This is a genomic window from Streptomyces sp. WM6372 (assembly GCF_001279655.1).
Classification (GTDB): Bacteria; Actinomycetota; Actinomycetes; order Streptomycetales; family Streptomycetaceae; genus Streptomyces.
In genome coordinates, this window is record NZ_LGDB01000178.1 from 56,051 (window position 1) to 113,721 (window position 57,671).

Sequence of the window (57,671 nt, forward strand, 5' to 3'; positions counted from 1 at the left end):
CGAGTGGTCCGCGTGATCATTCCCGAATTGATGCCGCTGTCGTTCACCCACAGGGCACGCTTTCTGGCCCACCCCCGGCTGTACGAAGCGCCGGCCCGCATGGGACATCCCGTGCTCGGCGAGGGGGAGATCAACCCACTGCCTCAGCCTTTTGCCTGAGGTGGCAGAAATTCTTCATTCCCAGGGAACGGAAACCAATGACCAAGGTGCACGTACTCGCGGTCGGTGATTTCGGGACGGCTGTGGCCGACCGGCTCCTCCAAGAGCGCCCCGAGATCGCGGTGACCTCGGACGTGAAGAACTCCCTGGAGTTCTCCTCCGTCTGGCCCGAAGCACGGGTGAGGATCCTTGCTTCCTGGCGGGAGACACCTCGGCTCGCCGAAATGCTCGACGCACGCTCGGCCGACTGGGGCACCCCGTGGTTCCCCGTGGTGGCGGAACACCCCCGGTTGCGGATCGGCCCGGTGGTCGTTCCCGGCGAGGGCGCCTGCTACCGCTGCTTCCGGCAGCGGCGCGGCCAGCACGAGCGGGACAACTCCCACACGGCGACCCTGCACGCGTACTACGACGCCTCCCCCACCGCCGGAACCGCCGGCTTCCTGCCCCACCACGTGGACATGGCCGCCGGAATGGCCCTGGACGTGCTGCGGCGCCTGGAGGCGGGAGAGACCGAGCGCCTCGCCGGAAACGTCCGTCACTGGCATGTGCTGGAACAGCACATGACGGGCGCGCGAGTGGTCGGCGTACACGGATGCGACCGCTGCCGCCCGCGCCAGGCGGACCCGGCCTCCGCCACGTGGCAACAGCTGGCCCGTGACCTCGGCGCCTGGCCGGCGCTCCCCGGGGAGGACACCTCGACCTCCTCAAGTGGCCCCACGGCCGCGCCGTCGATATCTGCTCACCAGTGAGGTAGTGCCATGGCCCACAACACGCTCGTCTCGGCAGAGGACATGCGCCGAGCCGTCGCCCAGGATCCCCAGTTCAAAGCCCCCGCCCGTCCGGCACTGTGCCGCGGTGTGGTCGTCGTGCCCTTCGCCGACGGAATCCTCGTCGAAGGCGGGCCGACCCGCCAGGTACTGCGCGGCGTCGCCACCCGCGACCTGATACCGAAGCTGCTCCCGCTGCTGGACGGCACCCGGGACGTGGCCGAGGTGGCCGAGCACGCAGGCGTTCCCGTACTGCACGTGGAACAGGTCGTCGCCCTCCTCTACACCTGCGGGCTCCTGGAGGACGGTGGGGCCGGCGACGGTCCCTCGCCGGAAGGCCCCTCGGCCCTCTTCCTGTCGCGCAATCTCGACTCCACGCGGGTCAACCGCAACACGTCCGAGGTGCTGGCGCGACTGAGCGGGACGCACGTCGCGGTCCGTGCCCGCGGCGACATCGGAGTGCGGATCCAAGACGCTCTGCTGGCCGCCGGGTTCGGACGAGTGGACCTGTGCGAACACGGCGATCCGGCCGGCCGGCCGGACCTCGTGGTCGCGGTCAGCGGCGACAGCCGGGCCGGCCTGCGCGCCGCGGGCGAGTGGTGCGCGGCCCGAGGGATTCCGATGCTGCCTGCGTATCTGCACGGCGCCGGCGTGGACCTCGGCCCGTACATCGACCCCTCGTTCACCGTCTCCTACGACGACGTGGAGCGCCAGTGCGCAGCGGCGGACGAAGGGGCGGGGCCGGACCGTGCGTCCGATGACCCGGCGGTGCGCGCCATGATCATCGCCCTCGTCACCAACCAGGCGACGGCGATCGTGGGACGTGTGGGATCCGCAGTGGTCCTGCGCGGTCTGGTGCGCACCGATCTGGAGGCGTGGCGCCAGGACCTGTACGTCATGGCCCCCGTGCCGGCGCGTACGGGCGAGGGTGCCGCCCTGACCCGAGCGGGCGTTCCGATCGCCCTGGCTTTCGAGACCTCGGTCGCCTTCCCGCCGCGCAAGCTCCTCAATCCCCGCGATCACCAGGTGCACTACAAGCCCGGCAACGTCGCGCTCCAGCACGAGAGCAAGCGCTGGCCGAGCGCCCGCACCCTCGCCCTTCCGACGGAGGGGACACTCCCCCGGGCACCGCTCGAACCGGCGGCGCCGCCCGCCGTCGAACAGCTCGATCGCGCCCACCTGGCAGCGCTCCTGATGATCGCCGCCGGGCGCAAGGACGCGGCGGACTCGCCGCGCAGCGTTCCGCGGTGGGCGCCGACGGGAGGCAATCTCGGTTCCGTGACCCTCCACGCGATCGTCAGGAACGTGGACGGGGTCCCGGCGGGGGCCTGGGGCTACGACGCGGCCGGTCACCGCCTGGCACGGCTGCCCGAGCCCCTGGACCTCACGGAGATCGAGGGGACGGACTCCCCCGCGCTGATCGTGCTCACCGGCTCCCTGTCCCGCGTGGCATCGAAGTACTCCACCTTCGCCTGGCGAATCGTTCATCTGGATGCCGGCGTGGCCATCGCCCAACTGGTGCACACCGCACGTTCCCTCGGCATCTCGGCCCGGCCGCTCGACCGTTGGGACGACCGGAAACTGGCCGCGGCGTTCGACCTCGACCTCGATGCCGAACCCATCACCGGCGTGCTGGAAATCCGTCCCCTCACGACAGACGAGGCCTGATCCATGCAGATGACGTCTCCGCTGCCCGCTCTCCTCGATGCCAACGAGGTGATGCGACAGCTGCAGGTACGGTCCCGGCTGAACGCCGACGAGCTGAGTCGCCGGCCCGCCGTACCGGGCCCCGCACTCCAGGGCGCTCTGCGGGCCGCCATCACTCCGCAGCACGAGCGAACCGCCACGGTCGCCGCTCCGCCGAGCGAGCGCGCCCTGGAGGCCGTACTGCGCGAGCGGGCATCGGTGCGCACGTACGCCGCGCGGCCCATCCCGGTGGAGGTCCTCGCGGCCGTCGTGGACCGTGCCGCGGCCTTCGACCGCGCCGCCTGGCCGGACCACGAGGCGGGCGCCGGGCTCGAGTTCCTGGTGGCGGCGCGCGCCGTGGACGGGCTCTCCACCGGCATCCATCTGTACGACCCCGAGGGCGGCGAGTTCATCCGGCTGGCCGATCTCCCACTCGGCGAAGCGGCCGGCGACCTGGTGCTACAGCTGGAGTTCGCGGACGCACCCGCCATCGTGATGGCCTGCGGCCCCCTGGCGGCCTCACTCGACCGCCACGGCGAGCACGGGCACCGGCTGCTGCTGGCCCGGGCCGGCGCCGCGTCCCAGACGGCCTGGCTCACGGCGCTCGACCGCGGCCTGGTCGGAAGCATCTTCGCCGGCTTCCTCGCCTCGGCCCTCAAACCGCTGGTGCCGGTCGACGGCTACCTCAGCGCTCAGCTGTTGGCCTTCTCCTGCGGCTATCCGCTCGGAGCCGACGGCGTCCGCGAGGCCTGACACGGCCGGGCACCTGCCCAGCCCCCCACCCCCAAGACTCCGCGCCCGTCCAAGGGCGCGGGCAAGCGGCGGACGACCGCGCGTCGTCCGCTGATCAACCCTGCACGAGAGAAGGAGGGCGTCCATGCCCACCGATGCCGACATGATCATCGACCTGTTCGCCGAGGACGCGTCCCTGACGATCGACGCCCTGCCGACCGACGCGGCCCTGGCGTCCATCTCCACCGCCGGCACGTTCGGCTGCCTGGGCGGCTCCACCATCGGCACCGCCGCCACCGCCAGTTCGCAGGGCTGATCGGGTTCTCGCAACCCGTCCGACACAGAAGGAGATTCACCATGAACGAGACCGCGCACATCGACCTGTTCGCCGAGGACATCAGCAGCACGCTGACGGCCGAGGTACTCGACGACGCCGCACTGCTGGGCACCTGGGGCTCGATCGGCACCTTCGGCAGCGCCACGTGCCCCGCCTCGACCGCCTCCACCGGCGGCAGCGCCTCCTCTTCCGGCTGACCCCGGGCCACGGGCCACGGGCCACGGGCCACGGGCCCGGGCGCAGAGCCGGATCTTCATCACCAACCCATCCAGAAACAGGAGCATCACCATGCACGCGAACAACAGCATCCAGGACATCATGGACATCGACCTGTCGGTCGAGGACATGACCGTCGAGTCCCTCTCCGACAGCGCCCTGCTGGGAACCGCCGCCTCCTGGGGCACCGCGGCCTCCGCCAGCTGCCCGGCCGCCTGCGTCGGCACCGCCAGCAGCGCCTCCTCGGCCGGCTGATCGAGCTCCCTCGCTGACCCCTGCCCGGCCGGCACAGTCTCAGTGTGCCGGCCGGGCGGGGCCCCGAGCATTATTCCCCCCAGGAGGCCACCCATGCGTTCCACCGCCGCCGTCCCACCGCGCCAGGGAGCCGCACCAGACCACGGCGATCCGACATCCACGGAGGCGCACTCACGGGACACCGCATGGCTGGACACCGAGCACCTGGCCTTGAGGGACACCATCGAGCAGACGGTGGGCCTCGACGGACGCCCGCTGCTGTTCGACTCCGCGACCGGCAAGTACGTGGCCGTGTCCCAGGCGGGCACCGTCGTCCTCGGCCTCCTGACGGAGGGCGTCACCGCCCGGGACGTGGTCCACCGGGTGACATCGGCCTCCTCCGCAGACCCGGAGCGCATCGAGGCCTCGGTCATCCGTTTCCTGACCGAGGTCAGGCAGGCCGGGGTCCTCACGCTCGAACCGCAGGGGGAGAGCCGCCGAGAGCGGATCCTGAAGTACTCGCTCCAGCAGAAGATGCCCCGCAAGGCGCTGACCGCCTCCGTCCACGTCCTGTTGGAGCCGCTCGCCCGGCTCGCCCAGAAGGCTCCCGTGCCGGCGGTCGTCACCGCTTGGACCGCCCTCACCCTCGCCGGTCTGGCCACGGCGGGATACGCCCTGGCCACCGAAGGCATGCCCTCGTACTCGTCCTGGTCGTGGCTGGCCGCGTTGTTGCTGATGCTCCAGATCGCCGTGCACGAGCTCTCGCACGCCCTGGTGTGCCAGACCCTGCGCGTCCCCGTCCGGGAAGCCGGCATCACCCTGATGCTGTACGTGATGCCCGTGGCGTACGTGGACCGCACCGACGCCTACCGGGTACGAGGCCGTGCGCCCCGCGCGCTCATCGCGCTCGCGGGCCCGATGAGCGATGCCCTATGGGGCGGAGTCACCGGTGCGGTACTGCTCAACAGCACGGGCGCGCTGCACGACATCGCCGGGGCCCTGCTCCAGCTCCAGCTGCTCCTGATGATCGTGAACCTCAATCCGCTCCTGCCGTCCGACGGATATCACGCCCTGGAGTCCGCGATGGGCTCCGTCAACATCCGGGGCCGCTCCTTCGCCTTCCTCGTCCACTTGGTCACCAAGGCACCGCTGCCCAGCCACCTGTTGGCGAGCAGCCGGGCCAAGCGATTCGGCTACTGCCTCTTCGGCATCGTCTGCGCGGTCTACGGCCTTCTCATGGTCGGGTTCGTGCTGCTGTGGTGGTGGCACCTCATCGAAGGAGTCATCCCCGGATGATCACGCAGCAGACGGCGCCGCAGCGCCCGGCTCCGCCGGATCCCGTTCCCGGTCCTCCCACCGCTCCGCGCCCGGCCGTCTCCCACTGGACGGTGCACCGCATCAACCAGATCCCGGTCGAGGCGCTGGACCTGGCACTTGCCCGCACCACGCGGTCCCTGCACCAGGAGACCGCGCTCGAACAACGGCTCGGGGAGCAGGCCGGGCCGCTGGCGGACGCGCTGCATCTGGTGATCCCCGCCCTCGACGACGCACCCGACGTACGGCGTTCGGCGCTCGAACTGCGCCGCGCCGTGCACAACCACCGTCCCGCCAAGGTCACGGCGGCTGCGGTACGCGCGCTGTCGGAGCGCCTCGACGGCGCCGCGGGCGGACTGATGGACCACTGGCTCGAAGACATGGCAGAGCTCGTGGCCCTGCGTGCCGCGACCGAGGCGCACTACGTCGCCGAGACCGCGCGGGCGACGCAGCGGCTGCGGGCCGTACTCACCGATCACCGCCTCGGTCAGGGCCTCGCCCATGCCAGTCCCCACCTGCTGAGCCATCTGACCGCCAAGCCCCTTGAGCCGAGCGGCAAGGCGGCGCGCTCGGTGCTCGGGTACGTCTCCAGAGCGGCGTTCAAAACCAGTCCGTTCTCCCGTCTGACGGCGCTCGCGCTCGACGGGCAGCGTGCCGACGGGACCGGACGCACCTACGTGGACCAGCAGCACGTCCGCTCGTGGGTCGACGCCCTGGTGCGGGACGAGCGTTTCGCGGAGGCCTTCCAGGTGGAGCCCAACCGGTCGGTCCGGCAGGTGTCGGGCCGGCCGCACCTGCTGGTGCCCTCGTACGGCGGTCCGGACGAGGCCTCGTGGCGCACGGACGACCTCGCCGACGCGGCGCTGTACGGCCCGCTGCTGAACGAGCTCGCCACCTGGCCCCGGATGACCGTCGCGGACTGCCTGCTCAAGATCGCGGGAGAGGACCCCTTCGGCGGTTTCCTCCGTCTGCTGGACACCGGCTGGCTGTGCCCCGTCCTCCCCTGGGAGGCGGGGGAGGCGCAGCCCCTTCCGGCCCTCGCCCGCAGCCTGCGGCATGCCGCTCACCCGGCCGCCCGGCGCACGGCCGAACTCCTGGAAAGGGCGCAGGAGACGGCGGCAGGACTCCACGCACTTCCCGGTGGCGAACGCGTCCTGGCGATCGGTCACCTCGACGCGCGCGTCCGGTCCGTACCGGAAGGCGATCCGCGGCCCGCCGTGCGCTACGCGGTCTACGAGGACGCCGTGTCCGACGTCCCGTTGGCCCTGGAGGCCCCGCTCGTCCGGGAAGACCTGGCCGAGCTGGGCGAACTGATCCGGCCGTACATCTTCCGCTCCCACGTGTACGACTGGCTGCGGGACGAGTTCGTGGCCCTGTACGGCGCCGGGGGGCACTGCGCGGACGTCTTCGCGTTCCTGTGGGCGGTGGCCGCCGCACCGGACTTCGACGGCAAGTTCTTCCAGGCGCTCCAACGGGACCACCGCTCGTACGGCCGCCCCACGGAGCGGGCCTGGCTGCCCGTCTCCGCGAGCAGCGCCCCGCCCACCGTCGCCGCGCTCTACCAGATCGCGGCGGGCTCGGCCGAAGACATCCGCTCCGGCCGCCATCAGACGGTCGTCAACCAGTACAACTCGGGGGTCGGCGGACTGGTGGCCCGCTTCCGCGGACAGCTGGACGCTCCGGACGCGCACGACGGAGGCCTCACGGCGCGGTTGCGGCACTGGATCGCCGATCTGTTCCCGCAGGCCGAACCGCGTCAGGTAACCCTGTCCGGCGATGTCAACGGCATGCACCACGCGGCCGACGGCGTACTGCCCCCGCTGCGCTGGCCGGGCGAGCCGCCCCGAAGGGGTGAGGCGTCGGACACCGCCGCCCCCGCCCTGCGCCACGACGCGGTCAGCGACACGCTCGTCCTCCTCGACCACGAAGGGAGGACGCTCGCCCCGGTATACCTGGGCGTCGTCCCCCAGCACCTGGTGCCCGGAGTCGCCCGACTGCTGCTGTGCCTCGCCGATCCGTGGGTCAACGGCTCCAGGATGTGCTGCACGCAGAGCCCGGTGGACGTTCCGCCGCCGCCCGTCGAGGGCGAGATGGAACGGCTTCCCCGCACCACGCACCACCGACTCGTCCTCGGGCGCCGCACCTGGCGTTTCACCCCCGGTGCGCTCCCGAGGCCCGCGGCGGGGGAATCCGCACCGGTCTTCTTCCGGCGCGTGCATCAGTGGCGCAGCAGCCACGGCCTGCCGGACGAGGTCTACCTGTCCATCGAATCCTCCTCGCCCCCGAACGGTACGAACCCGGCCGGCGGGAAGCCCTTCTGGCTCTCCTTCCGGAGCCCGCATGCCGTGTGGGCGGCGGTGCACCACGTCGACAGGGCACCGCGGGCCACTGCCGTCCGGCTGGCCGAGGCCCACCCCGACATGTCCTCGTACTGGCTCCGGGACGGCCTGGGAGGCCATCGCGCGGCCGAACACGTATCGCTCCTGCGCTGGGAACGCCCCGTCCCGGGCAACGACGCCCGCACGGGAACGGAGATCGACTGAAATGGATTTCACGAGCATGGAGGGCAGTCGGTGAGCAGGTCCCTGCCCGCATCGGACTGGTGGTACGCACGTCTCTATCCCGGCGGGATCGATCGCCTGGACGCAGCCGTCACCTCATGCCTGCCCGAGCTCTCCGCCCTGGCGAGGACGCTGGGCGCCGACCGCTGGTTCTTCATCCAGTACACCGACCGGAGGGGCCCTCATCTGCGCTTCCGGGTCCGAGGCCCCCAGGATGCACTGGACCGGCTGCACCGTGTGCTGCCGAGGCTCGACGCCGATCTCGTCCGGCTGAGCCGCCGGCCCGCACCGGACCGGGGCTCCCTGGTCCCGCTGGATCTCCGCCCGTTCAGCGGCCTCCACGCCGGGGCCGACATGGCCGTGTACGAACGCGAGGAGGCCAAGTACGGTGGCCGGACCGGTACGGAGCTCGCCGAGGAAGTCTTCGAGCACTCAAGTGAACTGGCCCTGTGGGCCGGCGGCCTTCCACGTCAACCGGATCGCGCCGCGATAGGCATGCTGTTGCTCCACGCCTCCGCGTCCGAGATCCCGCAATTCTGGGAACGGCATCTGGCCTGGTGGACCCATGACGCGGGCCGGGGCGCGGAGGAACTCCGCACTCGATTGCGGAACTCCGCCGATGAGGGCATGCCCGCCATCGGGGAAAGAGCCATGTCGCTGATGGCCGAACCCGCCGTACGGATCCGGGTTCAGGACTGGGCTCGCACCCTGTCGCACCACCTGGTCCGAGCCGCCGCGATGGACATCCCGTACAGCCCCGGCCACCTCGTGTTCCACCAGGTTCACATGATGTGCAACCGGCTCGGGATACTGCCCCGCGAGGAGGCCCTCCTCGGGATCATGGCCTCCCGGTGGGCGGGCGACTCCACGCTCGCCCACAAGGCGCTTCCGGCACAATGATCGTGTGACAAGCAATGAGGAACTCAAAATGACATCCACCCGCAAGGGCCTGGCGATCGGAATGTCGTTGGGCATAGCCGTCGGGCTGCTCGTCGGGCTGCTGGTCCTCGACAACATCGGCCTCGGCATCGGCGTCGGCATCGGAGTCGGCAGCGCCATCGGTGTCACCCTGCCCGTCGTGAGAGCGACCCGCCGGGAGCGGCTGTCCGGCGCGGTCGACCACGGGTGAGGTCGCGGGCGGCATCGCGGGCGGTATGGCCGGCGGTATCGCGGGCCACTGAGCTCGTGGCTCAGCCGAAGCGGCCCTGGACGTAATCCGACGTGGTCCCGACATCGCCGGGAACGGGTTCGGCTTCTGGAAGACCATGCCGATCCGGCGGCGGGCCTGGCGGCCCTTCAGGATGCCGGTGGCGGGCAGGCCGGTGTCGCGGCGGTGGCCGGGTCCCGAGGCCAGGGTCTCGGCGGAGGTCCCGTCCGGCGAAGCAGAGCAGCAGGGCTCCCGAGGATGGCCGGGGCGGCGCCAGCGGGGCGGAGGTGACGGTCGTGTTCGGCGCTCGCCGGTCAGTTGCCCGGGAAGGCCGGCAGGCCGCGACGGCGGGCCCACCACGCCAAGTGCGCGCGGGGGAGCGCGAAACCCGGCCGGTCCCGCCCGAGGGGGGTTCGGACGGGACCGGAGATCAAGGGGCACTTGGGTTGATCATGGGTGGGCTCAGGCGGTGGGCACGTCCTGCGGGGAGACGCCGAAGGCCTTGACGGCCTGGTAGTAGGTCCACGCGGTGCTGTCGCAGGAGCCCTTCTTCACACCCGAGTACGCCGAGCAGACGCGCTTGAGGTCGGCGTAGAGGGCCTCGTCCAGTCTTGCCTTGTTGGCCGGAAATGCACCTGCGGCCTTGTAGTTGCGGTAGCCGAAGTCGTGGCGGGCGCAGGACGTCTGGAAGGGGAAACCGAAGGGGTTGTCGGGCGAGGAGGAGCAGTAGTCGGTCGACCAGTCGAACCCGTACGGCCCCCACTTGCCCTGGTTGCCGCGAGCGGCGACCCAGGCGTTGTAGCTGGCGGCACTGGTCTGCGTCCAACTGCTCAGGACCTGCGGCTTGTCGGTCGGGACGGCCGACGCGGGGGTGGCGGCGACGAGCACACCGGCCGCGGCCGCCGATGTGAGGAGCGGAACGAGACGAAGGCGCATGTCAATCCTCCAGGACGGGGTGGGGGGCCGCCCGGAGGTACCCCCGGTACGGCGTCGGGTCCCACCCTCGGGGCACGTCCTATCGGCGCCGCTTAACGCCGCTATAACGGCGCTCGCCGGGTGCGGGTGTCGGATTCGGGAGCGGACAAGGAAGGCGGCTCCAGGGCCAGTTGCCGGAGGGTGCAGCTCTCAGGTAGCACGCGGTATCAGACTTCCGGCAGAGAAGCGGTTCGTCCTACGGAGGGACGCGCGAGGGGGTGCGACGGCCGAGACTGGATCACATGAACCGCCGTCCCCTCGTCATCGCCGCCGCCATCCTGGGAGTCGTCGCCACCGCCGCCCTGGCGCTGCCCAACCTCCCGCCCAACCCGCTGACCGACTCCATCAACGACCGGGTCTTCGAGGAGAAGAGCAAGCACTTCGCGACCGCCGCCGACGCGCCCACCCGCGGCAACCCGGCCTTCACGCTGCCGTCCTGGGTGCCCAAGGACGCCACCGACATACGCATACGGGTGCGCACCACCGGCGAGGCGAGGCTGCTCCGCTTCACGCTCGGAGCGACCCCGCTGGACGGCCCGCAGTGCACGGCGGGCACGCCGAAGGACCTGGGCGGGCGGCGGCTGAACGCCAAGTGGTGGCCGAACGGCATCCGGGCCGAGGAGCGGCCCGAATGCCGGGACGTCCACCAGTACCAGGTGGCGGTGCGCGGCAAGCGCGTCTACGCCTGGACCGACGGCACCCCGTCGCCGGGATCTCGGCCGCAGGACCACCCCGCGGCCACGGCCCACGCCCGTGGCTAGGAGGGTCCGGCGGATCATGGCCGGGCACCCCGTGGCCCGGGAGCGGCGCTCGTCTACGCTCGTCCGGTGAGTACGTACGTGAACCAGCTCGGCGAGGACGTCCCGCGGATCGGTGCGTCCCCGACGGGGACGACCGTGGCGGTGTGGTCCCTGGACACCACGCTCGAAGTGGTCGGCGGCCACCGGATCGAAGACGCGCTGCCGATCCTGGACGCGGGCGAACGGGAGCGGGCCGGGCGGCTGCTGCGGGCCGCGGACCGGCACCGGTACCTCGCCTCCCACGTGGGGCTGCGGGTGCTCCTCGGCGGCTACCTCGGGCTGGCCCCGCAGGACGTCACCCTGGTCCGGGAGGACTGCCCGTGCTGCGACGGCCCGCACGGGCGGCCGGCGGTGGCGGGAGGCGCGGTGCAGTTCTCGCTCTCGCACAGCGACGACCTGGCGTACCTCGCGTTCGCGGCGGTGCCGGTCGGCGTGGACGTGGAGGCGGTCCCGAGCGCGGCGGCGGTGGAGGACGTGCTGAACGCCCTGCACCCGGCGGAGACGGCGGAGCTCTCCGCACTGCCCGTGGAAGAACGGCCGGGGGCGCTGGCCCGCCTGTGGTCGCGCAAGGAGGCCTACTTCAAGGGCACGGGCACCGGTCTGGCCCTGGGCCTGGCCGAGCCCTACATCGGCTCGGGCCCCACCCCGTCCCAGCTCCCCGGCTGGCACCTCGCCGACCTCCCGGCCCCTTCGGCGTACGCGGCGGCCCTGGCCCTGCGCACCTGACGCGCTGCCCCGGCGCCGCTCGCCACGCCGGGGCGAAAAACAAGGTCGCCGCTCGCCGGACGGCCCTATCGTGACCGCCATGGACATCCGCCCCGCCCGTACCGTCGCCGAACTCCAGGCCGCGGAGGGGCTCTTCGACGGCCCCGCCCGACTCGACTGGTCCGAGCGCTTCCTCTCCGCGCCGGGACACCTGATGCTCATCGCCTACGTGGACGACATCCCCGCCGGCATGGTCTCCGGGGTCGAGATGAGCCACCCCGACAAGGGCACGGAGATGTGCCTGTACGAGCTCTCCGTCGACGAGGGCTACCGGCGGCGCGGCATCGGCCGCGCCCTGACCGAGGCCCTCGCCGACGAGGCCAAGGCGCGCGGCTGCTACGGCATGTGGGTGGGGGTCGACACCGACAACGAGGCCGCCCTGGCCACCTACGCCTCCGCCGGCTCCCACGACGAGGGCGTCTTCACCATGCGCGGCTGGCCCCTCTCCGGCTAGGCCCGTCTTCCCGATCATGCGGGGGACCCGTTCGGCGGCGTGTCGTGGGGCCAGTCGGCGCACCCTCCGCGCGGGCGGGTCGCACCTCGCCGAGCATCGGGCGCATGACCGCATTCACCGCGCTGCTCCCGGCCGCCGCCGCCCTGCTGGCGGCGGCCACCGCCCTGCCGCCGCACGCCGCACCCGTGCCCGTACCCGCCGCAGACACCGCGACCGCGACCGCCCCGTACGTCGTCGTCCTCAAGGACACCACCTCCCGCGCCCCGACCCGGGCCCTGGTCGCCGAGGCCACGGGCTCCGGCGACCAGGTCGGGGACGTCTACGACACCGTCCTCAGCGGCTTCGCCGTCCGGACCACCGCCGCCCGCGCCAAGGCCCTGGCCGCCGACCCCCGGGTGGCCTCCGTGGAGCCGGACGCCGAGTTCCGGATCAGCGACGCGCAGAGCCCGGCGCCCTGGCCCCTGGACCGGATCGACCAGTCCGTGCTCCCGCTCGACGGCTCGTACACGTACGCCACCACCGCACAGGGCGTCACCGCGTACGTCGTGGACACCGGGATCTACGCGAGCCACCAGGAGTTCGGGGGCCGGGCCCGGGTCGGCTACAACGGGGTGTTCCTGGAGACCTCCAGCGACTGCAACGGGCACGGCACGCACGTCGCCGGGACCCTGGGCGGGGCGACGTACGGGGTGGCGAAGGGGGTCTCCCTCGTCGGCGTCAAGGTCGCCAACTGCAAGGGGTCCGCGTCCCTGACCTCCATCCTGGGCGGCCTGGAGTGGATGGTGAAGGACGCCGCCAAGGCCCCGGGCACCCCCGCCGTCGCCAACATGAGCATGGGCGGCACCCGCAGCTACGCCCTCGACGCGGCGGTGACGCGGGCGGTCGCCGCCGGGATCACCTTCACCGTCGCCGCCGGCAACTCCGCCGACGACGCCTGCACCGGCTCCCCCGCCGCCGCCCCCTCGGCGCTCACGATCGGCGCGGCCGACGCCGCGGACCAGTGGGCCCCGTTCTCCAGCTACGGCAGCTGCGTGGACCTCGTCGCGCCGGGCGTGTCCGTCACCTCGGCCTGGAAGGGCTCGGCGACCACCCTCGCCCGCGCCTCCGGCACGTCCATGGCGGCCCCGCACGCGGCGGGTGTCGCCGCCCTGATCCTGGCGGAGGGCATCGCGGCGGGCGGTACGGCGAAGACCCCCGCCGAGGTCTCCGCCACGCTGCTGCGGGACGCGGTACGGGACCGGCTCACCGGGGTCCCGGCCGGCACGGCCAACCTGCTCCTGCACCACCCGTCGGCCGCTGGCTAGACCGCCTCTTTCGGATCGCGCCGGTCAAGCCGGCGGAGTTGACCGGCGGCTTGACCGGCGTGCTCCGAAAGACCCCGAACGCCCAGGTCAGCACCCGGCTCCACGCCCGGATCGGTCTCCCGCCCGCACCCCACCCATCCCACCCGCCCCGCACCCTGGCGACCCGGCCTGATGGGACATCAATTTCTGTGTGCTTCGGGCGAAAGCAAGTCATTGACTTCTCATCACCGCGACGCGTCAATGTCGGCCACCGCACCGGCTCGGCCTCCCCCACACAGCGGGTGGGGGGAGGGGTTCGTCTGACGAAGGAGTCGCGACCCAGTGAGTACAACGTTCCGACGAAGAATTCTGGCCGGGGCGGGCGCCCTGTCCCTCGCGCTGACGGGCGGCGTGGTGGGCCTGACCGGCACCGCCCAGGCGGCGACCGTGACCACCCCCGTCTTCGAGAACTGCGACGCCCCGGCACCGCAGCCGGACGGTTCGGGCAACCAGAACTACACGATCACCCTGCCCGGCACGGCCAAGGCCGGAGACGTCGTACCGATCACGATCGACCCGGGTGCGAGCCCGCTGATCCCCGGCTTCTCCGTCACGACGGTGAACACCACCAAGATCACCCTCAAGGTGGGCACGACCACCCAGGTCGTCACCAGCCCGCCCGAGACCGTCAGCGTCGTCGCCGGTACCCCGCTCGACCCGAAGTCCTTCTCCGGAACCATCAAGATCCCGGACGGCACCGAGGGCACCGCGGTCGACGTCAAGCTCGACCTGGCGGTCACCGACGCGGACCTCAGCGGTTCCGTCTTCACCACGACCTGCACCCCGGCGCCCCGCCCGAGCGCCACCCTCGGCTCGGTCGCCGTCGAGGCCCTGCCCAAGGACCCGGTCACCACCAAGCTGACGCCCAACAGCGGCAAGGCCGGCACGGCCGTCGTCGTGGGCGGCGCCAACTTCCCGGCCGGCCCGGTCACCTGCTCCGCCCTCCTCGCGGGCGCGGCGACCGGTGACACCGGAACCGGTACGGCGGACGCGAGCGGCGCCGCCAGCTGCAACATCACGGTCACCAAGAAGGCCGACGCCATCAAGATCGACGGCTCGGTCACCCCGTACAAGTCGTTCGTGTACCTGGAGGACCAGGCGGGCGTGAAGAACCCGGTCGACATCGAGGTCCTCCCCGGCGCGCTGGCGCTCGGCCCGAAGGACGGCCAGCCGGCCGTCGCCTTCCCGTCGGTCACCATCAACGGCAAGGCCCAGTCGGTGGTCGGCGTGTTCAACGCCGCGACCGTCCAGGACTTCCGCGGCGGCACCCTCGGCTGGGACGTGACGGCGACCCGTACGCCCTTCCTGAACCAGGCGACCGGCCACTCGATGGCGAAGGCGCAGATCGGCATCCAGCCGTCCTGCACCGTGACCAACCCGGACAGCCCGAGCACCTGCACCGCGGGCACGCCCGGCGCGATCTCCGAGACTCCGATGAAGGTGGCCTCGCAGGCGGCCGGCGGGGACGAACTGACCGGCGGTGAGTTCGCCGTCGGCGGCGCCGGGATGATCCAGCTCCCGCCGTTCATGTTCGCCGACACCTACCAGACGGTCGTCACCTTCTCGATCGCCTGACCGGCAGGAACAGTGCACCCAGGGTGGTGCGGCGCCAGGCGCCGCACCACCCCTTCGCCTTCCCGCCCCCACCTCCGCTTCCCGCCTCCCCGCGCCGACTGGAGAACCGCCCATGCGCCCCCGCCCCCGCATCGCTCCGTACGGTCCGCTCCTCACCCTGTTGCTGCTGGTCGCGGGCCTGCTCCTGGCGCCGGCCACGACGGCGACGGCCGCGGACAACGGCACCTGGGGGGTGTTCCCGACGCCCCCGGCCAGCGCCGCGATGACCGACCGCGCGTACTTCTTCCACCAGGGCGCGGCCGGGACCACGGTCAGCGACAGCGTGACCGTCCTGAACTCCTCCGACCGGGAGCTAACCTTCCAGGTCTTCGCCACCGACGCCGTGAACACCCCGGCCGGCGGCGCCTTCGCGCTCCTGCCGGTGGATCAGAAGCCCAAGGACGTGGGCGCGTGGACGGCGCTGGCGCCCGAGGCGGCGACCACGGTGACCGTCCCGCCCAAGGGCCGCAAGGACATCCCGTTCACGGTGAAGGTCCCCGAGGACGCGACGCCCGGCGACCACGTCGGCGGGATCGTCGCCCTCAACACCGCCGTGGAGGGCATCCGGCAGGAGGGCAAGGTCCAGGTCGGGGTGAAGCGGCAGGTCGGCTCGCGGCTGTACTTCCGGGTTCCGGGGCCGGTGACACCGGGCCTGAGCGTGGAGGACGTGAAGGTCAGCCGGTCCGCGCCGCTGCTGCCGTGGGTCAAGAGCGCCCGCGCCACGGTCTCGTACGCACTGGTCAACCGGGGCAACGTGGTCGTCGAGCCCAGGGTGGCGGTGTCCGCCGAGGGGCTGTTCGGCCGCAGGGTGCTGGACCGGCCGGCCCGCGAGCTGAAGCTGGTGCTGCTGCCCGGCCAGCGGATCGAGCTGACCGAACCGTGGGCGGACGCGCCGCAGTCGGACTGGGTGACCGTACGGATCTCGGCCGGGGCGGCGGCCTATCCGGACCTCGCCCCGGCATCCGAGGCGGAGTTCATCGCCGTGCCCTGGCCCGCCCTCGGCGCGCTGCTCGTACTGGCGGGCGCCGCGCTCACCCTCCTGGTCCTGCGGCGCCGGCGCCGGTCCCCCGTGGAACCGGCCGAGCCCGCACCGTACTTGGCCGGGGCGCACTGACGGGCGAGGGTGTCCCCCGGGTGAGGGCATCCGGCCGTCACCCGGCAACGGGGAGACGACCGATGGAACGACAGCGGACCGAGACCGGCGCGGGTCTGCTGCCCCGCGTCGAGCGCGCACTGGGCACCGGCACCGGCACCGCCGCCCGCACCTCCGGCTCCGGCTGGACCCGCCTCACGCTGCGGCTCCCCGACGGCGGCCCCACGGTGGACGTGGTCGCGGACACGCGGCGGCCGCCGCGCGGAATCGCGTACCTGCTGCCCGGCGGAGGGCTGAACTTCGCCGCCGACTTCTTCACCCCGGGCGGTCCGGGCAGTTCGGGCGACGCGGGCGCCTCCGGCGGCTCGGACGGCTCCGGCGGCTCGGACGGCTCGGACGGCTCGGACGGCCACAATCTCGCGCACCGGCTGCGCCACCGGGGCCTGCTGGTCGTCGGCGTCACCCCACGCGAGGACAGCGCGACCGCCGCCGAGATCACCGCCGCGTGGGGGCTCGCGGCGCACCGCCGGGACCTGGCCGTGGTGGTGCGCGCGCTGGATTCCGTACTGGGGCTGCCGTACGGGTACGCGGGCCACTCGGCCGGGGCCGCCCTCGCGCTCGATGCCGCCTCGCACGACGATTCGCCGCGGCTGCGCCGGGTGGTCGTCCTGGACACGACCGGGCCGTACACCGGCGACCTGGCGCTGCGGGCGGCCGCGACGCGGGACGTGTACGCGGACCAACTCGCGCGGGGCACGTACGCGACCGACCCGGGACTGGCGGCCCTGATCGCCCGGGCCGTCACGGACCCCTCGGCACCCTCGCCGGTCCCCTGGCCGCCGAACCCCGCGCTCCGCTTCACCCACGCCGGGCTCGCCCACTTCGCGCTGATCCGCACGGCCGCCCTTCCGGGCCCGGCGAACTGGATCTACACCCAGGGCCACAGCGCGGGCGCGTACGCCTTCGGCGCCACCCCGGCCGAGGACCGCTTCACCCTGACCCACACGACGCTCGGCACCTGGCACGCCGCCACCGCCGCGCTCGGCAGCGGGCTGGTCCCGACCGCCCTGATGCGGGACCTGGCCGCGATCTGGGCCGGCGACGGGACGACGTACCGGATCGCCTGGGACCGCATCCGGGCCGAAGTGGTGTGGGTCAACACCGCGCTGGGCCGCGGCGACCACCCGGGCGGCGCGGACCTGATCCGTGCGGCCGGCAACGACCGCGTCGCCTTCACGGTGGTCCCCGGCTACGGCCACGGCGACGCGGTCTGGAGCCGGACGGCGGCCGCCGACGTCTGGTCCCTGTTCTAGAGCGGCCAGGACCCCCGAAAAACGGAGCTCGCCCCCCGCGTGAGGGTGCGGGGGGCGAGCCGGTCCTGCGGTCTTGCGGTCTTGCCGTCCTACGGTCTTGCCGTCCTACGGTCCTGCGCGGTCAGTGGTTGCGGGGGAAGCCCAGGTCCACGCCCACCGGGGCCTCGGACGGGTCCGGCCAGCGGGTCGTGACGACCTTGCCGCGGGTGTAGAAGTGGATGCCGTCGTTCCCGTAGATGTGGTGGTCACCGAAGAGCGAGTCCTTCCAGCCGCCGAAGGAGTGGTAGCCCACCGGCACCGGGATCGGCACGTTGACGCCGACCATGCCGGCCTCGATCTCCAGCTGGAAGCGGCGGGCGGCGCCGCCGTCCCGGGTGAAGATCGCGGTGCCGTTGCCGAACGGCGAGGCGTTGATGAGGGCCACGCCCTCCTCGTAGGTCTCGGCGCGCAGCACGCACAGCACCGGCCCGAAGATCTCGTCGCGGTACGCGTCGGAGTCGGTCTTGACGTTGTCCAGCAGCGACAGGCCGATCCAGTGGCCCTTCTCGAACCCGTCGACCGTGTAGCCCGTGCCGTCCAGGACCACGTCCGCGCCCTGGTCGGCCGCGCCCTTCACGTACGAGGCGACCTTGTCGCGGTGGGCCGCCGTGATCAGCGGGCCCATCTCGGAGTCCGGGTCGTTGCCGGGGCCGATCTTGATCTTCTCGGCGCGCTCGCGGATCTTCTCCACCAGCGCGTCGCCGATCGAACCGACGGCCACGACCGCCGAGATCGCCATGCAGCGCTCGCCGGCCGAGCCGTACGCGGCCGAGACCGCGGCGTCGGCGGCGGCGTCCAGGTCGGCGTCCGGCAGCACCAGCATGTGGTTCTTGGCGCCGCCCAGCGCCTGGACCCGCTTGCCGTTCGCCGAAGCCGTGGTGTGGATGTGGCGGGCGATCGGCGTCGAGCCGACGAAGGAGACGGCGGCGATGCCCGGGTGGGCGAGCAGCGCGTCGACGGCGACCTTGTCACCATGGACGACGTTGAGCACACCGTCCGGCAGACCCGCCTCGGAGGCCAGCTCGGCCAGCTTGTTGGCGGCCGACGGGTCCTTCTCGCTCGGCTTGAGGATGAAGGTGTTTCCGCAGGCCACGGCCAGCGGGAACATCCACATCGGCACCATGGCCGGGAAGTTGAACGGGGTGATGCCCGCGACCACGCCCAGCGGCTGGCGGATGGCCGCCACGTCCACGCGGTTCGAGACGGAGGTCGACAGCTCGCCCTTGAGCTGCGTGGTGATCCCGCAGGCCAGCTCGACGATCTCCAGGCCGCGCGCCACCTCGCCCAGCGCGTCCGAGTGGACCTTGCCGTGCTCGGCGGTGATCAGCTCGGCGATGGCGTCGCGGTTGGCGTCCAGCAGGGCGCGGTAGGCGAAGAGCACCTTGGTGCGGGCGGCCAGCGAGGACTGGCCCCAGCTCTGGTAGGCCTCCTGGGCGACCCGTACGGCCGCGTCGACCTCGTCGGCGGAGGCGAGCGCGACCTGCGTGGTGACCTCGCCGGTGGCCGGGTCGGTGACCGGGCCGTAGTTGCCCGACGCGCCCTCGACGGTCTTGCCACCGATCCAGTGGTTGACGGTCTTCATTGCCTTGCTCCTTCACAGATGGCGACGTCGCTGCGCGGCTTGCCGGTCGTACTCTTCGCGGGCCGCGGCCGCGGATTTCCGTGTCGCGGTCTCGGCCACAGGAACATCCCACCACGCCTGTGCCGGGGGCGGGCCCGACACAGTGTCGGGTGTTCGGGTCTGTGCGTAGACACATGTGGGACGGTCCGCCGCGCGCGCCTCGGCGAGGGCTTTCCGCAGGTCACCGATGGTGCGGGTGCGGATCACCGCCATCCCGAGGGAGGCCGCGTTGGCCGCGAGGTCCAGCGGCAGCGGCGCGCCGGTGTACGAACCGTCGTCCGCCCGGAAGCGGTACGCGGTCCCGAAGCCCTCCGCGCCCACGGCACCGGAGAGGCCGCCGATGGAGGCGTATCCGTGGTTGTCGAGGATCACCACCTTGATCGGGACGCCCTCCTGCACGGCCGTGACCAGCTCGGTCGGGTTCATCAGGTACGTCCCGTCGCCGACCAGCGCCCACACCGGCCGCCCGGGGGCGGCGAGCGCGACCCCGATCGCGGCCGGGATCTCGTATCCCATGCAGGAGTACCCGTACTCCACGTGGTACTGGTCGGCCGAGCGGGCCCGCCACAGCTTGTGCAGGTCGCCGGGGAGGGAGCCGGCGGCGTTGATCAGGACGTCCTCGGCGCCGACGACCGCGTCGAGCAGCCCGAGCACCTGTGCCTGCGTCGGGGCGGTGTCCTCGTCGGGGGTCGCGTAGGCCCGGTCGACCAGCCTCTCCCAGTCCCGTTTCTTCTCTTTGTACGCCGTCTCGTACCCGGGGTCCACGTGGTACCCGGCAACCGCGGCCCGGAGCTCTTCCAGGCCCACCCGCGCATCGCAGACCAGCGGCTGACCGGCGAGCTTGTGGGCGTCGTACGGGTCGAGGTTGAGCCCGAGGAAGCGGACGGCGGGGTTCTGGAACAGGGTCCCCGAGGCGGTGGTGAAGTCCGTCAGCCGGGTCCCGGCGGCGATGACCAGGTCGGCGCCGCGGGCCAGGTCGTCGGCGGCGGCCGTACCGGTGTGCCCGATGCCGCCGACATCGGCGGGGTGGTCGTACGGGAGCACGCCCTTGCCCGCCTGCGTGCAGGCGACCGGGATCCCGGTCACCCCGGCGAACTCCGCCAGCGCGGCCTGGGCGGCGCCGTGCCGGATCCCGCCGCCTGCGACGATCAGCGGGCGCGCCGCGCCCCGTACGGCTTCGGCGGCCCGCGCGAGCTCGTCCCGGTCGGGCCGGGGCCGGCGTACGGCCCACACGCGCTCGGCGAAGAACCCGGGCGGCCACTCGTACGCCTCGGCCTGCACGTCCTGTGGCAGCGCCAGGGTCACCGCGCCGGTCTGCACGGGGTCGGTGAGGACCCGCATCGCCTGGAGGGCGGCCGGGATCAGGGCCTCGGGCCGGGTGATCCGGTCGAAGTGGCGGGAGACGGGCCGGAGCGTGTCGTTGACGGAGAGGTCCCCCGCGTAGGGGACCTCCAGCTGCTGGAGGACGGGATCGGCGGGCCGGGTGGCGAAGGTGTCCCCGGGCAGGAGGAGTACGGGAATCCGGTTGATGGTGGCGAGGGCGGCCCCGGTGACGAGGTTGGTGGCGCCGGGCCCGATGGAGGTGGTGACGGCGTGGGCCGAGAGGCGCCCGCACTGGCGGGCGTACCCGACGGCGGCGTGCACCATGGCCTGCTCGTTGCGCCCCTGGAGGAACGGCATCCCGCCGGGCACCTCTCCCGGCGTCCCGCTGCGCGTCCCGCCCGGTCCGCTCTCCAGGAGGGCCTGCCCGATGCCGGCGACGTTCCCGTGCCCGAAGATCCCCCAGGTGGCGGCGATCAGCCGCCGTCTGTGCCCGTCACGTTCGGTGTACTGGGCGGCGAGGAACCGTACGAGGGCCTGGGCGACGGTGAGCCTCACTGGGTCTCGTCCTCCGCTCGGTAGAAGGGCAGCCGGGGGTCGGCGTCCTGGCCGGACCAGGTGTCCCGGATCCAGGCGTGGTCGGGGTGGTCCCGGATCAGCCACTCGCGGGGCTGGCCCGGGGGCCCGGCCATGACGTTGAGGTAGTACATGTCGTGCCCGGGAGCGGCGATGGACGGCCCGTGCCAGCCGTCCGGGATCAGCACCGCGTCCCCGGTCCTCACCTCGGTGAGGATGTCGGTCTTCCCGGCGGGGGACGGGGTGACACGCTGGTAGCCGAGGCCGGGCGTGTCGCCGCCGTCGCCTGCGCCGCCGCCCGGGCCGGCGCCCGGGCCGCCGCGGTGCGGGGCGATCTCGAAGTAGTAGACCTCTTCGAGGCGGGACTCGTGGCCGGGGTGGAACTCGTCGTGCTTGTGGGGCGGGTACGAGGACCAGTTCCCGCCGGGGGTGAGCACTTCGACGGCGATGAGGCGGTCGCAGTCGAAGACACCGGCGGCGGCGAAGTTGTTGACCTGGCGCGTGCACTGGCCGGCTCCGCGGATCTCCACGGGAACGCTCCGGGCCGGTCCGTACCGGGCGGGCAGGATCCGTTCGCACCGCGCCCCGACCAGCGCGAACTTCCCTCCGGCGGCGGACCCGATCACGGCCTGCCCGTCCCGGGGCAGATACGCGAAGTCGCTCACCCCGCTGAACACGCTCTCGCGCCCCCGCAGTTCGAACACCTCCGGTCCCGACGGCGCTGGGGGGCGGGGATGCGGCTCCGTGCAGCGGACCACGCACGCCCCGGCCAGCGGGAGGACGATCCACTCCCGGTCCCCGCAGGCGTGCGCGTACGTCTCCCCCGGCGCGAGCTCCAGCACCCGCAGCGCGGCGAACTCCATCTCGTGCGACCCGGTCACCGTCACGGCTCCAGCACCTCCTCCACTTCCTGGGCGTACGGCATCGCCGACGAGCACGCCAGCCTCGAAGCCACGATCGCCCCCGCCGCGTTGGCGAAGCGGAGCACCCGCTCCAGGTCCCATCCCGCCAGCAGCCCGTGGCACAGGGCGCCCCCGAACGCGTCCCCGGCCCCCAGCCCGTTCACCACCTGCACCGGGACCGCCGCGGCTTCCACCACCGTTCCGTCCCGCCGCATCGCCAGTACCCCTTCCGGTCCCCGTTTCACCACCGCCAGCTCCACCCCGGCCGCCAGCAGCGCCCGCGCCGCGGCCCGCGGTTCGGACTCGCCGGTCGCGATCGCGCACTCCTGCACGTTCCCGACCGCCACCGTGGCCAGACCCAGTGCCCGTGCGTACGCCTCGCCCGGCTCCTCCTCCCACAGCATCGGCCTCCAGTCGAGGTCGAAGACCGTGATCCCGGACTTCGAGCGCGCCTCCAGCGCGGCGAGGGTCGCGGACCGGCTCGGCTGAGCGCTCAGGCCCGTCCCCGTCATCCAGAACACCCGCGCGGCCCGTACCGCCGCCAGGTCCAGCTCCTCCGGCTCGATCTCCAGGTCGGGGGCCTTCGGCAGCCGGTAGAAGTACAGGGGGAAATCGTCCGGCGGGAAGATCTCGCAGAACGTCAGTGGGGTCGGGTACCGCGCCACCGACCCGGCCCACCGGTCGTCCACCCCGAATCCGCGCAGCTCAGCCCGTAGATAGTCGCCGAAGGGATCCGCGCCGGTCCGGGTGATCACCGCCACCCGGCGGCCGAGGCGGGCCGCCGCGACGGCGACGTTGGTGGGCGAGCCGCCCAGGAACTTCCCGAAGGTGTCCGCTTCCGCCAGCGGTACACCCGTTTTCAGCGGGTAGAGATCCACCCCGATCCGCCCCATGGTGATCACGTCGAACGCGACATCGTCCGCGGTCGTCACAGGCAGTCCTCCCACTCGTCTCGCACCCTAAGGTGGCCGTCATGACGTCCTCCCCGCCCGCGTTGACCCGTATCCGCATCGGTTCGGCTCCGGACTCCTGGGGTGTCTGGTTCCCCGACGATCCGCTCCAGACCCCGTGGGAGCGGTTCCTCGACGAGGTCTCCGACTCCGGGTACGAGTGGATCGAGCTCGGCCCGTACGGCTACCTCCCCACCGACCCCGCCCGCCTCGCCGAGGAGACCGCCGAACGGGGCCTGCGGGTCAGCGCCGGCACCGTCTTCACCGGACTCCATCACGGGCCCGCCGTCTGGGCGCAGACCTGGGAGCACGTGTCGCGGATCGCGGCGCTGACTCAGGCCATGGGCGCGGGCCACCTCGTCGTCATCCCGTCCTTCTGGCGCGACGACAAGACCGGCAAGGTGCTGGAGGACCGCACCCTCACCCCCGCGCAATGGCGTGAACTCGCCTCGCAGACCGAGCGCCTGGGCCGCGAGGTGCAGGACCGGTACGGGCTGCGGATCGTCGTCCACCCGCACGCCGACACGCACATCGACACCCCTTCGAACGTGGCCCGCTTCCTGGACGCCACCGACCCGGACCTGGTCTCGCTGTGCCTGGACACCGGGCACTACGCCTACTGCGGCGGCGACAGCGTCCAGGCCATCGAGACCTTCGCCGAGCGGATCGGCTACCTCCACCTCAAGCAGGTCGATCCGCGGATCCTCGCCGAAGTCCTGGCGGAGCAGCTGCCCTTCGGGCCGGCCGTGGGCCGCGGGGTGATGTGCGAGCCTCCGTCGGGGGTGCCCGCGCTGGAGCCCGTCCTCGCGGCCGCCCAGCGGCTCGGCGTGGACCTCTTCGCCATCGTGGAACAGGACATGTACCCGTGTCCGCCCGACCGGCCGCTGCCGATCGCCCGCCGCACCCGCGCCTACCTGCGCTCCTGCGGCGCCCGCTGACTCCCGGAGGGAACACGACATGAGCACGCTGGGCATCGCCGTCATCGGGACGGGGAAGATGGGCGCCGACCATGTCCGCCGGATCGGGCGGACGGTGGGCGGGGCCCGGGTGGTGGCCGTGGCCGATCCGGACGGGGACCGGGTGAAGGCGGTCGCGGCGGGTCTGGACGGGGCGAGCGCGCACACGGATCCGGCCGCCGCGATAGCCGCTCCCGGAGTCCAGGCCGTACTGATCGCCTCCCCCGGGCCCGCCCACGAGGAGGCGATCCTGCACGCCCTGGGGCGGGAGTTGCCGGTGCTGTGCGAGAAGCCGCTGACCCCGGACCCGGCCGGGGCGCTGCGGGTGATGGAGGCGGAGCGGCGGCTGGGCCGGCGCCTAGTGCAGGTGGGGTTCATGCGGCGGTTCGACGCCGAGTACGAGCGGCTGAAGGAGCTGCTGGACGCGGGCGGGATCGGCCGGCCGCTGTTCCTGCACTGCCGGCACCGCAATGCCTCCTCGCCCTCCTTCTTCACCAGCGACATGCTGATCACCGACTCCGTCGTGCATGAGGTCGACGCGGCGCGCTGGCTGCTCGGGCAGGAGATCACGGCGGTGTCCGTGCTCTCCCCGCGGCCCAGTTCGGCGGCCCCCGAGGGGCTGCGCGATCCGCGGCTGGTCCTGCTGGAGACCGCGGGCGGGGCCATCGTGGACGTGGAGATCTTCGTCAACTGCGGCTTCGGCTACGAGGTCCGGTGCGAGGCGGTCGGCGAGTCCGGCAGCGCCCAGATCGGCGAGGGGCAGGGGATGGTCGTCCGGTCCGCGGGCCGCAGCTCCGGTGAGATCGTGCAGGACTTCACCGTGCGCTTCGCCGATGCGTACGACCGCCAGCTGCGGCGCTGGGTGGCCGCGGCCGCGCAGGGCCGGGTGGCCGGGCCCGACGCCTGGGACGGTTACGCGGCGGCGGCCGTCTCCGCGGCGGGCCTCGCCGCCGCGCACAGCGGCGTACGGACCCCGGTGGAGCTGGTGGAGCGCCCCGCCCTCTACCGCTGACCCCCCCTCCCGGCCCCTCCCACTCCCCCCCCCCCTCCCGCCCCTCCCGCTCGTCCCTGTTGTGCTGCATGTGTCACGGGCGTCGCCCTTGTGTCACGCATATCCCCGTTACGCGGGTATTTCGTCACAGCCGGTCGACAAGGCCTCCCGCGCCTTCACCCTCTGTCGTTCTCCGGGCACAACCCGAGTGATCGTCACTGTCCACGCGTCGGCTCCCCCGACGGCCTCCCGGCCGGCCCCGCCCCGTGGACAAGGAGGTGTCGTGGATGAGCGACCGACAGCTGTGGTCGTACAAGGAGATCGCCGCCCATATCCGGGTCCAGCCGGACACGGTGCGCTCGTACCGCAAGCACGGGCTGCTCCCCGCTCCCGACCACGTGGAAGCCGGCAAGCCCTACTGGTACGCCGACACGATCCGCACCTGGGTGGCCCGCCGCCCCGGCAACCGGGGCCGGCGCGAGGACTGACCCCGGCCGGGCCCCGGCGCCGGCCGCGGCCGCCGGGGCCCGGACCCGCTCCCCCGCCCACCCCCTGGGGGGTGTCCGCTAGCGGCTCCCCGCCGGTACGCGGTCCGGCTCCGGGGCCTCCCCCGGGGCCTCGCCCGCCGCCTGCGGTGACGCCGTCGGTACCGACTCCCCCTCGCTCAGTCCGAACCGCTCGTGCAGCCGCCGCAGCGGGGCCGGAGCCCACCAGGTGGCCCTGCCCGTCAGCTTCATGACCGCCGGCACCAGCAGACTCCGTACGACCAGCGCGTCCATCAGGACGGCCAGCGCGATCCCGAGCCCCAGCATCTTGGTGTTGGTCACCCGGGAGCTGCCGATGGCCACCATCACCACCGCCAGGATCACGGCCGCCGCGGTGATCAGCCCGCCCGTGCGGACCAGTCCGGTGCGCACCGCTCCCTCGTGGTCCCCGGTCCGCTCGTACTCCTCCTTGATGCGGGATATGAGGAACACCCCGTAGTCCATGGAGAGTCCGAAGGCGATGCAGAACATCAGCACGGGCAGGGTGGTCTCGATGTCCCCGGTGGAGGTGAAGGAGAGCGGTCCGGAGAGGTGGCCGTCCTGGAAGATCCACACCACCGCCCCGAACATCGCCGTCAGGCTCAGCGCGTTCAGCAGGACCGCCTGGACGGGTATCAGCACGCTTCCGGTGAGCAGGAAGACCAGCAGGAGCGTGGCCAGGACCACCAGGGCCAGCGCGGCCGGCAGTTTCTCCGCTATCGCCTTCTGGGCGTCGACGAGGACGGCCGCCTGTCCGGTCACCGCGGTGTCGAACGGGGCGTCCACCTTGCGCACCTCCCCGACGAGGTCCTGGGCCTGCCGCCCCACCGGCTCGCCGTCGGTGACCACCGAGATGTACGCGTATCCCGGCCGGGATCCGGAACTCACCGGCCCGTCCACCCGCACCCCGGGCAGGGCGGCCAGCCGGTCCCGGTAGGCGGCGAGGTCGGCGGGACCGGCCGCGCCCTCGGCCAGCACGGTCAGCCCGGCGCCGGGGCTGCCCGGGAAGCCGTCGCGGATCTGCTGCTGGACCAGGTGGGAGGCGGCCGTCTCCGGCAGCTGCCGGTCGTCCACGGTGCCGAACTTCACCCCGAGGAAGGGCAGTCCGAGGAGCAGTAGCCCGGCCGTGGTGGCGATGGCGAAGACCGGGGCCCGGCGCATCACCAGCGCGGTCGTCCGCGCCCAGCCCCGCCCGGTCTCGGCCCCGGCGGCCGTGCCCGGAGTCCCGGCGCCCGCCCCGGGCCGGTTGCGCCGCCACAGCCGCCGCAGGTCGAAGGAGTTGACCCGCTCCCCGAGGAGCACCAGCGCCGCCGGCAGCAGGACGAGGGCGGCGGCCGCCGCGAGCAGGACCACCGCGACCCCGGCATAGGCGAAGGAGCGCAGGAAGTACATCGGGAAGAACAGCATCGCCGAGAGCGAGACGGCCACGGTCAGCGCGGAGAACAGCACCGTGCGCCCGGCGGTGCGCAAGGTGGCCCCCACCGCCGCCACTGGATCCCGCCCGGCGGCGAGCTCCTCGCGGAACCTGCGCACGATGAACAGGGCGTAGTCGATGGCGAGTCCGAGACCGAGTGCGGTGGTCAGGTTCTGGGCGAAGACGGAGACGTCGGTGAACTCGGTGAGGCCGCGCAGCACGGCATTGGTGCCGAGGATGGCGACGATGCCCACGCCCAGCGGCAGCAACGCGGCCACGGCGCTGCCGAAGACGATGACGAGCAGGACGAGGGTCACCGGCAGGGCGATCACCTCGGCGCGCAGCAGGTCCTCCTGGATGGTGGTGGTCACCTCGCGCTGGACGGCGACGGGGCCCCCGAGGGAGACCTTCACCGGCCCGTGCCCGCCCCGGTAGCGCGGGGCGATCCGCTCCAGCACGGCGGCGCGGGTCTTCTCGTCGCCGAGCACCCGGGCGGCGATCAGGGCCTGCCGGCCGTCCTCGGAGCGCAGCGCGGGCAGGTGCGTGCGCCAGTACGAGCCGACCCCGGCCACCCCCTGTTCGGAGGCGAGTTGAGCGGTCAGCCGCTCGGCCTCGGCGGCGACGGCGGGATCGTCCACCCCGGACACCCCCGACCCGGCGGCGTCCACCAGCAGGAGGAGGTTGGGCTGGGAGCCCGGGAACTCGCGCTCCAGCACCTTGGCGGCGTAGGTGGACCGGGCATCCGGGTCCTCCCAGCCGCCGCTGCCCATGCGGTCGGCGACGCCACCGCCCGCGAGGACGGCCAGGGCCGTGACCACGAGGGCGAGCAGCAGTGAGAGCCGCGGCCGGGCCGTGACGAACCGGGTCCACCGTCCGCTCTCCCCTGACGACGACGGATTTTTGACTTCGGACATGACTCGGTGTCCCCTTCACCGTGATTGCCAGACGACTTAAGCTGGCAAACACGAGCAGACGCTCGCGTTTTCCAAGAATGCGAGCGAACTCTCGCGTTTGTCAATCACCCACGGGAAGCAAGGGACGGGACATGCCCGAGAGGCCCCAGGCCGAAAACGCCGCGAAAGCCCCAAAGGCCGCCAAGAAAACTGGCGAGAAGACCGCCGGGAAGACGGCCGCCCCGCGCCGCCAGGCCCGCGGCGAACGCCGGATCGCCCAGCTCCTGGACGCCGCCGCCAGCGTGTTCTGCCGTACCGGCTACGCCGCGGCCAGCACCAACGCCATCGCCCGCGAGGCGGAGGTCTCACCGGGCACGCTCTACCAGTTCTTCCCGAACAAGGAGGCCATCGCCATCCACCTGGGCGGCGAGCTGCTCCGGCGCGCCCGCGACATGCACGGCCAGGCCTTCCTCCCCGAGAACCTGGACAAGCCCCTGCCCGAACTGCTCGACGCCGTCCTGGACCCGGTCATCGCCTTCAACTGCGAGAACCCGGCCTTCTGGGCCCTGATGCACGGCTCCGGCATCCCCGGCATCACCCAGGAGCGCGAGGAGCTGCACTCCGGCCTGCTGACCCGGGTCCAGGACATCGTGCGCACCTTCTGCCCGGACAGCTCGCCCGAGGAGCTCACCCGGGTCTCCGGCATGATCCTGGGCATCTTCAAGGCGGCGCTCGACCTGATCCTGGCGAGCGAGGGAGCCGAGCGCGCCGCGTACGTCACCGAGCTGAAGACCGTGCTGCTGCGCTACGTGGAGCCCATGGTCGCCACCCCCCACCTGCACTGACCCGGCCGCGGGGACCGCGGGGACCGCGGGGACCGCGGGGACCGCGGGGACCGCGGGGACCGCGGGGACCGCGGGGACCGCGGGGACCGCGGGGACCGCGGGGAGGGACCGCGGGGACCGCGGGGACCGCGGGGACCGCCCCCGCGTAGCCCGCCCCCGGCGGCGCGCCGTACGCACCCTTCACCGGAACCTCGCCCCGGCCGTGGCTTCGCACACTCGCTTTGATACCCCCTAGGGGTATAGTCTTCGAATGTCGGGAGGACGGTGGGGTGACAACACCCGGCTCCGCCGCCCCCCGGCGACCGGACACGCCCTTGAAGAGGAGAACGACATGACCGCCGAGACGGACACCCAGACCACCACCGTCTACCGGGTGACCGGCATGACCTGCGGCCACTGCGAGGGCGCGGTGACCACCGAGATCTCCGCCCTGCCCGGCGTCAGCTCGGTCAAGGCCGTCGCCGCGACCGGCGAGGTCACCGTGGTCTCCGCCGCCCCGCTCGCCGAGGAGGACGTGCGCGCCGCCGTGGACGAGGCCGGGTACGCGTTCGCCGGCCAGGCCGGCTGAGCTCCCTCCCCTCCCTCCTTCGCAGTGCCCCGCCGGGTCGTGCCGGCCAGCTCATACTGGTTCCGTACGACCCGGCCCTCCCCCTGGAGCCGGACATGAGCAGCAGCACAGTGCACGACGGGCCCATAGCGGCGGCCGAGGCCGCCGAGGTCGAGCTGACCATCGGCGGGATGACCTGCGCCTCCTGCGCCGCCCGCATCGAGAAGAAGCTGAACCGGATGGACGGGGTCAGCGCCACGGTGAACTACGCCACCGAGAAGGCGCGCGTCTCGTACGGGGGCGGCGTCCAGGTCGCCGACCTGATCGCGACCGTCGTCAAGACCGGGTACACCGCCGAGGAGCCCCCGCCGCCGGAACCGGAACCGGAGACCGCGCACCCCGGGACCGGGGCCGGAGCCGAGCCCGCGCGCGACCCCGAACTGGCCGCGCTGCGCCAGCGGCTGCTGGTCTCCGCCGCCCTGGCCCTCCCCGTCGTCCTGCTGTCGATGATCCCGGCCCTCCAGTTCGACAACTGGCAGTGGCTCTCGCTGACCCTGGCCGCCCCCGTGGTCGTCTGGGGCGCCCTCCCCTTCCACAAGGCCGCCTGGACCAACGCCCGGCACGGCGCCGCCACCATGGACACCCTGGTCTCGGTCGGCACGCTCGCCGCCTTCGCCTGGTCGCTGTGGGCCCTGTTCTTCGGCCACGCCGGGATGCCGGGCATGCGGCACGCGTTCGACTTCTCGATCTCCCGCACGGACGGCTCCGACTCGATCTACCTGGAGGTCGCCGCCGGCGTCGTCAGCTTCATCCTGCTCGGCCGCTACCTGGAGGCCCGCTCCAAGCGGAAGGCCGGCGCCGCCCTCAAGGCCCTGCTGGAGCTCGGCGCGAAGGACGTCGCTGTCCTGCGCGGCGGCACCGAGGTACGGATCCCGGTGGCGCGGCTCGCGGTCGGCGACCGGTTCGTCGTCCGGCCGGGCGAGAAGATCGCCACGGACGGCACGGTCGTCGAGGGCGCCTCCGCCGTGGACGCCTCGATGCTGACCGGCGAGTCCGTCCCCGTCGACGTCGCCGTGGGCGACTCCGTCACCGGCGCCACCGTCAACACCTCGGGCCGCCTCGTCGTCGAGGCCACCCGGATCGGCGCCGACACCCAGCTCGCCCGCATGGCCCGGCTCGTCGAGGAGGCGCAGAACGGCAAGGCCGAGGTGCAGCGCCTCGCCGACCGGATCTCCGGGGTCTTCGTACCGGTCGTCCTCGTGCTGGCACTCGGCACCTGGGTCACCTGGCTGCTGATCACCGACAACCCCACCGCAGCCTTCACCGCCGCCGTGGCCGTCCTGATCATCGCCTGCCCCTGCGCCCTGGGCCTGGCCACGCCGACCGCGCTGATGGTCGGTACGGGGCGGGGCGCGCAGCTCGGCATCCTCATCAAGGGCCCCGAGGTACTGGAGTCCACCCGCCGCGTGGACACGATCGTGCTCGACAAGACCGGCACCGTCACCACCGGCCGGATGACCCTGACCGGCGTGCACCCCGCCGAAGGCGTGGACGAGCACGAACTGCTGCGGCTCGCGGGCGCGCTGGAGCACGCTTCCGAGCACCCGATCGCGCGGGCCGTCGCCACCGGGGCGGCCGAGGCAGCGGGCGCCCTGCCGGTCCCGGAGTCCTTCGACAACCTCGCCGGACTCGGCGTCCAGGGCGTCGTCGACGGACATGCCGTCCTGGTCGGCCGCGAGCGGCTGCTGTCCGACTGGTCGATCGCCCTGCCCGCCGGCCTCGCGGACGCCAAGGCGGCCGCCGAGGCCGAGGGCGCCACCGCCGTCCTGGTGGCCTGGGACGGGGCGGCCCGCGGGGTCCTGACCGTGGCCGACGCGGTCAAGGAGACCAGCGCCGAGGCGGTGTCGCAGCTGCGGGCGCTGGGCCTGACCCCGGTGCTGCTGACCGGCGACAACAAGGCGGTCGCCGAGACGGTGGCCCGCGCGGTCGGCATCGAAGAGGTGATCGCCGAGGTCCTCCCGCAGGACAAGGTGGACGTCGTACGCCGGCTCCAGGCGCAGGGCCGTACGGTCGCCATGGTGGGCGACGGGGTGAACGACGCGGCCGCGCTGGCCCAGGCGGACCTGGGCCTGGCCATGGGCACCGGCACCGACGCCGCGATCGAGGCGGGTGACCTGACCCTCGCACGGGGGGACCTGCGGGTGGCGGCGGACGCGATCCGGCTCTCCCGCCGGACCCTGGCCACCATCAAGGGCAACCTGTTCTGGGCCTTCGGCTACAACGTGGCCGCCTTGCCCCTCGCGGCAGCAGGCCTGCTCAACCCGATGATTGCGGGGGCCGCGATGGCGTTCTCCTCCGTTTTCGTGGTGAGCAACAGCCTCCGGTTGCGAACCTTCCGCTAATGGATCTTCTCCCCAGTCTGCGCACACTTCCTTCACGGGAGACGCAGATCACAGTGATTGCAACGTAACCATCCGGCACTGCAGTGGGTCTAATGGGGCGATGCCAGGAACGTCTTGGGGGACGTTCACGGGGGTCTTGGGGGACGTCCGAGGCATCAGCCGGCCGGGACGCGTGCCCAACGGGGTGCTTTGAGCGGCCCTCCCGACCCGTACGGGTCCCGGCAGACACCCACCGGAGCGCACCGCGCGTGCGCTCCTCGCCGACGCCCCGGCTCGGGTCCCGTGGGGGGAATCCGTTCCGGGGAAAGGAAAGCGCCCCGACCGTCGACCCGTGGGGGGATCGACGGCGGGGCGCTTTTCGCAAGCTTCGAGGGACCTCGGGTCAGCGGGCCTCGACCGGGACGAAGTCGCGCAGGACCTCACCGGTGTAGATCTGGCGCGGGCGGCCGATGCGGGAACCCGGCTCCTTGATCATCTCGTGCCACTGGGCGATCCAGCCGGGAAGGCGGCCGAGCGCGAAGAGCACGGTGAACATCTCGGTCGGGAAGCCCATGGCCCGGTAGATCAGGCCGGTGTAGAAGTCCACGTTCGGGTAGAGGTTGCGCGAGACGAAGTACTCGTCGGCCAGCGCGTGCTCTTCCAGCTTGAGCGCGATGTCGAGCAGCTCGTCGCTCTTGCCGAGCGCCGAGAGGACGTCGTGCGCCGCGGCCTTGATGATCTTCGCCCGGGGGTCGAAGCTCTTGTAGACGCGGTGTCCGAAGCCCATGAGGCGGACGCCGTCTTCCTTGTTCTTCACCTTGCGGATGAAGGCGTCGACGTCGCCGCCGTCGTTCTTGATGCCCTCGAGCATCTCCAGAACGGACTGGTTGGCGCCACCGTGCAGCGGACCCCACAGGGCCGAGATGCCGGCGGAGATCGAGGCGAACATGTTCGCCTGCGAGGAGCCGACCAGGCGCACGGTGGAGGTCGAGCAGTTCTGCTCGTGGTCCGCGTGCAGGATCAGCAGCTTGTCGAGCGCCGAGACCACGACCGGGTCCAGGTCGTACTCCTGGGCCGGCACGGAGAAGGTCATGCGCAGGAAGTTCTCGACGTAGCCGAGGTCGTTGCGCGGGTAGACGACCGGGTGGCCGACCGACTTCTTGTACGCGTAGGCCGCGATCGTCGGCAGCTTGGCCAGCAGGCGGATCGTCGAGAGGTGGCGCTGCTTCTCGTCGAACGGGTTGTGGCTGTCCTGGTAGAACGTCGACAGCGCGCTGACCACGGAGGACAGCATCGCCATCGGGTGCGCGTCACGCGGGAAGCCGTCGTAGAACCGCTTCACGTCCTCGTGCAGCAGCGTGTGCTGGGTGATCTCGTTGCGGAACGACGCGAGCTGGTCGACGGTCGGCAGCTCACCGTTGATCAGCAGGTACGCGACCTCGATGAAGGTCGAACGCTCGGCCAGCTGCTCGATCGGGTAACCGCGGTAACGCAGGATGCCCTGCTCACCGTCGAGGTAGGTGATCGCGGACTTGTAGGCGGCGGTGTTGCCGTAGCCGCTGTCCAAGGTGACGAGCCCGGTCTGGGCCCTCAGCTTCGAGATGTCGAAGCCCTGGTCACCGACGGTGCTTTCGACCACCGGGTAGGTGTATTCACCGTCCGCGTACCGGAGTACTACAGAGTTGTCGCTCACGTCATCCCTCACCGACGTAGTGCCTCTTCTTCGAGGTGCCCTGACTGCCTCTACCTTCCCCCATTTGGCGCAGGAGAGTGCACTCGGGGTCGGCCTTTGGTCTTTTTGACGGCACTGAGTGCCTTCAACCTGCTCATCCTGCCCCCTCCGCACCGGTGCGGGAACCCAAAATGATCGATCATCTAGGTGATGTTTCCCACCGGTATCCGGCCGGACAGCCTGGGCGCGACCGCCGTGTACCTCCTGCCTGCGGAAACGGTACGCACAGCCTGGCCGAGCGCTTTGCGGGACCCGACCAGTACCACCAGTTTCTTCGCCCTGGTCACCGCCGTGTAGAGCAAGTTGCGCTGGAGCATCATCCAAGCCCCGGTGGTGACGGGGATCACCACGGCCGGATATTCACTCCCCTGGGAACGGTGGATGGTGACGGCGTACGCGTGCGCCAGCTCGTCCAGTTCGGCGAACTCGTAACCGATCTCCTCGTCCTCCTCCGTCCGCACCGTCAGCCGCTGCTCGTCCACGTCGAGGGCGGTGACCACGCCGACCGTGCCGTTGAAGACGCCGTTGGCGCCCTTCTCGTAGTTGTTGCGGATCTGGGTGACCTTGTCGCCGACGCGGAAGACCCGGCCGCCGAACCGCTTCTCCGGCAGGTCCGGCCGGGCCGGCGTGATGGCCTGCTGGAGCAGCCCGTTGAGGTTTCCGGCGCCGGCCGGGCCGCGGTGCATGGGCGCGAGCACCTGGATGTCGCGGCGCGGGTCCAGCCCGAACCTGGCCGGAATCCGCCGGGCGGCCACGTCCACGGCGAGCCGCCCGGCCTCCTCGGTGTCCTCCTCCGGGAACAGGAAGAAGTCCGGCAGCCCGTCGGTGAGCGGCGGCAGGCCGGTGTTGATCCGGTGGGCGTTCGTGACCACGCCCGACTGCTGGGCCTGCCGGAAGATCCTGGTCAGCCGGACCGCGGGTACGGGACCGCCCTCGGCCAGCAGGTCCCGCAGCACCTCGCCGGCGCCGACCGAGGGCAGCTGGTCCACGTCCCCGACCAGCAGCAGGTGCGCACCCGGTGCCACCGCCTTGACCAGCTTGTTCGCCAGCAGCAGGTCCAGCATCGAAGCCTCGTCGACGACGACCAGGTCCGCGTCCAGCGGGCGCTCCCGGTCGTACGCCGCGTCCCCGCCCGGTTTGAGCTCCAGCAGCCGGTGCACGGTGGAGGCCTCGGCCCCGGTGAGCTCCGAGAGCCGCTTCGCGGCCCGGCCGGTGGGCGCGGCGAGCACCACCTTGGCCTTCTTGGCCCGGGCCAGCTCCACGATCGAGCGGACGGTGAAGGACTTCCCGCAGCCCGGCCCGCCGGTCAGGACGGCCACCCGGCGGGTCAGCGCCAGGGTGACGGCGTCCCGCTGCTCGGGGGCCAGCTTGGCCCCGGTGCGCCCGGCCAGCCAGCCGAAGGCCTTGTCCCAGTCCACGTCCTGGAAGCCCGGCATCCGGTCGTCCTCGGCGTTCAGGAGCCGCCGCACCTGCCCGACCAGCGACAACTCCGCCCGGTGGAAGGGGACCAGGTACACGGCGGTCAGCGGGTCCGGCCCGCCCTGCGGATCGGGCACGGCCTCCCGGACGACCCCCTCCGGATCGGCGGCGAGCTCGGCCAGGCATTCGATGACCAGCCCGGTGTCCACTTGGAGCAGCTTGACCCCGTCGGCGATGAGCCGCTCCTCGGGCAGGAAGCAGTGCCCCTGGTCGGTGGACTGGGACAGGGCGTACTGGAGCCCGGCCTTGACCCGCTCGGGGCTGTCGTGCGGTATGCCGACGGCCTGGGCGATCCGGTCGGCGGTCAGGAAGCCGATGCCCCACACGTCCGCCGCGAGCCGGTACGGCTGGTTCTTGACCACCGAGATGGAGGCGTCGGCGTACTTCTTGTAGATCCGGACCGCGATGGAGGTGGAGACGCCGACGCCCTGGAGGAAGACCATGACCTCCTTGATCGCCTTCTGCTCCTCCCAGGCGGCGCCGATCAGCTTGGTCCTCTTGGGGCCGAGTCCGGGCACCTCGATCAGCCGCTTCGGCGCCTCTTCGATCACGTCGAGGGTGTCGGTGCCGAAGTGCTCCACGATCCGGTCGGCGATCTTCGGGCCGATGCCCTTGATCAGGCCGGAGCCGAGGTAGCGCCGTATGCCCTGGATGGTCGCGGGGAGCACGGTGCGGTAGTTCTCCACCGTGAACTGCTTGCCGTACTGGGGGTGGGATCCCCAGCGGCCCTCCATGCGCAGCGATTCGCCGGGCTGGGCCCCGAGCAGGGAGCCGACGACCGTGAGCAGGTCCCCGCTGCCGCGGCCGGTGTCGACGCGGGCGACCGTGTACCCGCTCTCCTCGTTGGCGTAGGTGATGCGCTCGAGCACCCCCTCGACCACCGCCAGTTGCACCGCCCCGTTGGTTGCCATGGCACGAAGCTACCGCCCGGCGCCGACAGCCCGTCAGCCCTGTGGACAACCCGCGACGGCCCGCCACGGCCCGCCACGGCCCGCGACGACACGCGACAACCCTCAGCCCCCGACAACCGAGAAGGGGTCCGGCCTCGCGGCCGGACCCCCTCACGGTTACCCCTCCCGTGTCGGACTTCCCGATCCCCCCAGATCCCTCCCCGGAAGTGCCGACGCACCATACGACCCGCTGCCCCGCTCCGGGGTTGCACGCGGAATCGGAACTTTACGTTTCCATTACCTCGGCGGCCTCGGGGACCGATCCGAAGTGCCGGTGAATCGCCACAGAAGTAGCGTTTCGGGCATGAGCGAACCTTCATTGCAGGATGACGTGCTCGGCGAGCTGGGCCCGGACCGGCTGGGCGAGATCGCCGGCCTGCTCGGTACCGACGCGGCGGGCGCCCGCGAGACCGTCGCGACCACGGTCGGCGCCATGACGGGCGGCCTCCAGGAGAAGGCCGACGCCGATGACGACGACGGCAACGAGGTCCGCCAGGCCTTCGCCGAGGTGGCCGAACCCCCGTTGCAGGGCGTGGCCACGCTCGGCGGCGGGCTGCTCGGCGGTGGCCTGATGGCCGGGGTGCTCGCGAAGGTGAGCAAGCCGGTCGCCGCGGCGGTGTCCAAGAAGACCGGCATCCCCGCGGCCACCGTCGCCCGCGTCATCGAAATGCTGATCCCGGTGCTGCTGACGGTCTTCGCCAAGCGCGCGGCGGCCGGCAAGAACGCCGCCGGATCCCCGGGTGCCGCCCCGGGAGCCGCTCCCGGCGCCGCCCCGGGCGGGGGCGGCGGGCTCGGCGATCTGCTCGGCCAGATCCTGGGCGGCGGCAAGAAGTAGCCCGCTACCCTGGGGCGCCATGGAGCCCCCTGCTGACACCTCCGCCGCACCGGTACGGCTGCGGGAACCCGAGCCCGGGGAGCTGGGCTGGATCGTCCAGCGGCACGGCGCGCTCTACGCCGCCGAGTACGGCTGGAACACCGACTTCGAGGGTCTGGTGGCCCGGATCGTCGCGGACTTCGCCCAGGACCACGACCCGTATCTGGAGCGGGTCTGGATCGCCGAGCTGGACGGCCGCCCGGTCGGCTCGGTGATGTGCGTCCGCGAGGACGGCTCGCCCGGCACGGCACGGCTGAGACTGCTGCTGGTGGAGCCCGAGGGCCGGGGCCACGGCATCGGATCCCTCCTCGTCGACGCGGTCGTCGCGTTCGCCCGCTCCGTCGGCTACCGCGAGCTGGTGCTGTGGACCAACGACGTGCTGACCTCGGCCCGTTCCCTGTACGAGCGCGCCGGGTTCACGCTGGTCGCCGAGCGCCCGCACCGCTCGTACGGCGTCACCCTCACGGGGCAGGACTGGCGGCTGCCGCTGCAGGAGGACTCCCCGCGCTGACCTCCGCCGTACGGCCCTCCGCCGTACGGCCCTGCGCCGCGCCGCCGCCCGCCACTGCCGTCGTACGGGTGGTGCCCGCGCGGGCGGGGGCCAGCGAGGTCATGCCCACCCCGCCGACCAGCAGCAGCGCCGCCACCCACCGCAGCCCCGAGATCCCCTCGCCCAGGACCAGCGCGGCCGAGGACATCCCGAACACCGGCACCAGCAGCGAGAACGGCGCGACCGACGAGGCCGGGTAGCGCTTCAGCAGGTGGTTCCAGGCCCCGAACCCGAACACGGTGGACACCCAGGCGACGTAGGCGATGACCGCGGCCCCGGACCAGTCCAGTCCCCGCAGCGCGGCCAGGTCCCGCTCGGGCCCCTCCAGCAGCAGCGAGAGCGCGAACAGCGGCAGCACCGGGACGGTGCACACCCAGACCATGAAGTTCAGCGCGTCGGGCGGGGACGCCTTGCGGGTCACCACGTTCGACACGCCCCAGCAGGCGGCCGCCGCGACGACCAGGGTGAAGCCGAGCACCGGCCCGGAGGTGCCCCCGTCCACGGCGGCGACGGCGATCCCGGCGAGCGCCACGGCCATGCCGGCCATCCGGACCCGCCCCGGCCGCTCGCGCAGGACGAGGGAGGCGAGGACGGCGGTGAAGACGGACTGCACCTGGAGCACGAGCGAGGACAGTCCGGCCGGCATCCCGGCGGCCATCCCGGTGAAGAGGAGGCCGAACTTGGCGACTCCGAGGGCCACTCCGACCGCGATGATCCACTTCCAGGCGGTCTTGGGCCGGCCGACGAAGAACACGGCGGGCAGCGCGGCGACGAGGAAGCGCAGGGCGGACAGGAGCAGCGGCGGGAAGTGGCCGAGTCCGATCTCGATGACGACGAAGTTGAAGCCCCAGACGGCGGCGACGAGTACGGCGAGTGCGGTGTGAACGGGACGCATGCTTCGAGCATCGACGCGGCGACCATGTAGCACCAGCGCGGATCTCTTCCGGGATGGATGAAGCATCACTTACGGATGCCCCGGGGGCCGGGGGTGCCTACGATGGGCCGCATGCTCGACCTCTCCCGGCTGCGCGCCCTGCACGCCGTCTCCGTCCACGGCTCGGTCGCGGGCGCGGCGGCCGCCCTCGGCTACACCCCCTCCGCCGTGTCCCAGCAGATCGCCAAGCTGGAGCGGGAGACCCGGACCACGCTGCTGGAGCGGCGCGGGCGCGGGGTCGCGCTCACCGAGGAGGCCCGGCACCTCGCCGAGACCGCCCAGGAGTTGCTGGCGATCGTGGAGCGCGCGGAGACCACCCTGGAGGAGCGGCGCGGGCAGCCGAGCGGGCTGCTGACCGTGGCCGCCTTCGCGTCGGCGGCGCGCGGGCTCATGCCGGGGGCGCTCGCCGATCTCGCGCGCCGCCACCCCGCGCTGGACGTACGCCTCACCGAGGTCGACCCCCACCTGTCGGTGGACCTGGTGGCCCGGGGTGTCACCGATCTGGCGGTGGCCCACGACTGGGACATCGCCCCGCTGCCGGCGCCGGAGGGCGTCGAGCAGGCGGTCATCGGGGACGACCGCTGCGACCTGGTGGTGCCGCGGGACCACCCGTTCACCGAGCGGGCGGTCATCCGCCGGGCGGACCTCGGCGGCCAGCGCTGGGTCTGCCAGCCGCCCGGACGGGTCTGCCACGACTGGCTGATGCGGACGCTGCGCACCGCCGGGTTCGAGCCCGACATCGCGCACGTGGCGGAGGAGAACCACACCATCGTCGCGCTGGTCGCGGCCGGGCTCGGGGTGGCCGTCGTCCCCCGGCTGGGCACCGGGGCGCTGCCACCGGGCGCGGTGGCCGTACCGCTGGAGCCCGGTCCCGTACGCAGGTTGTACGCCGTGTGGCGGACGGGGGCGGCACGCCGGCCGGCGATCACCGAGGCCGTACGGACCCTGCAGCAGCACTGGGCGTACGCGGCACCCCTTCCGGGGGACCTCCCGAGTGTCCGCGACGGCGTGGGCGCGGCCCGGCAGTAGGGTCCGGCCCGTGTCGTACCACGCGTCCCGCAGGTCCCTGCTCACCGCGGCCGCCATCGCCGCCGTCTCGGCCGCCGGCGTGGCCTCGTACGCCGCGGTCGGCGGCCCGGGGGGCGAGGGCGGCGGGCCTCCCCGGGATGCCGGCCCTCCCGACGACGGGCGTCCCGGCGACCGGCCGCCGGGGCGGGCGCCCGACCGGGCCGCACTGCTCCGCCTGGTGGCCGGGATGAGCCTGGCCGAGAAGGTCGGGCAGCTCTTCGTGTCCCGCGCGTACGGCCATTCGGCCACCGATCCGGATCCGGCGGACGCCGAGCAGAACCTGAAGCTGTTCGGGGTGCGCACGGCCGCGGAGCTGGTCTCCCGCTACCACCTCGGCGGGATCATCTACTTCTCCTGGGCCCACAACACCCGTGGCCCGCAGCAGATCGCCGAACTGTCGGCCGCCCTCCAGCGGGCGGCGGCCGGGACCGGTTCCGGCGTCCCGCTGCTGCTCTCCACGGACCAGGAGCACGGCGCCGTGGCCCGCATCGGCAAGCCCGCGACGCTGCTGCCGGGGGCGATGGCCCTGGGGGCGCGGCACGGCGCCGGCGGTACGAGCGGTACGAGCGGTGCGGGTGGCAGTACAGGTGGTGGCACGGGTGGCAGTACCGGTCATACCGGTACCGGCCCCGATTCCGCGGCCGCCGCCGAGGCCCGCCGTGCCGCGCGCATCGCGGGCGCCGAGCTGGCCGCGATGGGCATCCGGCAGGACTACGCGCCGGTGGCCGACGTGAACGTCAACCCGGCCAATCCGGTGATCGGCGTACGGTCCTTCGGCTCGGACCCGCAGGCGGTGGCGGCCCTCGTCGCCGCCCAGGTCCGCGGCTACCAGGGCGCCGGAGTGGCCGCGACTGCCAAGCACTTCCCGGGCCACGGGGACACCGAGACCGACAGCCACGTCGGGCTGCCGGTGATGCGGCACAGCCGGGCCCAGTGGGAGGAGCTGGACGAGCCCCCGTTCCGCGCGGCGGTGGAGGCGGGCGTGGACGCCGTGATGACGGCGCACATCGTCTTCCCCGCGCTCGACCCTTCGGGGGACCCGGCGACCCTCTCCAGGCCGATCGTGACCGGCATCCTGCGCGAACGCCTGGGCTTTCGGGGAGTGGTGGTCACCGACGCCCTCGACATGGCCGGGGTACGCCAGAAGTACGGGGACGACCGGGTCCCGGTACTGGCCCTGAAGGCGGGCTGCGACCAGCTGCTGAACCCGCCGGACCTGGGCCTCGCGCACCGCAGCGTGCTCGCGGCCGTCGAGGCGGGCGAGCTGTCGCAGGCCCGGATCGAGGAGTCGGTGCTGCGGATCCTGGAACTGAAGGCCCGCCGCGGTCTGTTCGACGCGGCGCACACCGCCGCCGGAAAGACGGACGCGCTCGTGGGGATCCCGGCACACCTGACGGCCGCGGACGAGATCGCGGCGGGTACCACGACCCTGCTGGCCAATCCCGTCAAGCTGCTGCCGCTCGACCCGTCGGCCGCGCCCCGGGTGCTGGTCACCGGAACCGACCCCGCCTCCCCCAGCGGTACGACAGGTCCCCCTACCGCGGTACTGGCCCGGGAGCTGACCGCCCTGGGCTGCCGGGCGACGGCCGTACCGCCCGCCCGGGCGCTGGCCGCGGCTCCCGGCAACGCGGCGGTGCTGGTGTGCACGTACAACGTCCCCGAGGGGGACGATCCGCAGCGCACGCTGGTCACGGAGCTGCTGGCCACCGGGGTGCCGGTGGTCGTGGTGGCGATCCGCAATCCGTACGACCCCGCCCGGCTGCCCGCGTGCGCGGCGGAGCTGGCGACGTACACCTGGACGGACGTGGAGATGCGGGCGGCGGCCCGGGTGGTCACCGGGGCGGTCCGGCCCTCGGGCCGCCTCCCGGTCCCGGTGCCGGGCCGCTACCCGCTGGGCCACGGGCTGTCGTACGACTGAGTACGACCACGTACGCCTGGTAGAGGCCGTACTACCTCTCCCGTGGCCCCTCGGGCCCTACCGGGGAGCTACGGCCGCAGCTGCGGCTCGCGCTCCACGTCCTTCTGGTCGAGCACCGCGTCGGGCTTCGCCAGCGGCGTCGCCCGGCCCGCGTCGGCGAGCGCGGCGGCCGGGGCGACCCCGGCCCACTGCAGGATCTTCTGCGTGGCCAGCGCCTTCTCGCCGTCCATGAGCTTGGCGACGTTGGCCCCGTGGTTGGCGCCCGGCGCGATCATCACGTAGCTGTCGCGCACCCCGTAGCCGAGGTGGAACGGTTCGGCACCCCACGGGTCGTTCTGCCCGTACACGAACAGCATCTGGTTCGCGTTGTTCTTCACCCAGTTGTCGACGTCCGCCATGACCCCCGGCTGGAAGGTCATCGGGATGTCGCGGGGCACGAAGTTGCGCGGCGGCTGGTAGCCGTAGCGGCTCAGGCCCTTGAGGTGGGGCTGCTTGATGTCGGGCGAGCCGAGCTGCGTACCCGCCTGGTAGTAGTACGGCGTGTACGTCTCCAGGCCCTGGTCGGCGTAGGCCGAGAAGCCGGAGATGGTGTCGATCGAGTCCCAGATCTCCTGGTCGCTCGCGGTGGCGGCGGCCGGGATGGAGGCGCAGTCGGCCAGCAGGCTGTACTGCCAGAAGGCCCACACGTAGTCGAGCACGACGGCCTCGTAGGCCTTGTCGAGGTCGCCGACGGTGGTGAACGTCCAGCCGTTCTCGGCGGCGGTCGCCGCGTACTTGGCCTCCAGCGGCTCACGGCGGACGAGCGCCTCGCGCTGCACCGCGTTCAGCTTGTCGCGGCACTCCTTGGTGCCGACCTTGTTGAAGAACCGGTCGTACGCCGAGTCCTCCTTGTTGACGACGTCGTTGGGCGCGACGTACGCGACGACACCGTCCATGTCACGCGGGTAGTAGCGCTCGTAGTACGTCGCCGTCATACCGCCCTTGCTGCCGCCCGTGGCCAGCCAGTTCTTCTTGTAGACCTTCTTCAGGGCGGTGTAGATGCGGTGCTGGTCACTGGCGGCCTGCCAGATGTCCAGGTTCGCCCAGTTGGCCGGGTCGGGCCGGGAGGGCGTGAAGAACCGGTACTCCAGCGACACCTGGTTGCCGTCGACGATGGTCGTCGGCTCGCTGCGGCGCGGGCTGGTGTTGACGTTGTAGCCGGAGGTGAAGAAGACCGTGGGCCGGGAGACGTCCTTGTGCAGCAGGGTGAGGCGCTGCTTGAAGGTGCCCTTCGACGGGTTCCGGTGGTCGACCGGCTGCTCGTAGTTCAGTACGAAGAAGCGGTACCCGGGGTACTCCTTCTCCTCGATCAGACTCATCCCCGCAATGGCGAGGATCTCGTCCTTGATGTCCGTCGCGGCGGACGGCCCTGCGGCGGTGGCCGCCTGGGCCGTGAAGCCGGCTGCGCCCATGGTGCCGATCAGCACCACGAGCGACAGCAGCCAGCCGAGCGTCTTGCGCATTCACCCTCCCCTGAGTTCACTTCGGTCGCCCGTGAACCTAGCGGGGTCAACGCGCAGCTGACCAGACCTAGTTGGGACGCTCGTTCAGCACAGGATCCAGCCGGAATCGACGGATCCGGCCTCGATGCTCCCCTTTACATACACGCAGCGGCTGATCGCGCCGACAGTGACAGGTCCGGCATATCGGGTGAATTGCCCGGCGTCACGGACCGGGACCCCGCCGCGCGGCTGGATGCTGACCGCCATCGCCCGGCGCCGGCCCGGGTCGTGGGCGACGGTCACCGCGCAGGCCTGCGTACGGCTCTTGTAGACGCGCACCTCGCCCGTCGGCAGCGGCAGCGTCCTGACCAGGTCACCCCCGCAGCCACCGGTCGCCGCGTGCGCCTGCGGCGCCGCGAGCAGCCCGCCGGCGCACAGCATCAGCCCCGCCGCGAACACCCTCGCCGACGCGGCCCCCCGGCCGCGTCCCTTCCGTCCGTGCCCCACGCTGTCCCCCGATCGGTCGTACGCAACACGTACGCACGTACGACGCGCAGACCCCCCGGAAGGTTGCGCCCGCCACGCACCGCCCGCGGCCCATCGCCCTCCCGCCGCCCTCCCGTCGCCCGGCACCGTGGCGCGTTCCGGCGTGTTGGGCACGCCACGTCGGCGCCTGAGCAGGGTCAGTGGCCGAAGGCCCCGGAGCTGTCGGTCTGACGGCTCCGGGGCCTTCTTCGGCGTGGGGTACGGGCGGGGCGGTCAGGCGGCGGCGCGCTCGTCCTCGCCCACGAAGGTGCGCCACAGTTCGGCGTAGCGGCCGCCGCGGGCCACCAGTTCGGCGTGGGTGCCGTCCTCCACCACCCGGCCGCGGTCCATGACCACGACGCGGTCGGCGCGCGCGGCCGTGGTCAGCCGGTGCGCCACCACGAGGGTGGTGCGCTTGCCGGAGAGCCGGTCGGTGGCCTGGTTGACCTGGGCCTCGGTGGCCAGGTCGAGTGCGGCGGTGGCCTCGTCGAGCAGCAGCACGTCCGGGTCGACGAGTTCGGCGCGGGCCAGCGCGATCAGCTGGCGCTGGCCGGCCGAGAGGTTGCGGCCGCGCTCGGCGACGGTGTGCAGGTAGCCGCCGTCGAGGGTGGCGATCATGTCGTGGGCGCCGACCGCGCGGGCGGCCGCCTCCACCTCGGCGTCGCCCGCCTCGGGCCGCCCGTAGGCGATGGCGTCGCGGACGGTCCCGGGGAAGAGGTAGGGCTCCTGGGGGACGACCCCGAGCCGGTGGCGGTACTCCGTCAGGTCGAGCTCCCGCAGGTCGGCGCCGTCTGCGGTGACCCGGCCCGAGGTCGGGTCGTAGAACCGGGCCACCAGCTTGACGAGCGTGGACTTGCCGGCGCCGGTCTCGCCGACGAAGGCGACGGTCTGGCCGGCGGGTATGCGCAAGCTGATTCCGGCCAGCGCCTCGCCCTTCTCGCCGCGCTCCTCGGCGGTGCCGTACGCGAACCGCACGTCCTCGAAGGCGATCTCGCCGCGCAGCTCCTCGACCGCGCGCGGGTCGGCCGGGCGGGGGGTGCTGGTGGGCTCGCGCAGCAGCCCCTGGATCCGGCCGAGCGAGACGGTGGCCTGCTGGTAGCCGTCGAAGACCTGGGAGAGCTGCTGGACGGGGGCGAAGAACAGGTCGATGTAGAGCAGGTACGCCACCAGCGCGCCGGTGGTGAGGGTGCCGGCCTCGACCCGGCCCGCGCCGACGATCAGCACGGCGGCCGCGGCCCCGGAGGACAGCAGCTGCACGAAGGGGAAGTAGACGGATATCAGCCACTGGCCGCGCACCCGGGCCTGGCGGTACGAGTCGCTCCGCTCGGCGAACCGGGCGGCGCCGGCCCGCTGGCGCCGGAAGGCCTGCACGATGCGCAGCCCGGAGACGGACTCCTGGAGGTCGGCGTTGACCAGGCTGACCCGGTCGCGGGCGAGCTCGTACGCGGCGACCGACTTGCGGCGGAACACGATCGTGCCGACGACCAGCACGGGGAGGGTGGCGAAGACGATCAGCGCGAGCTCGACGTCGAGGACGAGCAGGGCGATCAGGATGCCGAAGAAGGTGAAGACGGAGACGACGGCGGTGACGAGCCCTGTCTGCAGGAAGGTGGACAGGGCGTCGACGTCGGTGGTCATCCGCGTCATGATCTTGCCGGTGAGCTCGCGCTCGTAGTAGTCGAGGCCGAGGCGCTGGAGCTGGGCGAAGATCTTGACCCGCAGGGCGTACAGGACGCGCTCGCCGGTGCGCCCGGTCATCCGGGTCTCGGCGAACTGGGCGGCCCACTGCGCGACGACGACGCAGAGCGCGAGAGCGGCGGCCACCCAGACGGCGCCGAGGGCGGCCTGCTCGACGCCCTTGTCGATGCCGTGCCGGATCAGGATCGGGAGCAGCAGCCCGGAACCGGCATCGACGGCGACGAGGCCGAGGCTGATGGCGAGGGGCGCCCAGAAGCCGCTGAGCAGCCGGCGCAGGTTGTAGCTCTGCTCGGCGGCCGCGGCGCGGTCCTCGTCCACGGCGGGCTCGTCGTCCGCGGGCGGCAGCGCGGCCACCTGCGCGAGCAGTTCGGGGGTGGCTGGCATGCCGGCGACGGCTCCGGCCACGGTGGCACCGGGTACGCCGGTTCCGGGAGCGCCGGTCGCTGCGGCGGTCCCCGCGGCGGCCTCCGCGTCCTCTTCCTCTTGTTCCTCCTGGCGGCGCCAGAGCTCGGGGGTCACCCCGTCCACGACCCGCCGCTTGGCGTTGACGGGCTCGGAGTCGATCTCGGCTTCGAGTTCGATGTCCCGCTCCAGCCTGCCCTCGATGTCCCGCTCGAACTCGGCCATCGCGGGCGCTTCGGGGGTGCGCGGCGAGCCGGCGCCGAGCGCGTCCGGGTCGGTGAGCAGGCGCCGGTAGAGGGGCGAGCGGCGCTCCAGATCCTCGTGCGTACCGATGTCGGAGAGCCGCCCGCGGTCGAGTACGGCGATCCGGTCGGCCAGCCCGAGCGTGGAGCGGCGGTGCGCGATGAGCAGGGTGGTGCGGCCCGCCATGACGGCGCGCAGCGCCTCGTGGATCTCGTGCTCGACGCGGGCGTCGACCGCGGAGGTGGCGTCGTCCAGGAGCAGCAGCCGGGGGTCGGTGAGGATGGCGCGGGCGAGCGCGATGCGCTGGCGCTGGCCGCCGGAGAGGGTGAGCCCCTGCTCGCCGACCTTGGTGTCGTACCCGGCGGGCAGGGCCTGGATGAACGATTCGGCCTGGGCGGCGCGGGCGGCGGCCTCGATCTGCGCGTCGGAGGCGTCCGGCTGCCCGTAGGCGATGTTGGCGCGGATGGTGTCGGAGAAGAGGAACGAGTCCTCCGGTACGAGTCCGATGGCGGCGCGCAGCGAGTCGTACGTCAGCTCGCGCACGTCGTGCCCGCCGACGCGGACGGTGCCGCGGTCGGCGTCGTAGAAGCGGGGCAGGAGGAGGGAGACGGTGGACTTGCCGGAGCCGGAGGCCCCGACGACGGCGACGGTCTCGCCTTCGGCGATGGAGAGCGAGAACCCGTCCAGGACGGGCCGCTGGGGGTCGTACCCGAAGACGACCCCGTCGAACTCGACGGTGGCGGGGGCGTCGGCCGGCAGTTCCCGCGTGCCCTCTTCGATGACGGGCTCGGTGTCGATGAGCTCGAAGACCCGCTCGACGCCGGCGCGGGCCTGCTGGCCCACGGTGAGGACCATGGCGAGCATGCGGACGGGGCCGACGAGCTGCGAGAGGTAGGTGGAGAAGGCGACGAAGGTGCCGAGGGTGATGTGCCCCTGGGTGGCCATCCAGCCGCCGAGGGCCAGCATGGCGACCTGCCCGAGGGCGGGTACGGCCTGTAGGGCGGGGGTGTAGCGGGAGTTGAGCCGGATGGTCCGCATCCGGCCCGCGAACAGCCGCCGCCCGGCGGTGCGCAGCTTGCCGGTCTCCTGCTCCTCCTGGCCGAAGCCCTTGACGACGCGGACGCCGGTGACGGCCCCGTCGACGACGGTGGCGACGGCGGCGGCCTGGCCCTGGGCCCACCAGGTGGCGGGGAAGAGCTTCTTCCGGCTGCGCTTGGCGATGAACCAGAGGGCGGGGGCCATGAGCAGCGCGACGAGGGTCAGCAGCGGGGACAGCGCCAGCATGATCCCGAGGGATATCCCGAAGAGGAGGAAGTTCCCGATGGTCATGGGCAGCATGAAGAGCAGCCCTTGGATCAGCTGGAGGTCACTGGTGGCGCGCCCGATGACCTGGCCGGTGGACAGTTCGTCCTGGCGCCGCCCGTCGAGGCGGGCGATGGTGTCGTACATGTCGGTGCGCAGGTCGTGCTGGACGTCGAGCGCGAGGCGGCCGCCGTAGTACCTGCGTATGTAGGTCAGTACGTAGACGAGGACCGCGGCGGCTATGAGGAGCCCGGCCCAGACGCCCATGGGCTTGGTGTGGTCGCCGATGACGTCGTCGATGATGACCTTGGTGACCAGGGGTACGAGGGCCATGACGGCCATGCCGCCCAGTGAGGACCCGAGGGCGAGCAGCACATTGGTCCGGTACCGCCAGGTGTAGGCGGTGAGCCGCCTCGCCCAGCCCTGTTTTTCCCCAGCCGCCGTCACGTAGTGCCTCCCCGTTCGTATTGTCCTGCCGGAAGCCCCAACGCTCCGACCGGCGGATTTCATCCCGCCGCAACAATCGAACGGGTTTCCGCGGGGCGCGGCGACCCGGCCCCACCCATCCGTGTCGGCCCGGCCGTCCCGCCTTACGGGCTGGGCAGCGGCTTCACGACGGGAGGCCGCTCCAGCGGCTTGTTCTCGCAGCCGAGGGCCTCGGTGACCCGGCGGGCCATGAGGTAGGTGAGAGTCGTCTGGCGGTCCCGGGCGGCCTGGTCGAGTTCCGGTTTGCCGATGTTGATCGTGTACGAAGCGTCCGCGTAGAACCATGCCGACTTCGACGGCTCGTCGAGTTCGCCGGGCATGGCGCACTCGACGTACAGCTTCGTGATGAAGTCGTTGGTTTCGCCGAAGGCGCCATTCGCCCCGTACGGAACGCCCTTGGGCAGGGACGGCTTCACGTCCCCGGAGGTGCGGGGCACCCAGCCGAATCCGAACGTCGCGCGTTCGACTCCCGTCTCAGGAGCCGGGCGGTACGCGCACGTGTACTGCGGAAGTGTCCGCTCCTGCGGACCGATCGCCCGCAGATTGCGCTCCAGATGCTCCACCGCTCTCTTCGTGCTGCTCATGATGAAGGGCTTGAACCCGTCCGCCCGGAGGATCTCCTGTAGAAGCGCCTCCTCCTCCGAGGCCGGCGCGACATCGCACGGATGATCGCTCTTCGCCTCGGGCTCACCCGAATCGCACGACGCCAGCATGAGCACGCAGAGGAGGGCAGCCGTCGACCGACCGAGAAACTTGAGCACGTCAGGACCGGAGGTGCGCACGGGCGGCGTCCCGTCCACTCGTGTACGCGGTACCTGCACCGTCCTTGGCATGATCGAAAGCGGGGTCCCCCTCGATCTGTCGATCCTTGCCCCACGCATCGAACATCCTGTTGGTCGCCTCCATGCCCTTCCCGTAATTGCTGCTGGACTCCTTCTTCCCCTGGTCCTCTGCCTCGTCCTTCATTCCCTCGACCCAGTCGTACTTGAGCACGTCGATCATCGAGCCGCCGATCGTTCCCGCGACCGGGATCTCACCGATGAGTCCGTTCCCGGCGGCCGCCGTGTACTCGCCCGTTCCCTCCGCCCACTTGGTGGCGTCGTCTTCCTTGTCCTTGACGACATCGGCCCCGATGCCGTTGAGGGCGCCGGCCGCCGCGCCGATGTCATGGGCCCGGTTGTCCCAGTCCGCGCTCACCCCGTGCAGGTCGCCCTTGTACGGGGCGGCAGCCGTGAGCTGCTCCGCCGCATACGTCCGCTCCGCCTCGACCAGCAGGGCGTAGCTCGGGCCGTCGTCCGCGATGCCGCGCATCACGCGCACCAGACTGCCCTGGCCGACCGCGATCTGTGCCTTGTCGCCCGAGCCGTGGATGGAGTCGATGCCGCTGCTGCCGCCCAGGTCGGAGTTCTGGCCGCCGAGGATCTCGTGGGTGTCCGCCACGTAGTCGACCAGCGCCTTCGCCATCGGGCGGCGCAGGCCCTCCAGGTCCTCCGGGAACTTGTCCCCGCCCATCTCGTCGTCGAGCAGGCGGATCGCGTTGTGCATCACCCGGGCCTGGCCCTCGGTGTGTGGGCCGGGCGGGCCCAGTTTGTCGCCGTCCGGGTGGCCGGTGGCCGCTGCCTGGAGGGCCGCGCCCAGGCCCGCCGTCTTGTCACCGTCCATCTCGATCGGCGGGCCGTAGCCCGAGGAGATCCAGGGGTCCGGCATGTCGCGGTCGGTGAGCAGGTATTTCAGGTGCTCGTTCTTGTTGCCGGGCGCGGCCGGGTCGAGGAAGTACTCCGACGCGGCCGGATCCTTGGCCATGATGCCGAGGAGGCCGTCCAGCGGGTCGGAGACCAGGTTCGGGCGCTGGGAGTCGTAGGCGTGGTCGTACATGTGCGGCTTCGACTTCTCGGCCTCGATCATGCCGTCGCCGACGTCGTTGAGGAACTGCTTGCCGTAGCCGCCGCCGTTGCCCATGAGGGTGACCAGGGCCTGGTAGCCGTACGTCGGCCGAAGGCCCTTGGCGACCAGTTCGGGGCCCTGCTCCTTGAGCCCGTTGACGAAGGGCTTGTAGGCGTAGCTGTCCGGGTCCTTCGTGCCCGAGGCGATCGTGCCCGCGAGGCCCGTGTTGATCGATTCGTAGAGCTTCTTGTCGGCCGCCGACGCGCCGCGGTCGTTCGACGCCAGGTTCATCTGGTCGGCCAGCTGGAGGGTGTCCTTCGCGCCCAGGGCGTTGAGGTACGCCTCGCTGAAGTGCTTGTCGCCGGAGTTCTGCTTGAGCAGGTCGTCGTAGTGCCGCAACTCGTCCGGGGAGGCCTTGCCGTCACGGATCTTCCGGGTGAGGGCCAGCGCCTCCACGGCCTCGACGTCGTTGACGGGCTTGGAGTTGAAGCCGAACATCGCCGTGCCGTCCGCGCCCGACGCGTTCATCAGGGCGACCTTGACGTCCTCGTCGAACTCCGTGACCGCCTTGACCGCGTCCGCGATCCGCTGCGTCCAGGACCGCTCGACCTCCGGGAGGTCGGGGTCGTGGCGGATCGCGTTCGCCGTGCCCGGGTCGGCCTTGCTGAAGTCGTAGCTCGCCGTGCCGGCGTCTGAGACCTTCATGCCGGCGGTCACGGCGTCCGAGACGGCCGAGGTGACCCGGCCCTTGAGGTCCGTGAACCGGGCGTGCGCGTCACGGAGCAGGGACTCCAGGGCCAGGGCCTCCTTCTGCGCGGCCGCGAACTCCTGGCGCGTCATGGAGGAGTTGGTGGCGGCGGTCGTCGCGCTGGAGCCCAACCAGCCGTTGCCCTTGGAGACGCTCTGGACCTCGTCCCGGTAGACCTCCTCCAGGGTTTTGAACTGCGTCGCCATGGCCTTCCAGCCGTCGGCGGCCGTGGTGAGCGCGGAGAGGTCCGTACGCAGGATCTCGGAGTAGTTCGGCACGCTTCCCCCTACAGTCCCGTGACCTTGGACTGCACCGGCTGGAAGCTCTGGCCCGTCAGCTGGTCATTTCCGGTGAACAGGTTCGACGCACCGCGCAGGGCCGTCTTCTCCGAGTTCAGCCGTCCCATCAGGCGCTTCACCTGGTCGTCCCAGTGCGTGTGCGCCTTTGTCAGACCGGTCGCCGTCTCCCAGCCGCTGAAGGCCTTGACGGCGGTCGTCGTCGGTTCGTCCGCGGCATCCGCGGCCTTGGTCGTACCGGGCTGCAGGACGTTCTCGATGGTGTTGGCCGCCTTCTTCTTCTCCGGAGGCGCCGTGGCCAACACGCCGTACCCGCTGCCGGGCACCGCGGAGCCGCCCTGCTGCTTCCGGCCCCACTCTTCCTCGAACGACACGGATCCCCCTCGTACTCCACCTAAGCGATCAAAGCCACCCTAGCCAGCCGTCGGCAGCGGCTCTCGGTGCTCAGAGGTGCGTGGGCGCGAACATGCGGAGTTTGGCCGGAAGCACCACCACCGAGGGGCCCGGGGTTTTCAGGGACTTGGCCAGGTCCTCGCGGAGGGTTTCCGGGGTCGTCTTCGATGCCGGGACGCCGAAGGATTCGGCCAGGGCCGCGAAGTCCGGGCGGGTCAGTTCGGTGGCCGTCGTGCGGCCCTCGAAGGAGTCCGCCATGTACTCGCGCAGGATGCCGTAGCCGCCGTCGTCCACGATCAGCCAGGTCACGTCCAGGTCGTGCTGCTTCGCCGTCGCCAGGTCCGCGATCGAGTACATCGCGCCGCCGTCGCCCGAGACCGCCAGGACCGGGGTGCCCGGTTCCGCGACGCAGGCGCCGAGGGCCGCCGGGAAGGCGTAGCCGAGGCCGCCGGCGCCCTGCGCCGAGTGCATCGTGTTGGGGTGCTTCGCGTCGAACGCCGACCAGGCCCAGTACGACAGGATCGTCATGTCCCAGAAGGACGGGGAGCGGGCGGGGAGCGCCGCGCGGATCGACGTGAGGAGCCCGCGCTCCAGCGATACGTCCTGGGTCGACAGGCGGGTCTCGATCTCCGAGAGGAGCAGCCGGACGCGGTCCGGCGCGTCGGGGTCCTCGCGTTCCGAGACCGTCTCCAGGAGGGCCTGGAGGGCCAGGCGGGCGTCGGCGTGGATGCCGAGGGCCGCGTGGTTGGACTCCAGCTTGCCGAGGTCCGCGTCGATCTGGACGACCCGGCCCGTCGGGAAGAACGTGTGGTAGTTCGACGACAGTTCGCCCAGGCCCGAGCCGACCACCAGCAGGACGTCCGCGTCCTCCAGGAAGTCCGTCATGTGGCGGTCCTCCAGCCAGGACTGGAGGGACAGCGGGTGGGTCCACGGGAAGGCGCCCTTGCCGCCGAACGTGGTGACCACCGGGGCGTTCAGCCGTTCCGCCAGCTGCCGCAGCTTGCCCGCCGCGTCCGAACGGATCACCCCGCCGCCCGCGATGATGACGGGGCGGGCGGCCCGCTCCAGCCAGTGCGCCGCGAGCGCGGTGAGCTCGGGGCGCGGGACCAGCTCGTGCGGGGTCGCGTCCACGGCCGTGACCTGCGGGATCACCGTCTCGGCGCGCAGTACGTCCTCCGGGATCTCCACCCAGACGGGGCCGTGCGGAGCCGTCAGCGCCGATTCCCAGGCCTCCGCGATCACGGAGGGGATCTGTGACGGGGTGCGGGCCGTGTGGACCGACTTCACCACGTCCCGGAACGACGCCGACTGGTCCCGCAGTTCGTGCAGGTGCCCGCGCCGGCCGCCGCCCAGGCCCGCCACCGGGACCTGAGAGGCGATGGCGAGGACGGGGGCCGAGGCGGCGGCCGCCTCCGCCAGGGCCGGCAGGGCCATGAGCGCGCCCGGGCCGGTCGAGAGCAGGAGGGGAACCGCCTCGCCCGTGATCCGGCCGTACGCGTCGGCCGCGAAGCCGGCGTTGTTCTCCGTACGCAGCCCGATCAGCCGCAGGTCGGAGCGGCCGACCGCGTCGAAGAGGGCGAGCGCGTGCTGCCCCGGCAGACCGAAGACGGTGGTCGCGCCGAGGCCGCGGAGCGTCTCCACGACCAGGTCCCCGCCCGTCCGCCCGGGCGGCGGCGCGAGGGCTGCCGCCCGCTGGGCGTCGGTGGGACGGAGTACCAGGTCGTGGTCGTGCGTCACGTGCGCTTACTCGCCCTTCTCGGGTCCTGCTACGCCTTCTTCGCGGCGGCGATCTGGCGGCTCATGATGGTCGTCAGCTCGTACGCGGTGTGCGAGGCCGCGACCGAGGTGATCTCGGCGTGATCGTACGCCGGGGCGACCTCGACGACGTCCGCCGAGACCAGGTTGCAGGAGGACAGGCCGCGGATGATCTCCAGCAGCTCGCGGGAGGTCATGCCGCCCGCCTCCGGCGTGCCGGTGCCGGGCGCGTGCGCCGGGTCCAGCACGTCGATGTCGATCGAGATGTACAGCGGGCGGTCGCCGATGCGCTGGCGCAGCTGGTCCGCGACCTCGTCGGCGCCGCGCCGGTAGACGTCGGCCGAGGTCACGATGCCGAAGCCCATCTTGGCGTCGTCGTCCAGGTCCCGCTTGCCGTACAGCGGGCCGCGCGTGCCGACGTGCGAGAGCGCCTCGGTGTCGAGGATGCCCTCCTCCACGGCGCGGCGGAACGGCGTGCCGTGCGTGTACTCGGCGCCGAAGTAGGTGTCCCAGGTGTCCAGGTGCGCGTCGAAGTGCAGCAGCGCGACCGGGCCGTGCTTCTTCGCGACGGAGCGGAGCAGCGGGAGGGCGATGGTGTGGTCGCCGCCGAGGGTCATCAGGCGGGAGCCGGCGCCGAGGAGCTCGTCCGCGGCGGCCTCGACCGTCTCGACGGCCTCGTTGATGTTGAAGGGGTTCACGGCGATGTCGCCTGCGTCCGCCACCTGGGCGAGCGCGAACGGGGAGGCGTCCTGCGCCGGGTTGTACGGGCGCAGCAGGCGGGAGGCCTCGCGGATCGCGTTGCCGCCGAAGCGGGCGCCGGGGCGGTACGAGACACCCGAGTCGAACGGGACACCGACGACGGCGACGTCCGCCGAGCCGACCTCGTCCAGGCGGGGCAGCCGGGCGAAGGTCGCGGGGCCCGCGTAGCGCGGGATGCGGGAGGAGTCGACGGGGCCGCGCGGCTGCGTGCTCATGGGGGTGCCCTTCCGGAGGTCCTGCGGGGGGGTGCTGGTGCGGTGCTTCGAGCGTAAGCCGCCACCACGGGGGTGCGAAGTGTACGTTTCATCCATCACACATCTCTGATATGTACGGAGCATCCATGGAGGCCCCGCCCACCCCACCGGTCCCCCTGGCCGCGCTGCTCGCCGACCGGGAGCTGGGGCTGCGCCACCTCGCGGGGCCCGCCGAGGCCGATGTGCACGGGGTGCACGCCTCCGAGATGGCCGATCCCTCGCCCTACCTGCTGGGCGGCGAGCTGCTGCTCACCGCCGGCGCGGAGCTGGGGGCCGACCCCGACGGCTACGTGAGCGGGCTCGTCGCCGCGGGTGCGGCCGCGCTCGGCTTCGGCGTGGCGCCCGTGCACGAGGAGGTGCCGGCCGCGCTGGCGGCGGCTTGTGCGCGGTACGGGCTGCCGCTGCTGGAGGTCCCGCCGCGGACCCCGTTCACGGCGGTCGCCCGGAGCGTCTGGCGGCTGATGGCGCAGGCCCGTACGCGGGAGCTGCGCCGGGTCGCCGAGGTCCAGCAATCGCTCGCCACGGCGGCCGCCCGCCCCGATCCGGTCGCGGCGGTCCTGGCCCGCCTGGCGGCGAGCCTGGGCGGCTGGGCCGCCCTCCTGACCGGCCCTGCGGCCGGGGCCGCGGCCGCGGCGCCGGGTCCCTCGGGCGGCCCGGCCGCGGCCCCGGGCTCCGCGGCGGCCCCCGCCGCGCCCGCGGCCGGGATCGTACGGGCCGCCGGGGCCGGGGTCGGGGAGGAGGTGCTCGGTGCCGTGCGGGAACTGGCCCGGCGGGTGGCGGGCGGGGCCGCGGCCACCGCCACCGACGCCTCCGGCGGAACGCACCTCGCCGTCTACGCCGTCGGCGGCGGCCGGGTGCTGGCCCTCGCCACCCCGGCCCGGGTCCCCGGCGACCACACGATCGCGTCCGTGGCCGCCGTCCTGCTGACCCTGATCACCGCGGAGCGGCCGGCCGGGGCCGAGGCCGCCGCGCTGGCCCGGCTGCTGCTGGGCGGCTCGCCCGCCGGGGCGCTGGGCGGGCCCGGGCCCTGGTACGCGGTCCACGCCCGCGGCGGCGCCGATCCGCAGGCCCTCGCCGCCGCGCTGGGCACCGTACTGCTGGACCCTGACGGTCCGGCCCTACGGCTCCTCACCGACCGGGAGCCGGCCCCGCAGCCCGGGTGGCGGCTGGGGGTCAGCGCCCCGGCCGGGCCCGACGCGCTGGCCGCCGCCGACGCGCAGGCCCGCCGCGCCCTGGAGCGCGCCGAGGCGGCCCGGACCCCGCTGGCCCGGCACTCCGACTCGGGCTTCGCGGGGCTCGTCGGCGAAGCCGAGGCCCGCGCCCACGCCGAGGCCCTGCTCGGCCCGCTCTCCCCCGCCCTGCGGGACACCCTGCGCGCCTGGCTGGCCCACCACGGCAGCTGGGACCGCAGCGCCGCCGCCCTCGGCCTGCACCGCAACACCGTCCGCCAGCGCATCGCCCGCGCCGCGGCCCTCCTCGACCGTGACCTCGACGACCCGGACACCCGAATGGAGCTGTGGTTCGCCCTGACCCGGGCGCCGGGGGCCTGACCGGCCCGGGCCGGGAGCGGCTGCGCCGTACGGATGGACTCGGGCCGTACGGCAACGGCTGCGCCGCCCGGCGGCGCGCGGCGGCCTACGTTCGCACTGCATCCCCCACCCCCACTCCGAAAGGCAGTGCTCGTGCGATCGATCCGCCCCGTCCTGACCGCTCTCGCCGTCGGCGGCATCCTCTTGGCCGGCGCGTCCGCCGCCTCCGCCGACGACACCTTCACCGTGTACGCGCCGATCGACAACACGTACTCGATCGTCTTCGGCGACCTGTCCCAGGTGGCCGGCGACGACGTGTTCAACGCCGGCCGCGACAACACGGTCGGCTCCCACAACGGCGCGGCGCCGGCCGGCGACATCGGCATGGCGGCGATGCCCGGCACCCAGGTGCTGAGCAATGAGGCCCTGATGCACGGCGCGGCCGGCCAGTGGACCGGCAAGATCCTCGGCAAGTAGCACCGAGCAGGAGCACGTAGGAACACGCAGCACCCAGCAGGACCCGGCGCCGGCCGGTCGGCTACATGCCGGCCGGCCGGCGTTCCGCCCCGGCCGGCATGGGCCGGACATCACACCCGGTCCCCCTCCGCGACTCTGGACAGCCCACCCGACCCACCGGTAACTTAATAGTCTGAGCAAGCGCTTAGACACGGCGCGACAGCGCGACGGGCGACAGGATCGAGGAGGCGGCTGTGCGCCGTACCGTTTTCAACGAGGACCACGAAGCGTTCCGCGAGACCATCCGCGCCTTCATAGAGGCCGAGGTCGTCCCCGTCTACGACGAGTGGTTCGCCGCCGGCCAGGCGCCGCGCGACTTCTACTACAAGCTCGGCGAGCTGGGCATCTTCGGCATCAACGTCCCCGAGGAGTTCGGCGGCGCGGGCCTGGACACCCACAAGTTCGAGGCCGTCCTGTACGAGGAGACCGCCCGCGCGGGCGTGAACTTCGGCGGCTCCGGCGTGCACGTGCTGCTCGCCCTCCCCTACATCAAGATGCTGGCCGACGACGAGCAGAAGAAGCGCTACCTGCCCAAGTTCGTCTCCGGTGAGGAGATGTGGGCCCTCGCCATGACCGAGCCGGGCACCGGCTCCGACGTCGCGGGCATGAAGACCACCGCCAAGCTCTCCGAGGACGGCACGCACTACGTCCTCAACGGCTCCAAGACCTTCATCACCGGCGGCGTGCACGCCGACCGCGTGATCGTCTGCGCCCGCACCTCCGCCCCGCGCGAGGACGACCGCCGCTTCGGCATCTCGCTGTTCGCCGTGGACACCAAGTCCGAGGGCTACTCCATCGGCCGCAAGCTCGACAAGCTCGGCCTGCGCACCTCCGACACCGCCGAGCTGGCGTTCGTCGACGTCAAGGTTCCCGTCGAGGACCTGCTCGGCGAGGAGGGCAAGGGCTTCTACTACCTCGGCCACAACCTGGCCTCCGAGCGCTGGGGCATCGCGTTCGGCGCGTACGCCCAGGCCGCCGCGGCCGTCCGGTTCGCCCAGCAGTACGTCACCGACCGCACCGTCTTCGGCAAGCCGGTCGCGCACTTCCAGAACACCAAGTTCGAGCTGGCCGCCTGCCAGGCCGAGGTGGACGCCGCCCAGGCCGTCTCGGACCGCGCTCTGGAGGCCCTGGACGCCGGCGAGCTGACCCCCGCCGAGGCCGCTTCCGCGAAGCTGTTCTGCACCGAGGTCGCGCACCGCGTGATCGACCGCTGCCTCCAGCTGCACGGCGGCTACGGCTACATGAACGAGTACCCGATCGCCCGCCTGTACGCCGACAACCGCGTCAACCGCATCTACGGCGGCACCAGCGAGATCATGAAGTCCATCATCGCCAAGTCGATGGGCCTGTAAGGGCCCGACGGACCAGGGACACGAGGGACTTACCCTTCCCCCCATGAACGAGGCACTGACGACGCTCCTCGATCTGCTCGACCTGGAGCAGATCGAGGAGAACATCTTCCGCGGTACCAGCCGTTCGGCGCTGGTACCGCGCGTCTTCGGCGGCCAGGTCGCGGCCCAGGCCATGGTCGCGGCCGGGCGTACCGTGCCCGGGGACCGCACCGCGCACTCGCTGCACTCGTACTTCCTGCGCGCCGGCGATCCCGGCGCGCCGATCGTCTACGCGGTCGACCGGATCCGCGACGGGCGCTCCTTCACCACCCGCCGGGTCGTCGCCGTCCAGCACGGCCAGCCGATCTTCCACCTTTCCGCGTCCTTCCAGACGTACGAGGAGGGCCTCGACCACCAGGCCGCGATGCCGGACGCGCCCGATCCGGAAACCCTGCCGACGGCCGCCGAGGCGCTGCCGGAGTACCGGGAGATCTTCCGCGACCCGGACACGGTGGAGCGGCTGATCGAGGCGCGCGGCGCCGTGGACCTGCGGTACGCGACGGTCCCGCCCTGGGGCAGCGTCGGCAAGCCGGTCGAGCCGCGCTCGCAGGTGTGGTTCCGTACGGCCGGCAAGCTGGAGAGCGACGACGCGCTCCTGCACACCTGCCTGGCCACGTACGTCTCGGACATGACCCTGCTCGACTCGGTGCTGCTCGCGCACGGCCGGGGCGGCTGGGCGGTCGGCGACGTGGTGGGCGCCTCGCTGGACCACGCGATGTGGTTCCACCGGCCCTTCCGCGCCGACGAATGGCTGCTGTACGACCAGGAGTCCCCGACCGCGGCCGCCGGGCGCGGACTCGGCCAGGCCCGGATCTGGACCCAGGACGGGCGCCTCGCCGTGACCGTCATCCAGGAGGGCGTCGTACGCGTCCCGCGCGCGTAACGCCCCCTGCGGTCAGTCCCACCAGAACCCCCAGTACCCGGAGCCGGTCACTGCCTCGTCGGCGTACGCGCGGACGCTGCCCGAGCCCTGCCAGACATTGTCCGGGCAGAACGCGAAGTGCTCGGCGGCGACCGGCAGCGCCGCGGTCCTCG

49 protein-coding genes and 1 pseudogene (2 of these 50 running past the window's edge) are annotated in these 57,671 nt (G+C 72.4%); 32 read left to right on the forward strand and 18 right to left on the reverse strand.

Features of this window, described 5'->3' with window-relative positions:
- The 11 genes from ADK52_RS15510 to ADK52_RS15550 all read left to right on the forward strand — a co-directional run.
- Positions 1-159, forward strand: the end of a protein-coding gene (locus tag ADK52_RS15510) for a YcaO-like family protein (RefSeq protein ID WP_053690379.1). It extends 1,176 nt beyond the left edge of the window; 159 of the gene's 1,335 nt are visible here — the last part of the coding sequence; the start codon falls outside the window, past its left edge; its stop codon occupies positions 157-159.
- A gap of 38 nt (positions 160-197) precedes the next feature.
- A complete protein-coding gene (locus ADK52_RS15515) occupies positions 198-908 on the forward strand; it encodes a TOMM precursor leader peptide-binding protein (protein WP_053690380.1) in 711 nt (236 codons plus the stop codon).
- A 9-nt stretch (positions 909-917) separates the two neighbouring features.
- Positions 918-2,594, forward strand: a complete 1,677-nt coding sequence (locus ADK52_RS15520) for a nitroreductase family protein (RefSeq protein WP_053690381.1) — start codon at positions 918-920, stop codon at positions 2,592-2,594.
- Between the two features lie 3 nt (positions 2,595-2,597).
- Positions 2,598-3,365 carry a nitroreductase family protein gene (locus ADK52_RS15525; protein WP_053690382.1) on the forward strand — a complete coding sequence of 256 codons (768 nt, stop codon included), beginning with the start codon at positions 2,598-2,600 and terminating at the stop codon, positions 3,363-3,365.
- Positions 3,366-3,489: 124 nt separating this feature from the next.
- Positions 3,490-3,660, forward strand: coding sequence for a thiocillin family RiPP (locus tag ADK52_RS41515; protein WP_107090073.1), 171 nt, complete (start codon positions 3,490-3,492; stop codon positions 3,658-3,660).
- A 41-nt stretch (positions 3,661-3,701) separates the two neighbouring features.
- On the forward strand, positions 3,702-3,878 hold the full coding sequence (locus tag ADK52_RS41520) for a thiocillin family RiPP (RefSeq protein ID WP_107090074.1): 177 nt from the start codon (positions 3,702-3,704) through the stop codon (positions 3,876-3,878).
- A gap of 91 nt (positions 3,879-3,969) precedes the next feature.
- On the forward strand, positions 3,970-4,152 hold the full coding sequence (locus ADK52_RS15530) for a thiocillin family RiPP (protein ID WP_053690383.1): 183 nt from the start codon (positions 3,970-3,972) through the stop codon (positions 4,150-4,152).
- A gap of 93 nt (positions 4,153-4,245) precedes the next feature.
- The gene (locus ADK52_RS15535; RefSeq protein WP_053690384.1) at positions 4,246-5,427 is read left to right on the forward strand and encodes a PqqD family peptide modification chaperone; all 1,182 of its coding nucleotides are present in this window, start codon (positions 4,246-4,248) and stop codon (positions 5,425-5,427) included.
- A complete protein-coding gene (locus tag ADK52_RS15540) occupies positions 5,424-7,988 on the forward strand; it encodes a lantibiotic dehydratase (RefSeq protein WP_053690385.1) in 2,565 nt (854 codons plus the stop codon). Before ADK52_RS15535 ends, ADK52_RS15540 begins: the two co-directional genes overlap by 4 nt.
- 30 nt (positions 7,989-8,018) lie before the next feature.
- Positions 8,019-8,906, forward strand: coding sequence for a thiopeptide-type bacteriocin biosynthesis protein (locus ADK52_RS15545; protein ID WP_053690386.1), 888 nt, complete (start codon positions 8,019-8,021; stop codon positions 8,904-8,906).
- Between the two features lie 28 nt (positions 8,907-8,934).
- The gene (locus tag ADK52_RS15550) at positions 8,935-9,135 is read left to right on the forward strand and encodes a hypothetical protein (protein ID WP_053690387.1); all 201 of its coding nucleotides are present in this window, start codon (positions 8,935-8,937) and stop codon (positions 9,133-9,135) included.
- A 480-nt stretch (positions 9,136-9,615) separates the two neighbouring features.
- Here ADK52_RS15550 and ADK52_RS15555 read toward each other — a convergent pair whose 3' ends face one another.
- Entirely contained in the window at positions 9,616-10,089 is a 474-nt protein-coding gene (locus ADK52_RS15555; protein ID WP_053690388.1) for a phospholipase, read from the reverse strand.
- 281 nt (positions 10,090-10,370) lie between these two features.
- On the opposite strand from ADK52_RS15555, the gene ADK52_RS15560 reads away from it, so the two are divergent.
- From ADK52_RS15560 to ADK52_RS15590, 7 genes are all read left to right on the forward strand, one after another.
- Complete coding sequence (locus ADK52_RS15560) at positions 10,371-10,889, forward strand: hypothetical protein (protein WP_053690389.1); 519 nt, start codon at positions 10,371-10,373, stop codon at positions 10,887-10,889.
- 66 nt (positions 10,890-10,955) lie between these two features.
- Positions 10,956-11,654, forward strand: coding sequence for a 4'-phosphopantetheinyl transferase family protein (locus ADK52_RS15565; RefSeq protein ID WP_053690390.1), 699 nt, complete (start codon positions 10,956-10,958; stop codon positions 11,652-11,654).
- Between the two features lie 79 nt (positions 11,655-11,733).
- Positions 11,734-12,147: a GNAT family N-acetyltransferase gene (locus ADK52_RS15570; RefSeq protein WP_053690468.1), complete on the forward strand. Its 414-nt coding sequence runs from the start codon at positions 11,734-11,736 to the stop codon at positions 12,145-12,147.
- Positions 12,148-12,251: 104 nt separating this feature from the next.
- A complete protein-coding gene (locus ADK52_RS15575) occupies positions 12,252-13,451 on the forward strand; it encodes a S8 family peptidase (RefSeq protein ID WP_063783852.1) in 1,200 nt (399 codons plus the stop codon).
- A 321-nt stretch (positions 13,452-13,772) separates the two neighbouring features.
- On the forward strand, positions 13,773-15,065 hold the full coding sequence (locus ADK52_RS15580) for a hypothetical protein (RefSeq protein WP_053690392.1): 1,293 nt from the start codon (positions 13,773-13,775) through the stop codon (positions 15,063-15,065).
- Positions 15,066-15,177: 112 nt separating this feature from the next.
- Positions 15,178-16,218 carry a WxL protein peptidoglycan domain-containing protein gene (locus ADK52_RS15585; RefSeq protein WP_053690393.1) on the forward strand — a complete coding sequence of 347 codons (1,041 nt, stop codon included), beginning with the start codon at positions 15,178-15,180 and terminating at the stop codon, positions 16,216-16,218.
- Between the two features lie 62 nt (positions 16,219-16,280).
- Positions 16,281-17,510: a hypothetical protein gene (locus tag ADK52_RS15590; RefSeq protein ID WP_053690394.1), complete on the forward strand. Its 1,230-nt coding sequence runs from the start codon at positions 16,281-16,283 to the stop codon at positions 17,508-17,510.
- Positions 17,511-17,631: 121 nt separating this feature from the next.
- On the opposite strand, the gene ADK52_RS15595 is transcribed toward ADK52_RS15590, so the two are convergent.
- From ADK52_RS15595 to iolC, 4 genes are read right to left on the reverse strand one after another with little or no spacing between them, the layout of a single operon-like run.
- A complete protein-coding gene (locus ADK52_RS15595) occupies positions 17,632-19,131 on the reverse strand; it encodes a CoA-acylating methylmalonate-semialdehyde dehydrogenase (RefSeq protein WP_053690395.1) in 1,500 nt (499 codons plus the stop codon).
- Positions 19,132-19,143: 12 nt separating this feature from the next.
- Entirely contained in the window at positions 19,144-21,048 is a 1,905-nt protein-coding gene (iolD, locus tag ADK52_RS15600; RefSeq protein ID WP_053690396.1) for a 3D-(3,5/4)-trihydroxycyclohexane-1,2-dione acylhydrolase (decyclizing), read from the reverse strand.
- Positions 21,045-21,929: a 5-deoxy-glucuronate isomerase gene (gene iolB, locus ADK52_RS15605; protein WP_234343843.1), complete on the reverse strand. Its 885-nt coding sequence runs from the start codon at positions 21,927-21,929 to the stop codon at positions 21,045-21,047. The genes iolD and iolB overlap by 4 nt, the downstream gene beginning before the upstream one ends.
- Positions 21,930-21,949: 20 nt before the next feature.
- The gene (gene iolC / locus ADK52_RS15610) at positions 21,950-22,861 is read right to left on the reverse strand and encodes a 5-dehydro-2-deoxygluconokinase (RefSeq protein WP_053690469.1); all 912 of its coding nucleotides are present in this window, start codon (positions 22,859-22,861) and stop codon (positions 21,950-21,952) included.
- An 80-nt stretch (positions 22,862-22,941) separates the two neighbouring features.
- Here iolC and ADK52_RS15615 point away from each other — a divergent pair, with 80 nt between their 5' ends.
- From ADK52_RS15615 to ADK52_RS15625, 3 genes are all read left to right on the forward strand, one after another.
- Positions 22,942-23,856 (forward strand): sugar phosphate isomerase/epimerase family protein, encoded by a 915-nt coding sequence (locus ADK52_RS15615; protein ID WP_053690398.1) that lies wholly within the window; start codon positions 22,942-22,944, stop codon positions 23,854-23,856.
- Positions 23,857-23,875: 19 nt separating this feature from the next.
- Positions 23,876-24,886 carry a Gfo/Idh/MocA family protein gene (locus tag ADK52_RS15620; RefSeq protein ID WP_053690399.1) on the forward strand — a complete coding sequence of 337 codons (1,011 nt, stop codon included), beginning with the start codon at positions 23,876-23,878 and terminating at the stop codon, positions 24,884-24,886.
- A gap of 266 nt (positions 24,887-25,152) precedes the next feature.
- Positions 25,153-25,353, forward strand: a complete 201-nt coding sequence (locus ADK52_RS15625; RefSeq protein WP_053690400.1) for a helix-turn-helix transcriptional regulator — start codon at positions 25,153-25,155, stop codon at positions 25,351-25,353.
- Between the two features lie 78 nt (positions 25,354-25,431).
- Here ADK52_RS15625 and ADK52_RS15630 read toward each other — a convergent pair whose 3' ends face one another.
- Positions 25,432-27,717: an MMPL family transporter gene (locus ADK52_RS15630; protein WP_053690401.1), complete on the reverse strand. Its 2,286-nt coding sequence runs from the start codon at positions 27,715-27,717 to the stop codon at positions 25,432-25,434.
- Positions 27,718-27,848: 131 nt separating this feature from the next.
- Here ADK52_RS15630 and ADK52_RS15635 point away from each other — a divergent pair, with 131 nt between their 5' ends.
- The 3 genes from ADK52_RS15635 (at position 27,849) to ADK52_RS15645 (ending at position 31,490) form a co-directional block, all read left to right on the forward strand.
- Positions 27,849-28,541, forward strand: a complete 693-nt coding sequence (locus ADK52_RS15635; protein WP_053690402.1) for a TetR/AcrR family transcriptional regulator — start codon at positions 27,849-27,851, stop codon at positions 28,539-28,541.
- 331 nt (positions 28,542-28,872) lie between these two features.
- Positions 28,873-29,109, forward strand: a complete 237-nt coding sequence (locus ADK52_RS15640; RefSeq protein ID WP_053690403.1) for a heavy-metal-associated domain-containing protein — start codon at positions 28,873-28,875, stop codon at positions 29,107-29,109.
- Between the two features lie 95 nt (positions 29,110-29,204).
- On the forward strand, positions 29,205-31,490 hold the full coding sequence (locus tag ADK52_RS15645) for a heavy metal translocating P-type ATPase (protein ID WP_053690404.1): 2,286 nt from the start codon (positions 29,205-29,207) through the stop codon (positions 31,488-31,490).
- Positions 31,491-31,872: 382 nt separating this feature from the next.
- Here the strand turns inward: ADK52_RS15645 and ADK52_RS15650 are convergent, their stop codons facing one another.
- Together ADK52_RS15650 and ADK52_RS15655 are read right to left on the reverse strand one after the other, a co-directional pair.
- On the reverse strand, positions 31,873-33,162 hold the full coding sequence (locus ADK52_RS15650) for a citrate synthase (protein WP_030229520.1): 1,290 nt from the start codon (positions 33,160-33,162) through the stop codon (positions 31,873-31,875).
- Positions 33,163-33,344: 182 nt separating this feature from the next.
- On the reverse strand, positions 33,345-35,591 hold the full coding sequence (locus tag ADK52_RS15655; RefSeq protein ID WP_053690405.1) for an ATP-dependent RecD-like DNA helicase: 2,247 nt from the start codon (positions 35,589-35,591) through the stop codon (positions 33,345-33,347).
- Positions 35,592-35,934: 343 nt separating this feature from the next.
- Here ADK52_RS15655 and ADK52_RS15660 point away from each other — a divergent pair, with 343 nt between their 5' ends.
- Together ADK52_RS15660 and ADK52_RS15665 are read left to right on the forward strand one after the other, a co-directional pair.
- Positions 35,935-36,465 carry a DUF937 domain-containing protein gene (locus ADK52_RS15660; RefSeq protein WP_053690406.1) on the forward strand — a complete coding sequence of 177 codons (531 nt, stop codon included), beginning with the start codon at positions 35,935-35,937 and terminating at the stop codon, positions 36,463-36,465.
- 52 nt (positions 36,466-36,517) lie between these two features.
- Positions 36,518-37,015: pseudogene (locus ADK52_RS15665) on the forward strand (GNAT family N-acetyltransferase); the annotation flags it as partial.
- On the opposite strand, the gene ADK52_RS15670 reads toward ADK52_RS15665, so the two are convergent.
- Positions 36,966-37,949: an EamA family transporter gene (locus ADK52_RS15670; RefSeq protein WP_053690408.1), complete on the reverse strand. Its 984-nt coding sequence runs from the start codon at positions 37,947-37,949 to the stop codon at positions 36,966-36,968. The pseudogene ADK52_RS15665 and the gene ADK52_RS15670 sit on opposite strands and share 50 nt — an antisense overlap.
- A gap of 111 nt (positions 37,950-38,060) precedes the next feature.
- Here ADK52_RS15670 and ADK52_RS15675 point away from each other — a divergent pair, with 111 nt between their 5' ends.
- Together ADK52_RS15675 and ADK52_RS15680 are read left to right on the forward strand one after the other, a co-directional pair.
- A complete protein-coding gene (locus ADK52_RS15675) occupies positions 38,061-39,017 on the forward strand; it encodes a LysR family transcriptional regulator (RefSeq protein ID WP_053690470.1) in 957 nt (318 codons plus the stop codon).
- Positions 39,018-39,027: 10 nt separating this feature from the next.
- Positions 39,028-40,974 carry a glycoside hydrolase family 3 protein gene (locus ADK52_RS15680; protein ID WP_053690471.1) on the forward strand — a complete coding sequence of 649 codons (1,947 nt, stop codon included), beginning with the start codon at positions 39,028-39,030 and terminating at the stop codon, positions 40,972-40,974.
- A 68-nt stretch (positions 40,975-41,042) separates the two neighbouring features.
- Here the strand turns inward: ADK52_RS15680 and ADK52_RS15685 are convergent, their stop codons facing one another.
- The 8 genes from ADK52_RS15685 to speB form a co-directional block, all read right to left on the reverse strand.
- Entirely contained in the window at positions 41,043-42,476 is a 1,434-nt protein-coding gene (locus ADK52_RS15685) for a S28 family serine protease (RefSeq protein WP_053690409.1), read from the reverse strand.
- Positions 42,477-42,560: 84 nt separating this feature from the next.
- Positions 42,561-42,962, reverse strand: a complete 402-nt coding sequence (locus tag ADK52_RS15690) for a hypothetical protein (RefSeq protein WP_234343827.1) — start codon at positions 42,960-42,962, stop codon at positions 42,561-42,563.
- A 252-nt stretch (positions 42,963-43,214) separates the two neighbouring features.
- Complete coding sequence (locus ADK52_RS15695) at positions 43,215-47,072, reverse strand: ABC transporter ATP-binding protein (RefSeq protein WP_053690410.1); 3,858 nt, start codon at positions 47,070-47,072, stop codon at positions 43,215-43,217.
- 143 nt (positions 47,073-47,215) lie between these two features.
- Positions 47,216-47,695 (reverse strand): hypothetical protein, encoded by a 480-nt coding sequence (locus tag ADK52_RS15700; protein ID WP_159045958.1) that lies wholly within the window; start codon positions 47,693-47,695, stop codon positions 47,216-47,218.
- Between the two features lie 178 nt (positions 47,696-47,873).
- Positions 47,874-50,021, reverse strand: a complete 2,148-nt coding sequence (locus ADK52_RS15705; protein ID WP_053690412.1) for a hypothetical protein — start codon at positions 50,019-50,021, stop codon at positions 47,874-47,876.
- An 8-nt stretch (positions 50,022-50,029) separates the two neighbouring features.
- On the reverse strand, positions 50,030-50,413 hold the full coding sequence (locus ADK52_RS15710; protein WP_053690413.1) for a hypothetical protein: 384 nt from the start codon (positions 50,411-50,413) through the stop codon (positions 50,030-50,032).
- A 70-nt stretch (positions 50,414-50,483) separates the two neighbouring features.
- Positions 50,484-52,169 carry a thiamine pyrophosphate-binding protein gene (locus ADK52_RS15715; protein ID WP_053690414.1) on the reverse strand — a complete coding sequence of 562 codons (1,686 nt, stop codon included), beginning with the start codon at positions 52,167-52,169 and terminating at the stop codon, positions 50,484-50,486.
- Between the two features lie 29 nt (positions 52,170-52,198).
- A complete protein-coding gene (speB, locus tag ADK52_RS15720) occupies positions 52,199-53,161 on the reverse strand; it encodes an agmatinase (RefSeq protein ID WP_053690415.1) in 963 nt (320 codons plus the stop codon).
- Between the two features lie 125 nt (positions 53,162-53,286).
- On the opposite strand from speB, the gene ADK52_RS15725 reads away from it, so the two are divergent.
- The 4 genes from ADK52_RS15725 to ADK52_RS15740 all read left to right on the forward strand — a co-directional run bounded on the left by ADK52_RS15725 (position 53,287) and on the right by ADK52_RS15740 (position 57,519).
- A complete protein-coding gene (locus ADK52_RS15725; protein ID WP_234343828.1) occupies positions 53,287-54,750 on the forward strand; it encodes a PucR family transcriptional regulator in 1,464 nt (487 codons plus the stop codon).
- A gap of 132 nt (positions 54,751-54,882) precedes the next feature.
- Positions 54,883-55,206: a hypothetical protein gene (locus ADK52_RS15730; RefSeq protein ID WP_147420048.1), complete on the forward strand. Its 324-nt coding sequence runs from the start codon at positions 54,883-54,885 to the stop codon at positions 55,204-55,206.
- Between the two features lie 233 nt (positions 55,207-55,439).
- Positions 55,440-56,597: an acyl-CoA dehydrogenase family protein gene (locus ADK52_RS15735; protein WP_053690418.1), complete on the forward strand. Its 1,158-nt coding sequence runs from the start codon at positions 55,440-55,442 to the stop codon at positions 56,595-56,597.
- Between the two features lie 43 nt (positions 56,598-56,640).
- Positions 56,641-57,519, forward strand: a complete 879-nt coding sequence (locus ADK52_RS15740) for an acyl-CoA thioesterase (protein ID WP_053690419.1) — start codon at positions 56,641-56,643, stop codon at positions 57,517-57,519.
- Positions 57,520-57,531: 12 nt separating this feature from the next.
- Here ADK52_RS15740 and ADK52_RS15745 read toward each other — a convergent pair whose 3' ends face one another.
- Positions 57,532-57,671 carry the end of a DUF4253 domain-containing protein gene (locus ADK52_RS15745; protein WP_324615917.1) on the reverse strand. Its footprint extends 775 nt past the window's final position, so only the last 140 of its 915 coding nucleotides appear in the window; the start codon falls outside the window, past its right edge — the gene reads right to left on this strand; it ends in the stop codon at positions 57,532-57,534.

Bases quoted from the DNA above. Each gene is read 5' to 3' on its own strand.
- ADK52_RS15515 (WP_053690380.1), top strand. From the start codon at position 198: ATGACCAAGGTGCACGTACTCGCGGTCGGTGATTTCGGGACGGCTGTG.
- ADK52_RS15520 (WP_053690381.1), top strand. From the start codon at position 918: ATGGCCCACAACACGCTCGTCTCGGCAGAGGACATGCGCCGAGCCGTC.
- ADK52_RS15525 (WP_053690382.1), top strand. From the start codon at position 2,598: ATGCAGATGACGTCTCCGCTGCCCGCTCTCCTCGATGCCAACGAGGTG.
- ADK52_RS41515 (WP_107090073.1), top strand. From the start codon at position 3,490: ATGCCCACCGATGCCGACATGATCATCGACCTGTTCGCCGAGGACGCG.
- ADK52_RS41520 (WP_107090074.1), top strand. From the start codon at position 3,702: ATGAACGAGACCGCGCACATCGACCTGTTCGCCGAGGACATCAGCAGC.
- ADK52_RS15530 (WP_053690383.1), top strand. From the start codon at position 3,970: ATGCACGCGAACAACAGCATCCAGGACATCATGGACATCGACCTGTCG.
- ADK52_RS15535 (WP_053690384.1), top strand. From the start codon at position 4,246: ATGCGTTCCACCGCCGCCGTCCCACCGCGCCAGGGAGCCGCACCAGAC.
- ADK52_RS15540 (WP_053690385.1), top strand. From the start codon at position 5,424: ATGATCACGCAGCAGACGGCGCCGCAGCGCCCGGCTCCGCCGGATCCC.
- ADK52_RS15550 (WP_053690387.1), top strand. From the start codon at position 8,935: ATGACATCCACCCGCAAGGGCCTGGCGATCGGAATGTCGTTGGGCATA.
- ADK52_RS15555 (WP_053690388.1), bottom strand. From the start codon at position 10,089: ATGCGCCTTCGTCTCGTTCCGCTCCTCACATCGGCGGCCGCGGCCGGT.
- ADK52_RS15560 (WP_053690389.1), top strand. From the start codon at position 10,371: ATGAACCGCCGTCCCCTCGTCATCGCCGCCGCCATCCTGGGAGTCGTC.
- ADK52_RS15570 (WP_053690468.1), top strand. From the start codon at position 11,734: ATGGACATCCGCCCCGCCCGTACCGTCGCCGAACTCCAGGCCGCGGAG.
- ADK52_RS15575 (WP_063783852.1), top strand. From the start codon at position 12,252: ATGACCGCATTCACCGCGCTGCTCCCGGCCGCCGCCGCCCTGCTGGCG.
- ADK52_RS15585 (WP_053690393.1), top strand. From the start codon at position 15,178: ATGCGCCCCCGCCCCCGCATCGCTCCGTACGGTCCGCTCCTCACCCTG.
- ADK52_RS15590 (WP_053690394.1), top strand. From the start codon at position 16,281: ATGGAACGACAGCGGACCGAGACCGGCGCGGGTCTGCTGCCCCGCGTC.
- ADK52_RS15595 (WP_053690395.1), bottom strand. From the start codon at position 19,131: ATGAAGACCGTCAACCACTGGATCGGTGGCAAGACCGTCGAGGGCGCG.
- iolB (WP_234343843.1), bottom strand. From the start codon at position 21,929: ATGGAGTTCGCCGCGCTGCGGGTGCTGGAGCTCGCGCCGGGGGAGACG.
- iolC (WP_053690469.1), bottom strand. From the start codon at position 22,861: ATGGGGCGGATCGGGGTGGATCTCTACCCGCTGAAAACGGGTGTACCG.
- ADK52_RS15615 (WP_053690398.1), top strand. From the start codon at position 22,942: ATGACGTCCTCCCCGCCCGCGTTGACCCGTATCCGCATCGGTTCGGCT.
- ADK52_RS15620 (WP_053690399.1), top strand. From the start codon at position 23,876: ATGAGCACGCTGGGCATCGCCGTCATCGGGACGGGGAAGATGGGCGCC.
- ADK52_RS15625 (WP_053690400.1), top strand. From the start codon at position 25,153: ATGAGCGACCGACAGCTGTGGTCGTACAAGGAGATCGCCGCCCATATC.
- ADK52_RS15630 (WP_053690401.1), bottom strand. From the start codon at position 27,717: ATGTCCGAAGTCAAAAATCCGTCGTCGTCAGGGGAGAGCGGACGGTGG.
- ADK52_RS15635 (WP_053690402.1), top strand. From the start codon at position 27,849: ATGCCCGAGAGGCCCCAGGCCGAAAACGCCGCGAAAGCCCCAAAGGCC.
- ADK52_RS15640 (WP_053690403.1), top strand. From the start codon at position 28,873: ATGACCGCCGAGACGGACACCCAGACCACCACCGTCTACCGGGTGACC.
- ADK52_RS15645 (WP_053690404.1), top strand. From the start codon at position 29,205: ATGAGCAGCAGCACAGTGCACGACGGGCCCATAGCGGCGGCCGAGGCC.
- ADK52_RS15655 (WP_053690405.1), bottom strand. From the start codon at position 35,591: ATGGCAACCAACGGGGCGGTGCAACTGGCGGTGGTCGAGGGGGTGCTC.
- ADK52_RS15660 (WP_053690406.1), top strand. From the start codon at position 35,935: ATGAGCGAACCTTCATTGCAGGATGACGTGCTCGGCGAGCTGGGCCCG.
- ADK52_RS15670 (WP_053690408.1), bottom strand. From the start codon at position 37,949: ATGCGTCCCGTTCACACCGCACTCGCCGTACTCGTCGCCGCCGTCTGG.
- ADK52_RS15675 (WP_053690470.1), top strand. From the start codon at position 38,061: ATGCTCGACCTCTCCCGGCTGCGCGCCCTGCACGCCGTCTCCGTCCAC.
- ADK52_RS15685 (WP_053690409.1), bottom strand. From the start codon at position 42,476: ATGCGCAAGACGCTCGGCTGGCTGCTGTCGCTCGTGGTGCTGATCGGC.
- ADK52_RS15700 (WP_159045958.1), bottom strand. From the start codon at position 47,695: ATGAGCAGCACGAAGAGAGCGGTGGAGCATCTGGAGCGCAATCTGCGG.
- speB (WP_053690415.1), bottom strand. From the start codon at position 53,161: ATGAGCACGCAGCCGCGCGGCCCCGTCGACTCCTCCCGCATCCCGCGC.
- ADK52_RS15725 (WP_234343828.1), top strand. From the start codon at position 53,287: ATGGAGGCCCCGCCCACCCCACCGGTCCCCCTGGCCGCGCTGCTCGCC.
- ADK52_RS15740 (WP_053690419.1), top strand. From the start codon at position 56,641: ATGAACGAGGCACTGACGACGCTCCTCGATCTGCTCGACCTGGAGCAG.